This window comes from Erwinia sp. ErVv1, assembly GCF_900068895.1.
Taxonomy (GTDB): Bacteria; Pseudomonadota; Gammaproteobacteria; order Enterobacterales; family Enterobacteriaceae; genus Erwinia.
The window spans coordinates 433190-480122 of record NZ_CDPK01000002.1; the positions used below are offsets into that span (position 1 = coordinate 433190).

A 46933-nucleotide genomic window follows, 5' to 3' on the forward strand; every position below is an offset into this window, starting at 1 on the left:
CTCTGTCTGACGAATGCCCGCATTCAACCATGCGCGGCATTAACCGAACTTCAACAATAAAAAAACACTCGCCACTACGCGGGGTTTGTTGAGCGTAAGTTTACCCTTGCTGTTGTTTACACCCGCTTACCAAATCTCCGGGGAGGTTTTTTGGCGCAAACCGGGTATTTCATGGCGCATTACGCTACCCTGGAAACTGGGGTCGCCGCGTGGGTTACCCTCTTTTCAAACATAAGGATGTCATCTGATGAATCAACGTCCCTCTGTTGCGGTATTGGGATTGGGCGCGATGGGCCACGCCTTCGCCGCTAATTTACTGAAAAATGGCTTTACCACCTCGGGCTGGAATCGCACCCGATCGCGTGGGGAGGATCTGCAAAGCGCCGGACTGCGGCTGGCAGACAGTCCACAGGAAGCCGTCAGGCAGGCCGACGTGGTCATCGTGATGCTGGCCGACGCCGATGCTACGGAAAGTGCGCTGGAACAGGCACAGCCAGCGCTCAGGCAGGGTGCAATAGTGGTGCAGATGGGCACTGTCGGCGTTGCGTGCACTGACAGGCTGATCGCAACCTTCGCTGAGCAGCGGCGGGATATCGTGTTTCTTGACGCGCCGGTATCCGGGACTAAAACGCCGGCCGAAAATGCACAGATTGTGGTGCTGGCCAGCGGCGATCGTCAGCGCGCCGCCGCCATTGAACCCGTCTTCTCCGCCATCGCGAAAGGCACCAAATGGCTGGGCGAGGCCGGCGCGGCATCCCGAATGAAGCTGGTGGTGAATGCCTGGCTTATCTCCATGGTGCAGGGGCTTTCTGAAAGTACCCAGATGGCGAAAGAGTTTGGTTTTAGCCCGGATGACTTCTGGTCGGTGCTGGACGGAGGGCCGCTGGCCGTACCTTACGTTAAGAGCAAACTGGAGATGATCAGGGAAGGCCGTTACGAACCCCAAATGCATCTCACCTGGGCGCTGAAGGATGTCAGGCTTGCACTTGCGGCTGCCGAAAAAAGCGCGCTGCCGGGGCTAAATATGATCTCTGACGTCTGGCAGGAGGCGGTTGACGCAGGCTACGGTGAAAAAGATCTCTCGGTGGTTTATCAGTATCTCAGTGAGAAATCATCGCAAGGTTTATAACCGCTTGTTTTTCAGGGTGATAACGGGGAAAGCAGTAATCGCTAAGCGTGTGTCTTCTAAAATGCAACAATATTTGTTATATTAACAGCAGGTAGTTAATTATAGTCGACTGATTTTTAATGCTTTTTATGACGAGCTGTCGATTTACCCAAAGGCAGCTGAAAGCAAGGATCTGAACATGCTTGATATTCGTTTTCCTACGGCCTTACAAATGGTGCTCTGCGTGGCCCAGTCAGAGCGGGAAGGTAAACGCAGCACCAGCAAAATTCTGGCCATGGGGCTTGAGGCTAACCCGAGTTTCGTGCGCAAGATGATGGTGCCTCTAACCCGCGATGGCATTATCGTGTCGACGCTGGGTCGTTCAGGGACTATTCGCCTTGGTCGACCCGCAGAAGCGATTTCGCTCTGCGATATTTATACCTCGGTGCTGGAAGACAAACCCCTGCTGGCAGGACGACCTGAGGTATCGGCCCGCTGTCTGGTGAGTGCCAACGCCTGCTGGTTCTTTAAAGAACTGGCGCGCGAGGCTGAACAGGCCTCGCTTGACGTACTCGCCAAATGGACGGTTGCGGATGCATTAAAAGAGATCCATGCCCGCGACAGCCGTCATCCTGAAGGCAGCTGCGAGTTGCAGAAAAACCCCGAAGATGTCGCTATCTGAGGCCCGCTCCGCAACCATCTCCATCTCCATCTCCATTGCCAGGCCGCACTGCTAACGTTGTGCGGCCTTTGAGATATTAGCTGTCTGGCTGGTTAAACACAGTCAGTCTGTTCCCAACAGGTTTAGCTAACGCCCCTGAACATCAGATCCTCATGCGCTACCGATCGCATTTAATGCAACAATTAAACTTGCATTAAGGCGACCTCTCCTTTACCGTAACTAAGTGCATTCGTTAAAGTTACCTTTTACTCGCGTCCCTGAGGAAGTTCAGCTCTGACGCATGAGTGAAAACAAAAAAACCAGAAGGGGAAAGCAATGAGTCACGATGATTTTATTAACGATCTCGTTAAGTGGATCGATACCCATATCGAAGGGAAAATGGATCTTGATACCGTTGCTGAACGTGCAGGGTACTCCAAATGGCACCTGCAACGGATGTTTAAACAGCACACCGGCTACGCGCTGGGCGAATACATTCGCGCTCGCCGCCTGAAAAAATCAGCCGAGCGGCTTGCGCGGGGCGCGGAACCTATCCTCGACGTGGCGATTTCATTTGGTTTTGACTCTCAGCAGTCCTTTAACCGCAGTTTTAAACGCCAGTTTGGCCAGTCTCCCGGTGCCTGGCGTCGTCAGGTTCAGGTTTGTGCCTGACCGCTCCCTGTAGGATTAATGTCATAGTCGGGCAGCACAATGGCATCGGCTTTGGGCGTCAGAAACTTTGCCAGCAGCGGCCTGAATAAGGGGGCGTTTGCCATACGCAGTACGGCATAGCCGAAGGCAATCCCGGCGCGCGAATGGGGAGAGGCCAGGCGCGGTGCAAACCCCGGCACGCTCTGTGCCTGATTAACATAGGGGCGCATAATTTTTTCCCAGGCAGCGAAGGCCTCTTTATGATCGTCATGACGTCCCAGCTCCCCGGCCAGCACGTAAGCGCCGCACATCCCCAGGCTGGTTCCCATCCCGCTGATGGGGGAGGCGCAATATGCGGCATCACCGACCAGGGCTACTCTTCCCTTTGACCAGCTATCCATTTTAACCTGTGAAATCTGGTCAAAATAGAGATCGTCTGCGTCATCAAGCGCGGCCAGTACGCGCGGTGTCTCCCAGCCTAAATGGCCAAACTTTTCCCGCAGCACACTTTTCTGCTCGTGTGCTGAAAGTTTTTCATAGCCACCCGGTGGTTCCTGAAATGACAGCAGTGCACGGGTGGTGCCCAGGTTGTCAGGACGCAGGCAGACGCATAATCCGCCGGGCGCATTAAACCACCTCATATCTGGCGCGTCGCCCGGCGCGCGGGGCAGGGTGAACCAGGCGGTATAGAGATTAAAGGATCTGCGCTTGACCTCGTTACCGAACACCAGCTTACGCGTAGAGGATCCGACCCCTTCTGCGGCGATCACCAAATCGAAAACCGCCTCTTCCCCGTGTTCAAAGCCCACTTTCACTCCATCAGAGAGCTCTTCAAGTGAGGCGATGCTATCGCCAAATTTATAGGTCACCCCTTTACCGCAGTGTTCAATTAGCAGCTTTGCCAGCTCACCGCGCAGAATTTCAAGCTCCGCAACCGGTCCGTTGCCGTCATACGCGCCTGCGCCAAATTGCGCGCGAGTGCGATTTTGCTCATCCACGAATTTTATGCTCTCTTCATGAGTTGAATTAGCCCGAATGGCCTCTTCAATCCCCATACGCTGCGCTACTACCCGGCCCGCGCCGCGAATATCAATCGTCTGACCGCCGTCGCGGAATTCTGGCGCCCGCTCGACAACGGTAACCTCCATACCCTGGCGCGACAGCCAGTAGGCCAGCGTGGGGCCCGCAACGCTGGCACCGGTGATCAGGATCCTGCGCGTAGCGTTCATCGTTTTTCCTTTTTTGTCAGGGCTGGCAGGCTGTTTTGATAAACGGCGATAACCTGCGCGAGAAAGCGATCTATCGTTGTGCGATCGTCAGGTGAAAGTGCGCTCAATAGCGCCTCCAGCCCGGTGAGCATTGGCGCGAGATGGCGGTAAGTTTGTGCCACAGAAGCCTGCATGGGACGCACCAGCACGCGGCGCTTATCGCTTTGCTGGCGCTCGCGCGCCACGTGCCCGGCGCGCTCCAGCCGGTCAATGACCAGCGTAATGCCCGCGGTAGTAAGGGAAAGCCGGCGGGCAAGCTCATTGGGAGAGAGCGGCCCCGAAGCGATCAGCTGCTCCATTAGCGCCAGATCGGTCTGATTGATCCCCATTGCGTTGCCCAGCTCTGCGGCGGCATCACGCGTGAGAATAGCGATCCTCTGCAACTGCTGGGCAATCGTATCGCCTGCTACGGGCATCGCACGCGGATCTTCATTTGGCAAGGACTCGTGATTAACCTCGTGGTGCATGGTTTTCCTCAGTTTCGATGCGGCCTGATTAGATCGCTAAGTTAGTTAGTTAATATTCCGCAAGCTTAGGCCAGCCCTCAATCGCTGTCAAGCGGGGGAAATTTCACCTGACTGGGCTTATTCAGCTATCAGTTAATCATTGCTGTATTTCATATTTCATCCCGACGTTAAAAACCGCAATAGTGCCTGTCAGTCAGCGGCTGAATGGCGATGGTCGCCATCTCAGGCAGGTTTATCTCCTGGAGGTTAAGTGGAACACGTCACGTCATTACCTATTCTGGATCTCTCCCATCTTGACGGTTCGGCGGAGCAGCAGCAGGCGTTCCTCGATCGGCTGAGTCAGAGCGCACGGGAAGTGGGGTTTTTCTACCTGATCAACCATGGCGTCGATCCCGCACTCTCCGCCGGGGTCCAGCAGCTCTCACGGCGCTTTTTTGCGCTGCCGGATGAGGAGAAAGAGCGGGTCGCGATGATTCACTCCCCGCACTTTCGCGGCTACAACCGTGCGGGATCGGAAATCACCCGCAGCCAGCCCGACTGGCGCGAGCAGTTTGATATTGGCGCCGAGCGGGAAGCGCTGCCGCTGGCTCCAGGCGAAGCGGGCTGGAAGCGACTTCAGGGGCCCAATCTCTGGCCGGAAGCGCTGCCCGAGCTGCAAAGGGAGCTACAGGCCTGGCAGCAGCAGATGACCCGCATGTCGCTGCGGCTACTGCGCGCCTTTGCCGAAGCCCTTTCGCTGCCCGGTGACGCCTTCGACGGGCTGTATGGTGAAAAGCCCAATGAACACGTTAAGCTGATCCGTTATCCCGGCAGGACGGGTGATGAGAGCGGGCAGGGCGTTGGGGCACATAAGGACTCCGGGTTTCTCAGCTTCCTCCTGCAGGATAACCAGCGCGGGCTTCAGGTGGAGGTTGAGCCGGATCGCTGGGTGGATGCGCTGCCGCTGCCCGGCGCGTTTGTGGTTAACATCGGTGAACTGCTGGAGCTGGCGACTAACGGCTACCTGCGCGCTACCGTCCATCGCGTTATTTCCCCGGCAACGGGTAGCGACAGACTGTCGATCGCGTTTTTCCTCGGTGCCCAGCTGGACGGCGCCGTACCGGTTTATCAGCTGAACGAACAGCTCAGTCAGCTGGCGCATGGCCCGGCCAGCCATCCGCTCAATCCGCTGCTGCGGGAGGTGGGCTGGAATTATCTGAAGGGCCGCCTGCGTTCGCACCCTGACGTCGCAGCCCGCTGGTATGGCGACCTGCTGACGCAAAAAATTGATCAACCCATTGAGCAACCTTCGTCAAACCGATCGCATAAGGAGCCTTCTCTATGACTCGCCACGCCGCCGTTAGCCTCAGCGGGCTCGCCCTGTTAATTTCTCTCTCCTTTACCGCCCAGGCGGAGGAGGCGCTGCGGGTCGCAGCCGATCCGGTTCCCCATGCGGAGATCCTGAACTATGTGAAAAAAATCGACCCCTCCCTCAACCTGAAAGTGATTGAGCTGACCAGCGGGGTCAACGCCAATGAACTGCTGGCACACGGCGACGTGGATGCTAACTATTTCCAGCATGTTCCCTATCTGCGCGAGCAGGAGAAGGCGCTGGGACAGACCTTCCGCGTTGCGGCGACCGTACATATTGAGCCGCTGGGGATCTACTCCCACAAGATTAAAACCCTTAGCGCACTGCGCGATAATGCCAGCGTTGCGGTGCCAAATAACGTCACCAATCTCAGCCGTTCGCTCTACCTGCTGCAAAAAGAGGGCTTGATCAAACTGAAGCCAGGCTATGACGACCCGGCAAAAAATCAGGCTACGCCGCAGGATATCGCCAGCAACCCGAAACATCTGAAGATCCTGGAAGTGGAGTCACCGCAGATCCCCCGGGCGCTGGACGATGTTGACCTGGCGGTGATCAACGGTAATTACGCCCTGGAGGCCGGCCTGGTGCCAGCCAGAGATGCGCTCGGTCTGGAAAGTTCGCAGCATAATCCCTATGCCAACATTTTGGTCACCACGCCTGCCCTGGCAGGGGATGCGCGTATCAAGCGCCTGGCAAAGGATTTGCAGTCAGAGCAGGTGGCCGAATTTATCCGCCAAAACTATAAGGGATCGGTGATCCCGGTTACGGGACAGCCGCAATGATCAGACTCGACAGGGTGTCAAAACAGTATCCGGGCGCGTTAACTCCGGCGCTGCAAAACGTATCACTGACGCTGCGGCAGGGGGAAATTACCGGCATTGTGGGGCGCAGCGGCGCCGGAAAAAGTACGCTGATCCGCTGTCTGAACCTGCTGGAACGACCTGATTCAGGACGGATCCTGTTCGACGAACAGGATATCACTCTGCTCACGCCCGGGGACCTTCGGCGACAGCGGCAGCGCAGCAGCATGATCTTCCAGCACTTCAATCTGCTTCATTCCCGTAACGTCGCTGACAATGTGGCGGTACCGCTTGAAATTGCGGGTATGCCGCGCGGACAGCGCCTGACGCGCGTCGCGGAGCTGTTGGACCTGGTTGGGCTGAATGAAAAAGCCCGTGCGTTTCCCTCCCAGCTTTCCGGCGGTCAGCAGCAGCGGGTCGGCATTGCCCGGGCGCTGGCAGCAAGGCCCGACTATCTGTTATGCGACGAGGCGACCAGTGCGCTCGATGCGGAAACCACCCAAAGCGTGCTGGCCCTGCTGAAGCAGATCAATCAGCAGTTTGGCCTGACCATCGTGATGATCACCCACCAGCTGGAAGTGGTCAAAGCCGTCTGCGATCGCGCGGCCCTGCTTGAAACGGGGCGTCTGGTGGAAGAGGGCGCGCTGCGCGACCTGCTGATGGATCCCCGGTCAGCGCTGCGTGACTCCCTGCTACAGGGTGGCCATGATGAGCAGGCTTTTCTGCGCCGCCACGGGCTGACGTTTGGTCAGGAGCAGGTATGGACGACGAGGGAAACACGCTATGCGTATTAGCCTGGAATGGGACAGCTTTTTTGCTCTGCTCGGGCAGGCAACGCTTGAAACCCTGTATATGGTTGGCCTGGCGGGCGGCCTGACTCTGCTTATCGGCCTGCCGCTCGGCGTGTTGCTATTTGTCAGCCGTCGCAACGGTCTTTACCCGCTGCCCTGGATCCATGCCGTACTGGGCACGCTGATTAATATTGGGCGCTCTTTGCCTTTCGTCGTGCTGCTTATTGCGCTGATCCCCTTTACCCGCCTGGTGGTCGGTACCACCCTGGGCAGTACGGCGGCGGTGGTGCCCATTGCACTGGGCGCCTTTCCCTTTTTTGCCCGTATCGTTGAGAACGCGCTGGATGAGGTTGAAAAGGGAAGGACGGAGGCGGTGATCGCCATGGGAGGCACCCACTGGCATGTGATCGCTAAGGTACTGCTGCCGGAGGCACTGCCCGCCATAGTGGCCGGTATTACGCTGACGCTTGTGATGCTGATTGGCTTCTCATCAATGGCGGGCGTGATCGGGGGAGGCGGTCTGGGCGACCTGGCGATCCGCTACGGATACCAGCGCTTTAACCAGCAGGTGATGGTCGGCACGATAGTGGTGCTGATCGTGCTGGTGCAGGGCGTGCAGATGCTTGGCGACCGCGTGGTTCGTTCGCTGGCGCATCGTCGTTAAATCGGCCGCAAAATGCAGCGGACCTTGTATACTGTCTGAATTACATCGGATTTTTAATATTTCAGACAGGAAGCGTCATGGAGATGTCTCAACTGAATAAACGGGGGCTGTGTCAGGCCGCCAGCTATATCCTGGTATTTATCGCGCTGTTTATGATTTTTCCGCTGCGGCTGCTGCCCTGTTTTCTCGCCGGATTTATCGTTTATGAAACGGTGCTGGCGCTCACCCCCTGGGTGGAGAGGTTGGTGAAAGGTCCGCTGGCGCGGTGGATCATTATTTTTTCCCTCACGCTGGTGGTGGTGCTTGGTCTGGCGCTGGGGATCACCAAGCTGATTGGTTATCTGCTGCATGACTTCCAGAATCCCGCTGCTTTCCACGCAGCGGCCAGCAAGCTGCTGGAGGACGCACAGCGCACGCTGTCGCCAGTGGTTACCCGCTATCTTCCCGCCGATATTGATGAGCTCCAGCATCAGGTAGTGACCTGGCTGCGGGAACATCTGGTGGTGGTGCAAACCTTTGGTCGTACCGCCGCTCATACCTTCGCCACCATGCTGATCGGCATGCTGCTGGGGGCGATCGTTTCCCTGCGGGTCAGCAGCGATGATGCGCATCAGGCTCCGCTCAAGCAGGCGCTCCTTCAGCGTCTGACGCTGCTGGCGGCGTCGTTTCATAACGTGGTCTTTGCCCAAATCAAGGTATCGCTGGTCAATACGCTGCTGACCTGTGGCTTCCTTTTCGGCCTGCTGCCGATGTTTGGCCTGCATTTTCCCTTCGCGAAAACGGTCGTGGTGTTAACCTTTGTGGCCGGGCTGCTGCCAATAATTGGCAACCTAATCTCGAATACGGTGATTATCCTGATTGGCCTGTCGATTTCGCTGGAGGCTGCGCTAATCGCACTTATTTTCCTGATCGTGGTGCATAAGCTGGAGTATTTTATTAATGCGCGCATTTTTGGCACCCGCATCAATGCAAAAACCTGGGAGATCCTGCTGGCGATGCTGGTTTTCGAATCTGCCTTTGGGCTGGCTGGGGTAGTTGCCGCCCCGGTCTATTATGCCTACCTGAAAAGTGAACTACGCCAGGCACGGCTGATATAGAATCGGCGGTAAGTTTTATCTGCCTCAGTATCGCAAGACGCTGAGGCAGATAAGACGTTATTGCGCCAGTGCGCAGGTATGATCCTGCAATTTTTCTGCGCCAATGCGTTTTTCTAATGTACCCGATGCTTCGAGGATCATAAAGTTATCACTATCAAGATTGACAACTGCGAAGGTAGAATATTGTAGTTCACCGCCATCCGCTGCAACCTTGTCACTGACATCTTTAAAAACATTTCTATTTTTTAGCTCAGAAAATGATAGTTTTTTATAATTAAAGGTGTAAGTTTTGAGCGGTTCAGGAAACACGTGCCAGTCATTGTCGATATTTTTAACATCCATGCGGTCCAGCGCTTCGCGTACAGGCTGAGCCAGGCATGAAATATGGACATGAAGCTGATCCTGTGAACGCGTATTAAGCGAGTTAACGGTAAGTGAAATATCCTGCTCCCTGACTTTTCTGTCAGTTTTTTCCGCGACAAGATCGCGAGCCTCCCATGAAAGATAAATATAGTTAGGCTGATTGTCTGCAAGCAGCTGTTCATCCTCAATGCCGGTTATTTGCTTCGTCGGCAGCAGCAGATACTGGTATTTATCGCTGTCGCCTTTATAAATAACGTAGCCATCATGCTCATCCACCAGGCTATAGGGAGTATATTTTCCGTCTGCCTTATACTGAGGCTCACACTGATTGTGCACTTTATCCCATAAGATATTTCTGTCAACAGCATGGGCTACAGAGAGAAATGAACCTGATAGCAGCAATACGGAGAGGGCTTTTGAGGTATTATTCATAATATGTTATCCAGCTTAATTGTGTTACTGAATTATAGCTAGTCATCTTTTTTATTCCATTGATGAGGCGTTATAATAGGATGCCAAAATAACAGTAATTAACATAAGCTGCTTTAAATAATAAACGTTCCCTGGTGCATTAGTTTGCCGATATTTACAACTACCTTATGGTTAATAGTGATCAATCATTAACCATTAACCATTAACCATTAACCATTAACCATTAATGAGTGATTAGTAATTAGTGAGTAATGATTGATCATCAGTAAGTAATGATAGTTAATCCCTGATGTCTGGTTAGCGTAAAATAATGTGGTGCTTTTTTATGATAAACCAAACATAACTATGTAAAGCTTACTGGCTTTTATGACGGCATCCTTCTTTATTGTTAAATACACTGTGGTCGCTACGACTTATTCACCGAAAGGATAAAATAGGCCATCTTTTTGGGGGGAGGGGCGGGGTAAGTAGCCAGTTTCAGCCCTGCTAACGGAGTACCGGAAGAAACCCGACGCAGAATAAAAGATATAGACGACAATTATTTGCTCAGGTTAAGATTTCACAATGAATAAAAAACTGATTATTGCGGCTATTTTAGCCATAGCAGCGACCGCCGTCGGGCTTCACCGGCCTGCTACAACCCCGGTCGCCAACCAACATGGCTCACACCCCTCTCAGGAGAGGCGCCCTGCGGGCAGTAAAGCCAGTACGTCATTCCGTGATGACATCAGCGTACTGACGCAGCAGCAGCGGGTGGCGGACTACCTGCATCAGCACCAGCAGCTGCCGCCCTTGTACCTGAAAAAAAGTGATGCAAGGCGTCAGGGATGGGATCCTGCACGAGGTAACCTCTGTGAAGCACTGCCGGGGCGGGCCATCGGCGGCGATCGCTTTTCTAACCGCGAAGGGCGCCTGCCAGACGGGCAGGGACGGCGCTGGTTTGAAGCCGACGTTAACTACCAGTGTGGCCGTCGCGGTAGCGATCGTATGCTCTATTCCAGCGACGGGCTGATCTACGTCACCCGCGATCATTATCGCCATTTTGAGCAGGTAAAGTGAGATGAAAAGCGTCAGCTTTGATTTTCGTACCATTGCGGATATGAATGACTTCTACCGTCAGTTCGTCGCTAAATTTGCCCTGGAAGAGGGCTTTGGCGCTAACCTGGATGCGCTATGGGACGCGCTGACCGGCAGCATCGCACTGCCCGTACGCATCACGCTTCACCATCTGGCTGCACATCCGCATGCCGCCCGGTTTGATGCCGCCGTTGCGGTCATGCGTGAGGCGCAGGTGGCGCTGGAAGGGGAACTGGAGCTGAGAACAGGTAAGACCTGATCCCAGGTCAGGCGCACGCACCGGCTCAGTTTCAGGCTCAGTTTCAATTTCAGGCTCAGTTTCAGTTTGGGATAAAAATAAGACCATGAAGGAACGCACAATGATAAATACCTTGCATTGCACGGTGCTGAGAGCGGTGGCGCTGCTCCCCTTACTTCTCGCCAGTCCGCTCCTGTGGGCGTATACGCCACAGGAGGCAGCGGTTATTCAGCAGAAGCTCGCCGTTCTGGAGAAAAATGCCGGAGGACGTCTGGGTGTTGCGCTGATCGATACCGCAGACAATTCGCAGGTTGCCTATCGCGGCGACGAGCGCTTCCCCCTCTGTAGTACCAGTAAGGTGATGGCAGTTGCGGCCGTGCTGAAAAAGAGTGAGGCGGACGACAACCTGTTGCAGAAGCGGCTGGCGATCAAAACGTCCGAGCTGGTTAACTATAATCCCATCACCGAAAAGCACCTTAACAGCGGCATGACCCTGGGCGAATTAAGCGCAGCGGCGCTGCAATACAGCGATAATACGGCAATGAACAAGCTTGTTGGGTATCTGGGTGGACCGGCGAAGGTCACCGACTATGCGCGTTCACTGGGGGATGCTCTCTTTCGACTCGATCGCACGGAGCCGACGCTGAATACCGCAATCCCTGGCGATGCCCGCGATACGACAACGCCGGTGGCCATGGCTGACAGCCTGCGTAAACTGACGCTGGGTCACGCATTGAAGGCTGCGCAGCGTACCCAACTGATCGAATGGATGAAGGGAAATACCACTGGCTCGGAAAGTATCCGCGCCGGTCTGCCGGCCAGCTGGTCGGTGGGGGATAAAACCGGCAGTGGCGACTACGGCAGCACCAATGATATTGCCGTTATCTGGCCTGAAAACCGCGCCCCAGTAATCCTGGTGACCTACTTTACCCAGCCGCGCCAGGATGCGTCCAGCCGAAAGGACGTGCTGGCTGCGGCCGCCAGAATTGCCGTCGGGGGCGGTGAGCCGTATCGGTGAGATAAGCGGCCCGCGGCGGGCCGCTGTTGCTGACAACAGTCGTTAACAACCTGTCCATTGCAGAGACAATAGATACCCTTAGCAGCTTATCCATCGAGAGCTATCAGATACCCTTAGCAGCTTATCCATCGAAAGCTATCGGATACCCTTAACCCCCTATCTTTTGCAAAATAGCCGCCAGCTCGTCACGGTGCGCGCTGCTTATTTCGCGCGCGGCAGACCAGCCAGCATTTTGCATAATGGTTTCATTCAGCCCAACCAGCCAGTCATAGATATAGTAGGCCGCGTGATTATTAGGCTTGAGCGCCAGTCGGGTCAGACGCTGGCCGGGGCCAAGGCTGGCGGTCTGGGTTTCCGGCCTGGCGAAAATTTTCTGCCCGCGATTGATCCGGCTCGCCGGACGATCTGCTTCAGCGACGTGCTGAAAGCCCAGCCAGGCAACAAAATCACCCAGCACGCTCAGCGCACGGGATACCTGACGATCGGCTATCATCTCGGCTGGCGTGCCTGATGCGTCCTGATCGGTGAGCAGCGTAGCCAGCGAGGCTTCAATATCGAGCCTGATACTGGCGGTGATCAGCTCGCCGGTCAGCATTTCCAGCGTGGATTTACTGACCCCCAGCAGCGCCAGCAACTGGCCGCTGTCGGGTAGCTGGCGGAGCAGATTGATCCAGTGGAGGTAAACCCGGCGGGCAAACTCCGTTTCCGACTCCTCAGCGGGCGGCACGTCTGCGGGGTTAAGCAGGCCGGGCAGAGGATCATCGCTGAGCAGGTCGATGCTCATGCCAATGCCAAAGGGATCGTCAGCGCTGGGGATAAGCGCTTCGGACTGCGCGCGACGGGCCGGACGCTGCTGCTGCTGCAGGAAAAGGTGGCGCAGCGTTTCGCGGTCGGGCAGCAGACGCTCCAGCAGTTCGCCATGTACGCCAGTGCGCGACTGCAATGCCTTAAGCAGCGTTTCCGCCACGCGCAAACGCGCTTCCGGCTCCTCTTTATCAGAAGCCTGGAACCAGCGGCCGAGCAGATTGTCAGTCAGCTCACGGCGAACTTCCTCGCGCTGCGCCTGCAGTCGTGCCAGCTTGCTGTCGCGGCGGACTTCGGTTACCAGCCAGCCTGCCATACGCCCGATGCCTTTCTCATCCATTGCCAGCATCGCCCCCCAGGCGTCGCCGGGGTTGCCGACATAACGCTGGACGGCGGCGTCATAGTTCTGACCGTGGGTAATACGCTGATCGAAGGGCGTTAGCGCCCAGATCAGTCCAGGTTTCCGCCCGCTGCGCGCCTGGGCATTTTCTCCCTGAGTCTGCTTAACCCAGTTATCCAGTATGCGGCCCACCCTGGGCGTATCCGCGCGCTGCCCGACCGCGCTGCAAACCATCAGCAGGCAGATATCCTGGTGCTCAGCGGCACGGGTCAGCAGGTAAGGGCGCTTGGCGGTCAGGAAGCGCAGCGCCAGCTCATGGTGCCGGTCGTCTGGCAGAACAGCTGGCTCTTCGAATCCGGGGTAATCCAGCAGATCCACCTGCTCGAAAAGCGTTTCACGCGGTGCGCTGTAGAACGGCAGGCGCACCTCACGCCCCAGCAGGGTCAGCTCTGACAGCGCCACGTTGACCGGCTTCAGCGCGCGACCCTTTTTCTGCGGTACGACCTGAATCACCGGATCGCTGGCGGTATTAAAGTAGCGCAGCCCTTGACCGTTAAGAAGAGTGACCGAAGGATCGTCCAGCACGGCGAGCGGCGCCAGGACATCCGGCGCGCAGGAAAGGTGATGCAGCACATGCGCCAGCTGACGGTAAAGGGCGGTCAGCTCGCTGTCTTCGCCCCACAGCAGCGAAAAAAGACGCGCACGATCGTCGACGCTCAGCATCGGAGCCAGATCAATCGCCAGCGGCCAGAAATGCGTTTCCAGCGCCTTATTGACGCAGAGCGGGTTGGCCGACAGCCGATCCCACAGGGCAACAACATCATTGCGGCTCATGCCGTCAGTCTCTGCTGGCTGTCGTGACATCGACAGCGTTTGCAGACGTTCACCGATCTGTGCTTCATCCATGCGGATCGGCTGCTCACCTGCGCGCCGGGACCAGGCATCGGCCAGAATGCTAACCAGCGCCTCCTCGTTGAGTAACGCCAGCTTCACCGGCCAGCCGTTATCCACCTCCACCTGCTGCCCGGTATAGCGGGTCACCAGCGTACCGGTCTGCTGCTGAGGATTGAGAAGCGTTTCGTCAAGCGTGGCGGCCCCTAAGGCAATTTCCAGCCGACCTTTTTCGCTGGCCGCCAGGGCGTTAATCAGCCAGGACTTGCCTGCCTGTGACAGGCCAAAAAAACCTATCGCACACTCTTTCTCAGCCGCTGCGGCAAGGGCGGAGGCCCGGTTATGCTGACGTCGCAGGCTGACATTTAGCCGGTCGGCCTCCATATCCAGACGCGGAGACGTTTCGCGCGCGCGCGTCAGCCACTCAGTTGAAAGGTCAATTCCATGGGTAATGGCATCCAGTTTTTTTCCAAACTGCGCCGCCAGCTGTTTAGGCGTTAACGGTTTCATTTCTTGTATACGCTCCCGCTGTCAATCCAGTAATGGGTCAGGCCCGTACCGCTGTTTGCCAGGGTATTTAACTTCAGCCGCAGATGTTCGGGCGGCACCAGCGTACCGTCATCCAGCGTGGCTTCAGCGATTTCAAATCGTTCAGGGGCGGCGTTATCCGGCCCCTTTATTGCCGCCAGCCTGATTTTCAATACTTTATCACCGGCCACGCTGCGCGCCAGCAGCGGATCGGCGATGGTCAGGGAATAGAGCGGCGACGCAGGCCAGCGGTCATTATCCAGCTGGCGGAAGCCCAGCGTCAGGGTGCCGCGCACCTGGAAGCGCTGACGGGGATCGAGGGTAAAGGCTTCATCGTCCAGGTCAATATCGGCGTACCAGACGTTGTCGCTGCTCAGTGCGCCGCTGCCGTCCAGCATGCCCAGATAGCGGATGGTGGAGTAAGGCTGAAAATCACCGGCTTTGAACCAGAAGTTAGCCAGGCGCAGATCCAGCGACAGCAGGCAGAGCATCGCACCAACCGCCGCGGTTGATTTTGGATTCTCTATCCGCCCCTGTTTATTAAAGGGGTACCAGTCGTTGGTGTGATAACCGTCCAGTGAGAGAATGCGGCTGACCGGCAGCGGCTGGAGATGGCGAAACAGTGCCTGTACCCCAGGGAAGCGCGATGGGCGGCCGGTTAATAGCAGCACGTCACAGTCATAGACCGCCACCACTTCGGACATCGAGCGCAGGCTGTGGGTGATATTCATCCCCTGGGAGAGAAATTCCGCATGCAGCGCGCTGAGTTTCACTACCAGCGGCACCCGCAGGATATCAAATTCCTCCGCTTCGCCCGGCAGCTCACGCTGGATCTCGCGATTGATATAGTCCAGCAGTTTCGCCGTCGGCGGCTGGGCCAGCAGCTCGCCAACGCGCGCATCAACCTCTGCGTTAAGCTCCAGCGGGTCGAAGCGCTCATAGGCTTCCAGAATCGCCTGGCCCGCCGGCATAAAGATTTGCAGGGTGGCCTGCTGGCGAAGCGTTGACTGACCGTCCAGACGACCTTCATGACCAAACAGACGGGTCATTACGCCCTCCGGATTAGCCATGCCCGCCTGTTTAAACGCGGTTTGCAGCGCCGGCAGCACATACAGCTGAATCACGTCCAGCAGGATATCGTCCCCGGCCAGCTTAAAGCCCTCACGGAACAGCAGGCGCGGCATAATTTTTACGTTATTACCCACGCCATCATCCAGACGGTACTGGGTGATCGCCAGATCGGTGGTACCGCCGCCGATATCAATAGAGGCGATACGCAGCGTTTTACCTGGGGGTTCGTCGGATGCCCGCGCGCGGTCAGGGCGTGCCATGCTGATGAAGAAAGCCTCGGCGCGCCCGCCAAAATTCACCTGAGTTTCATTATACAGATAGACCATCTGCCCGCAGGTGGCTTCATCCCACTCCATCTGCACCTCCGGCACCGGCACCTTGCTTTTCGCCTTATCGGCGGCGCTGCTGAAATCATCGTCAGCCGGGTGCCAGCCCAGGGATTTCCACACCAGCGCAATGGCTTCGTGCATGCGGCGGCGGAAAATTTCACGCTCGGGCTTCGGCATCGCGGAGGGCAGGGTGAGTATAATATTGCGCAGCTGGCGTGGGGCACTGCTGTGCAGCATCTTCTGCCGCTGTGCCGGGCTGTTCATTTGCATCAGCGCCTGAGCCAGCAGCTCAGAGAGCATAAAGCTCATTACCGAACTGCGGCTGTACTGTGGTGAGAAGACCGGCAGACGATCCTCCAGCGGCTGGTTATAGAGCGGCTGGCCCTCGTCATTGACCAGACTGGTCAGCGGGATGGCGGTGGCCGGTGGCTCCTGGGCCGCGCTGCCCGGCGTACGGCTAAAGCGCCAGCCCGGCGTGTAGATCTCTTCGTCCCACAGATAACGACGTGGGCTGGAGATGCCGGTAGCGCCCTCAGTCCCCAGCCGCTGAAGCGCCAGATGGCTGGCTTCGCGCCCGACACGGGTGATCGACGGCCAGATAAAGGCGTCATCGCGCCCGCTCTCCACCGAAAAATTTTGTTTGCCAAAGCTGGCCTGAGCGAACTCCACGCGACTCTCGAACAGTTCGTTATAGACCTGATGCGGGGCGCTGAGGCAGCGAAGATGCAGTTCGTAGGTATGCTTCAGTCCCTGAGGATCGTCAGGGTGATCTTCCACCATAATCCCACAGGTGTGAGAGTTACCCACGTCCAGGATCAGATCGACCGAAATCGCCGGTTCCTGTAGCGTGGCGGCGCTGATTTTCAGTTCGGGCAGCACCAGCTGATGACCCAGCATATGGAGGATATTCAGGTAGTGCGCCTGATACTCAAACTCGCGCAGGGCGGTGCGGACATTCACCTGTGGGCGCTGTTCGATTTTCGCCACCTGCTGGCTGAACACTTCGCGCAGCCAGCCATCGACCCAGGTGTGATCGAGGAATTCGCCCAGATCTTCGCTGCGGTGAGCCAGCGCAAAACTGACGCCGGACTGGGCATCACTCTCATTTAACGCCAGTGATTCATCTTCGCCTTCGGGCCAGGTGCGCGTTTCAAATGCCAGGCAGACGCGGTGCGTTTTACCGTTCTGATCGGGCTTATCCAGCGCGACGATCTGCATACGCGCCCAGTTATCCGGGCCGCTGCTGAAGCTGCGCGGCGGATTGAAACGGAAAAAGGGCAGCGGCAGCCATATCCCTTCCAGCAGTGACAGAGACTGCTCAAGGGGGAAACTGAACTCAGGCTTCACCACTTCCGGCATGCCACCGGCTACCACCGGCAGCAGGTATCGGCCATTCTGCGCGTTAAAGTTCAAACGCAGCAGCGGGCCGTTGGCCGTTTGGCGCACAAACTTGCCCGGCATTTCAGCATCCAGCACCGGCGTCAGGGAAAAGTCGAGGAACTGAATGCCACTGTTCTGAATCAGCGTCATATTCGGTTTAAAATCAGCGATCGTCGCCAGCATCATCATTTACTCTCGCGCTTCATCGTCATCGGTAATATCGTATTGGTATCGTACTGGCCGCTACATTCGGCCGGGCCATTGGCTCCCTGCTTGCACACCAGTTCAGGCATCTGATAGCGCGAGCCGTCGCTGCATTTCGCTTTGGTTCGGCTGTTGATCACCAGGTTGCCTGACTTCATCAGACCGGCATAGACATCCACGCGGCAGCTGATGCCATCGCCCTGAATTATCCGCGCCGTTCCTTTACCATTTTTCATCTGGTAGCGCAGGCTGGGTGGCCTGCCGGTAATGGGATTTTTACCGCCGACGATAACCCGCCAGCCGCCGTTAATAAACCGCGTCGATCCCAGCTTCACCGCATCGGCAGGCATGACTAAATCATCTTTTGCGACCGGGATCGCCGCCGCCGCTTCACTGGTCACTGCGGGTTGTTCAACCGGCGCGGGTACGGCATTTGCCGCCGCGACGGGCAGGGTCGGATTCGCGGAGTTTCCGCTAACCGGTGCGCTAACGGCAGATACCACAGGGGCGGATTTCCCTGCGTCGGCGCCCGACGCACTGGCCGGTTGTTCAGGCCGGGCACTGGCCGCCGCTTCCGCCGCGTTCCCGACCGGCTGCGTCTCAATGGTTTCGCCTGACCGGCGTGTCGTCTCATTAGCCGCAGACTGCTCAGCGGCGCGGGTCGGGGTGACGTCCGGCAGGTTGGTTTTCGTGTCATGCCCATCGGCAGGCCGTGGGGCGCTGGCCTGAGAAGCGGGTGGGGTCGTGGACTCGCAGCCTTTCAGCTGTACGCCCAGCGCGACCAGCAGTGCGGCGGCGGGCAGGGTCCAGCCGTAGCGAAGCAGACTGTTTTTTAACGCAGGTTTCTTTGCGTTTAGTTCGGATAAGGGAGAGGTCGGCGATACGGAAACCGCGGGGGCCGCAGGAAGATCGGCAGCGGGGCTTGTCTGCGTCGCTTCAGGCTCAGCGGGCACCGCCGGGGTAGCGTGACTGGCCGTCAGTACCGGCGCTGGCGCGGCCACCTCAGTGAGTTTTGAAGCGGTCAGTTTTGATAAGACTCGCGGTGGCTGCTCCTCTTCCGTCGCGCGCAGGCACTCCAGGGCGTCCTGACGGGCTTTTTTCTCCGGGCTGACGAATCCCCAGAAGGTGATCACCGGCTTACCGCCCACCAGATACACGTAGTTCGGATCGGGAAACTGCATCGCCCGGGATAACAGCGCGCCAAACAGTTTCTGGCTGGGTTTGTCAGACTGCTGAGCCCGCTGACACATCACGTCAACTGCCTGCTGGCAGGCAATAAGCTGATTGAGTGCATGGGCGCGCGCGGATTCACTGGCGGCCGCCCAGGAGGTAACCTTGCCGGAGACGGGCGAGTACCAGTCGAGACGATCGCCAGCCTCATTGGGCTGGGGTACTGCCAGGCAGTCTGCAATCTGCTGCTGCTTTCTCAGGCGCAGCGTCTCGCGCAGCTGTAGGGCTGACAGGTAAACAGGCTGGCCGTTCTCTCCAAGCGGCAGAACCGCATCCAGACTTCCGCTGCGTAAAAATGATTTTGCCACGCAAAAAGGACCTTTTTAGTCAGATATCCGGTATCAGTGAGTCAGACACGCTCCGGGTTGCTGACCACTTTAGGGGATTTGACTTAAATCGAATGCGGAAATAAGAGGGTAAACAGGCGATTACTTTCCCAATGAGATTGCACAATGCCGCCGGGCGCGGCTGGCGGATCCTGAACCCTGCTAATAGATAGGGTGCTATTATATTTCACGCAATTTAATTATGGAGTTTTTCTGACCTTTGCCGATAGTGTCTTTGTGACGAATATAATAATTATGGCTAATAAGGTTACACCATGAGCGGGACATTAATACCAGGGTTCTTTTCACGCTTCGTCCGCAGCGGGCGTCGACATTCTCAGGCTACGCTGAGCGCGCTTAACGATGCCGTTGCGACGATCGAATTCACGCCCGACGGGCAAATTGTTTCGGCTAATGGGCTGTTTCTGGCCAAAATGGGCTACGGACTGGCCGAGATCGTCGGTCAGCATCATCGAATGTTCTGCCCCCCGGAGTTGATTCGGTCGCCGGAGTATGCACAGTTCTGGCAACGGCTTCGTCGTGGTGAAAGCTTCAGTGATACCTTCCAGCGGCGGGCAAAAGACGGCACCGCGCTCTGGCTGGAGGCGCACTATGTTCCGGTAGCGGATCGTCGTGGACACATCATCAAAATTGTTAAGCTGGCGACCGATGTCACCCGCCGGATTCTGGCCGCGCAGGAGCAGCGGGCAATGACCAATGCCATCAACCGTTCGATGGCGGTGATTGCTTTTACCCCTGAGGGAGAAGTGCTGCGCGCCAATACTAACTTTCTGAAGGCCACGGGATACCAGAGTGCGGAGATAGTCGGTCGGCATCACCGTATGTTCTGCTCACCCGCGCTGTATAACAGCGCTGAATATAAGAAATTCTGGGACAAGCTGGGACGGGGTGACTTCATTTCCGGGCAGTTCCTGCGGGTGGATAAGAAAGGTCAGGCTCTGTGGCTGCGCGCGACCTACAACCCGGTTTTTGATGAAAACAACCGGCTGTATGAGGTGGTTAAATTTGCCACCGACGTCACCGAACAGGTGATTAAAAATCAGCAGGAACGGGACGCCGCCGAGCATGCTTACCAGGCGGCGCTGGAAACGCGCGATAATACCCGACAGGGCGTCAGCGTGATTGAAAACAGCGTCACAAAGATGAATGAAATCGCCCATGAGCTGCGGAAGGTTTCCGAAGATGTGAATGGCCTGAGTACCCAGTCGGCGCAGATTGGGGTTATTGTGGAAACGATAAGAACCATCGCCAATCAGACCAACCTGCTGGCGCTGAATGCGGCCGTCGAGGCTGCGCGGGCCGGAACCCACGGTCGCAGCTTTGCCGTGGTTGCCAGCGAGGTGCGCAGCCTGGCGGCGAACATTAACAGCGCCACGCTGCAAATCGCCAGCGTGGTGGAAAGCAATCAGTCCCTGGCCAGCCTGGCACAGAAAAATATCTCGGCTAACCTGATCCGCGCTGACCAGGGCGTGATGATGGTGCGGGAAGCGGGGAGCGTGATTATTGATATACAAAACAACTCCACTCAGGTGGTTGACGCGATAGGCCAGGTTACACAGCAGCTAAAGAGCGAAATGTAAGGCTAATACGTTTTTTCAGCCCGAAGCATGGCTATCTGGCAGTGGGTTTTTCAGCCATCCCTGCGTATAGCGGCTCGCATTCGAAATCCCTCCGACTCGCAATCGGCGCAAATTTTGCATCACATTAACGACAAGTGAAAAACGCCATCGGTTCACACTAGGCGGTTCTACGTCGGAACCGCCGATATCTCCGTCACCCCGGCAACCCGCGCATCCAGGGTCAATAATTTCATTGCTGCTCTGGAAGGTGCAATGCCCGTTCAGCAAAGTGTATTGCCAGGCCACCTTTTGCCTGTTGCCTTATTCGGGTTGTCATCCTGACCTCGATTAATCGTGTCCGTAAGAGGATCTGACTGTCCAGCAGGAAGCCCTGGCGAAAATCGGTGTCCCTCCGGACCGGATTGATATCGACAGGAGGTTAACGGGATCAAACCGGCAGGGAGTAACTAAATGAGCGAAATGATTGTTTATTGAAAGTAATACATGCACAGGTATGCGATTAAGGTATGTTTAAAAGTAAGAGAGCTCAATCATGCCAGTATCATTGTTACAGCACAGAAAATTAGCCGGAATTCACCAGAATAAGCTTCAAGATAACTTAAGGAAGTATTCCACAACACAGGCTCAGAGCAAAGGCCCAGACCACTCTGCCATCCCGGATGGAAAAATTCACTTCGGAAGTAGTATTCACACTGTCGTCAATTCTAATGATGAACTAAACCGAGTATCGCACCAGACTACAAATCCGAGACAGGGTATAGCAGCCCCGCTGCTAATGCTGCTAAGCCAGGTTCGGTTAGCTGATGGTATTAATTTAATCAGCACTCTCAGGGATTCTATCCCGCAAACCCCATCCAGGGGGGGTTATACTTCAAAATGATCCTCTACGTTTTTCTGGGGAAAATGCATTACCTGTCAGAGATAAAGATACAAATCGATTCCCAAGATATGCCGTATTTGAAAAGAAAACAACGACTCATCCTCCCGTACCTGATGATGTTAAAATTGAAAAACGGGATTTTTCCTGCATTGAAGATCGACAGCATTTAACCTATTCTGATGTATTTAGAAAGGTTGGTAAAACTTTCAGTAATCCGGTAGGTGAACTTGCAAAGGAAGCTCAGGTCATTCATTATTATAACAATTATAAACGATGCCCAACCCCGTAGGAAATAAAAAATATTCAATCAATAACCTCAGTGGTAGACAAACTAATATCGATGGTTACAGCATTACTTCCTGGTAGCATGCCGCTTGTGGTTACACAGAGATTGGGTGGGGCACTATTCAGAATGATGGCTGATGGCATAGATAATAAAAAGCTGAATGTAGATGATTTATCTGAAGCAAACGATCAACTTCTTGCTTTGGGGAAAAGTATTGTAGATTTTTCCCCGAGAAATTCAAAAGGACAAACAATTGAAGGTCAGTTAAGAGTGCCTGAGGGCTTATCTTTTAAAAATAATAAAATACTAGTTAATATTAAAGGGGAAGCTAGGGGGTTGATATCTGAAAATGGTAGATATTTTACTCATATTCATGGTAAGCGTCGAAGAATATCTTACTCTCCGCAAACTAAAAGATGGGAGCAAAAAATAACCAATAAAAACAGAATAATTAAATCCCTAAGTGATAATGTTTACTTTGACCATCACATTACAAATAAGTTAAATGGGGCTATAGACAAAAATACTCTTAGTCGAATTAGTCCAGTTCAGCATGGTATATATAGTGTAACAAGTAAACAGTCTGGAGAATCCTTTCATACGATAAAAGTTGGTGATAAGTTCTATCGTTACATTCCATCAAATGAGAAGGATGTGAGCATAAGCGGTGTCATCAAAGGTGGTAATGAAAATATCAAGGTGTCCCGGTTTGATAAAAGATATTTTATTGTCAATGAAAAAAAGAAGTCATTAGTAAACTATTCACCTTGTCGACTGGCTAGATCTCCTGGGACGTCGTGCTTACATCTTTCTGAAGGCCTGGTGAACAAGCTTAATACGAATAAAAAAATGGAATACCAGCAAGTAAGATAAAGGGACTACAGCCATCTGAAACTCATCCAGGTTTATATGATTCGGAGAAGGGGCAACTTTACTTAAAATACGAAGATGTTTATTTTAAATTGAGTGGGAAATTTGATAAGAGTGCTGAATCGAGATTTGAGGTCATAGGTAAAAAAAGATTTGGCAGTAAAAAAATAACTTCTATTTCTTTTAGCAGAGAGAATGGAAATAACTATATAAATACTCCTGAAGAAAACATGATGGAAAGTACTGGGGTTTCAAGGGGGGTGGCTATGTCACATATTGAAATGCACACTGACTTTACTCCTGTTGATCTTAAACGAACATGGGCCGAGAGCATGCATGGCCCGTTTGATGTGGATAAAAGATTTTCAGCCAAAAGATGGGTTACAAATAAAGAACCCATCATGGTTTATCGGCAGGATAATCGTTCTCTGGATGAAGTAATAGCAGCAGGCGGCTTTTATCCCCAAAAAGAAAAATTAGGTACAATTGAAGACCATATGACTGGTTCACGTGATCAATATTCATATGTTTCCACATCAATTAAAAGGCTAAAAAGCGGATCTTATGGAAAATATGAATATGCTATTTACCTGCAACCACACCAGGGGGTCGATACAGCTGCAACCCTTGAGGTAAGTCACAGCATCCATTCTAAAAGTGTTGAATTTGCCGTTCCGGGAATTATAACTCCAGGGCAAATAAAGGGATGGCGTAAGTGTAACTAAATAGCTGCGCCGAATAGTAGATCACTTAAAGGAAATTCAGCCCGGATTGTGCGATCTGATCAATCGCCAAATATCCCAAACCACCAACCGGACTGAGCGATGCCGATCATAGCACCAATACCCCGCGACGGACGACGCCTGATGCAGAAAGCGATCTATAATTTACTACCGGAGTGGGTACAGGACATGCGCACCTGGGAACCGTACTGTCGCTTTGCCCGGGAGCCAGAATCTCGCAAGGTGGCTATCGATGCTCGCATAAAGACAGGTTACGAAGTCGAACCAGACATGGCTGGGGCTGCTGTGATGCCTTTTTGATGACGAAATGTTTGTGGAATTTGACAGCAAAAAGTGGGGGCCTATTTTCCCACTTTTTGCTCATCCCTCTATAACCCAACCTTCAGGTGGTAATCAAGACCTTAATCATGATGTGTTTTCGCTTTCCATTTGATATACCCTTAAAAAACAAAAAAGGTTATTTTTATAGCATTGATTAATAAATAAAATAAACTCATACTCCATTTGAACTTAAATGCGAAGGGTGTGAGAAACAATGCTCTTTACAATCTTACCAGTTAATATTTTTTATAAACCTGTCTGTATAAAGACTTACATCGAATTATTAGATATAAGGATGCCGGAATGTCGAATCATATCATTATAGACAAGCAAGACGATCGTTATGAAACGCTTAAAAAAGGATTTAATTTAAGATGACCTACGCAAGGGAAAGAAGGCGATTATATTTATATTTGTGATAGTGCTGAATCAGTTCACCGTTCCGCAAATGATGCGCTTGAAAAAGGTTACCGCATTACGATACGAAGTGGTGGACACTGCTACGAAGGCCTTGTATCTAATAAGCTGGAGGGTGAAGAACACCAGCCACTTGCTATCATCGATCTTAGCCTGATGACCGGTATGGAATTTAGTGAGGCGGGCGATGTTAACTCCCCTTACAATACCTGTGAGAAATATAAATTTCGCGCGGCGACGGGCAATCAGAACTGGGACGGTTACAACGCACTGTATAAAACAGCTAACCGAACAATTCCTGGCGGTTCATGTTACTCCGTGGGATCGGGTGGCCATATATGTGGCGGGGGCTACGGTCTGCTTTCAAGACTGCATGGACTTACCGTAGACTGGTTAAGTGGTGTGGATATTCTTGTGCCTGACCTGAATGGCAAGGGACTGGTTTCAAAACATGTTAGCCTGAACAGCACGGGCACTGAACGTGACCTTTTTATCGCCTGCCGCGGTGGCGGCGGCGGCAACTATGGCATTATTCTCAATTATTATTACAAAGATCTACCTCACGCTCCCCGTCAGGCCTATCTGCTCACACTTTCATGGCCATGGGCAAGTTTCACCAAAGAAAAGCTAAAACATTTTCTTAAGGAATACTGGCGCTGGTTTAAAGAGAACGATCGGCACTGGAACAGTAGCGATCCTGCGCTGGCTAATGGTGGGCTTTTTACGCTACTCAAGTTACAGCATCGCTCTACCGGTGATATTAGTTTGTTGATCCAGTATACAGGAACTAACGGGCGGGTTGATGCGCTTAATCAGACCGCGCCACTGATAGATTTTGTTCACCACATGAACAGCGCCGCGGGGACCAATGCTTATGTCGCTTCCATGGAAAACTCGTGGGGGCCAGTGACCAGGCTTCAGGGTAAAGAGGCCAGATTAAGCAACCCACTCAAAGATGCGCGTTTAATGGATTGGTTGTATTTAACTCAAACTATAAACGGTTCAGGTAGCAACCAGTTCGGAAAATATAAATCTTTTTATCAAATAGAGAATTTTACCGACGTTGAAGTTGATGCAATTTGGACTCACTTTAATCAGACCGGTCAGACACATCTTAACCAGGCTCTATTACAAATTGACTCATATGGTGGTTGCGTTAATACAAATGATGAGGTCAGTAATCCCACGGCGGTACATCAGCGACATTCACTATTGAAATCACAGCTGCAGGCTTACTGGACAGACCCGATTAATGAAGATAAGTGTATACGCTGGTGTCAGGATTTTTTTAATGACTTTTTTTCGCAGCAGAATGGTAAGCCCTTTAGCGATAATCAGCGCTATGAAGGTTGTTTTATTAATTATCCTGACGTGGATATGCGGTATATCAGTAATCAACCCGGCACTACAGATACGCGCTGGCTGGAGCTTTACTATGGAGACAAAGTAAATATGCTGATCAATACTAAACGAGCCGTTGATCCTGAAAATATTTTCCGAAGCGAAATGTCAATACCTGTCTCACATCCTTAGCATTTAAAGTAGTCATTCAGTGCACTGTAGATTTAACGTTAATCGTCAGGTCCGGCAGAGATAGCGGGCCTGACGTTGAAGAAGCAGCTTATCAGAAGACATAATTAAGCGAATAGCTGCATAAAAACCCCGCAAAATTTACATCCTGATACACACCACAGGACCAATCACACGTCTGGCTTTATAGCACACCCTCAGGCTTTGCTACACTCACTGCCGATGTTAATGGAATCTGAGGTAACGAATGAAAATCAAAAGCTACGCAGCAATGGAAGCCGGAAAGGCGCTGGAACTGTATGAATACGAACCCGGCGAGCTTAGCGCAGAAGAAGTTGAGGTAGCGGTTGAATACTGCGGCGTGTGCCATTCCGATTTATCGATGATCGATAACGAGTGGGGCATTTCACGCTACCCGACCATTGCCGGTCATGAGGTGGTGGGTCGCGTAACCGCGCTGGGCGAAGCGGCTAAAGAGAAGGGCCTTTCGCTTGGCCAGCGCGTGGGTATTGGCTGGACGGCGAAAAGCTGCCAGCACTGTGACGCCTGTATTAATGGTCACCAGGTCAACTGTGAGAACGGCACGACACCGACCATCCTTAATCATGGTGGTTTTGCTGAGAAGCTGCGCGCCGACTGGCAGTGGGTCATCCCGCTGCCGGAAAAACTGGATGTCGAAAGTGCCGGCCCGCTGCTGTGCGGGGGGATCACCGTCTTTAAACCGCTGCTGATGAGCAATATCACCGCTACCAGCCGCGTGGGTGTTATCGGTATCGGTGGCCTGGGCCACATCGCGATCAAAATTCTGCGCGCGATGGGAGCCGAAGTGGTCGCATTCAGCTCCACGCCGGGCAAAAAGCAGTCAATTCTGGATATGGGTGCCGATGAGGTGATTAATAGCCGCGATCCGGAAGCGCTGAAAAATCAGGCAGGCCGTTTCGATCTGATCCTCAGCACCGTGGCGGTCGATCTGGACTGGAAACCTTACTTTGATGCACTGGCTCCGCAGGGTAAATTCCATACCGTTGGTGCCGTCATGAAGCCGTTCCAGGTCAGCGCCTTCGATCTGATTACCGGAGATAAAGCCCTGACCGGCTCATCAACCGGCTCGCCGGGCCAGCTTCGCTCATTGCTGAAACTGGCATCGCGTGCGGATATCGCGCCGCAGGTAGAGTTCTTCCCTATGTCGAAAATTAACGACGCGCTGGAGCACGTCCGCGCCGGAAAAGCGAATTACCGCGTGGTACTTAAAGCGGATTTCTGACGATTGCCCTGACAATGCGTTAAGATAAACTGAAGCCAGCGCGATTATGCGCTGGCTTTTTTATCGCCAGCTGTCAGAAGAGTTTTTTTCGCACCCCTGGTGAATCCATTTTTCACTTATTCAGGACGTTTATGAACACGCACGCTTCCAAAGATCCTTTACACGGCGTTACGCTGGAAATGCAGATTAACGCGCTGGTAGCAAAATATGGCTGGGGAGAGCTGGGTCGCCGCATCAATATTAACTGCTTCAAAAGCGATCCCAGTGTTAAATCCAGCCTGAAGTTTCTGCGCCGTACCCCCTGGGCGCGTAAGGAAGTGGAAGATCTGTATCTTATGATGCTGAACGCGGGCAGTGAAAAAGCTGCCGTAACGCCCATCGACAGTCCCTGGGGCCAGCGCAGAGATAGCGGGTATGAACGATAACACCTGGATCGACCGGGGACCGTCCCCCTTTATCCCCGGCTTCAGGCTGGGCGATGTGACCCTTGCCAGCGGAGTGAGATTACGGGTTGCGATGGGGGGTAACGGGCCACCTCTGATCCTTCTCCACGGGCATCCACAAAATCATCTTACCTGGCATAAAGTGGCTCCCACGCTGGCGCAGGAATTCAGTGTCATTTTGCCCGATCTTCGTGGTTACGGCGACAGTGATAAACCGCCGGGCGGCGAGGGACACCGCAATTATTCTAAACGCGTCATGGCGCAGGATATAATTCAGCTGATGGACCGGTTAAATTATGACACCTTCATTTTTGTCGGTCACGATCGGGGAGGGCGCGTAGGGCATCGGCTGGCGCTGGATTATCCTGACCGGGTCAGCCGCTGCATATTTATTGATATTGCGCCGACGGCGACAATGTACGCACTGACGGATAAAACGTTCGCCACGCGTTATTTCTGGTGGTTTTTTCTTATTCAGCCTGCACCGCTGCCTGAGAAAATGATTGGTCAGGATCCGGCATTTTTTCTACGCCAACATATTGATGCGCAGAATAAAACGCCAGACGCCACCGAACCTGCTATTTTCGCCGATTATCTGCGCTGTTATCAGCACCCGGATATGCTGCATGCGGTATGTGAAGACTATCGCGCCGCAGCCACGACAGATCTGGAAGACGATGCATCAGACGGCGAAAAACGCATTCAGTGCCCGTTATTCCTGTTATGGGGGGAGCAGGGTACGGTCGGCCAGCTCTATGACGTCATCAGCACCTGGCAGGAGAAGGCCAGAGAGGTAACGGGCGTGGGGTTGCCCTGTGGTCATTCTCCGCAGGAAGAGGTCCCTGGGGAAATGCTGGGGCATCTGCTGCCGTTCCTCAGAAGGAATAACTAGCAAAGAGAAGTGTGAAGAAATATGGCCAGACTTTCTGCGTTTTCTCAGCACAGTGATTAAATATTGCAATCTGGTGGGTGCTCTGCACCGTTATAAATGATGAAAATCAGCAGGCTGACTAAATTAAACGGGCTTGCTTCCCAATATTATATTTTTAAGATTAATCTGCGAAATAGCGGCGGTATCGCTTAGGAATAATCTGCGTAATTATATGTTTGCTAAAATCGCTGAGAGGCTTTTTGTAAGCTTTTCTTAATGCAATGGCGAAATCATTCAGGAGGAACTACGTTTTATCAGGTATCAGTAACGTCATGATGCGATGGCAATATACAGGAGAGAATTATGAAAGCGGTTATTTATAATGGCCCGTACGATGTTTCCGTGAAGGATGTGCCGGATGCAAAAATTGTCAAACCCACTGATGCCCTGATTCGTGTTACCACCACCAATATTTGTGGTTCCGATCTGCATATGTATGAGGGACGAACCAGTTTTGAGCAGGGCCGTATTCTTGGCCATGAAAATATGGGCCAGGTTATTGAGGTCGGCAGCGGCGTTGAGCGCGTGAAAGTAGGCGATTATGTCTGTCTGCCGTTCAATATTGGCTGTGGCTTTTGTGAAAACTGTGAAAAAGGCCTGACCGGCTACTGCCTGACCGCCAATCCTGGCACAGCAGGCGCGGCCTATGGTTTTGCAGAGATGGGCCCCTGGGAAGGCGGGCAGGCCGAGCTGCTGCGCGTGCCTTTTGCAGACTTTAATTGCCTGACGCTGCCGAAAGATGCGGTCGAAAAAGAGGACGATTATGTCATGCTGTCCGATATCTTTCCCACCGGCTGGCATGCAACAGAGCTGGCAGGCCTGCGGGCAGGTGAAAGCGTGGCGATTTACGGTGCCGGACCGGTTGGCCTGATGGCCGCTCACTCAGCCCTGATCAAAGGCGCGGCCAGTGTTTACGTTGTGGATACCCATCCCGATCGCCTGGCGCTGGCCGAGAAAATGGGCGCGACCGCAATCAATGCGGTAGGTGACGAGGCGGTGCAAAAGATCCTGGACCTGACCGATGGCAAAGGAACGGATCGCGGCTGTGAATGCGTAGGCTATCAGTGCTGCAATAAGCACGGTAAAGAGGATAATAGCGCAACCATGAACAGCCTGGTCGCTTCGACCAAAGCCACAGGCGGTATCGGCGCCGTGGGCGTATTTGTGCCACAGGATCCGGGTGGCAGCACCGATCTGGCGAAGGAAGGGAAGATGCCGTTCGATTTCGGCAGCTTCTGGTTCAAAGGCCAGACACTGCGCACCGGTCAGGCGAACGTAAAAGCCTATAATCGTCAGCTTGCCAACCTTATCCATAAAGGAAAAGCCAATCCGGCACAGATTATTTCCCAGCGTCTGAAGCTGGCCGATGCGGCAGAGGGCTACAAGCATTTTGATTCCCGCGATAAAGACTGGACCAAGGTAATCCTTAAACCTTAAGGGGCCTCAGGGTTGAGGTTTCCTGTCCACAGAAGCTGATATCCGCGTTCAGACGTTCAAACCCTCTGAGTAGTCACTCCTCAGAGGGTTATTCCATACCCATGATGGCTGCCATTGCAACAGTCGCTCTCTTCACTGCGCATCGCATTGTAAGGCGACAAGCTACGCTCCCTCTCTTTTCAAAACGCGTCGTTAAGACCTCCTCGTTATTAGTATCAATCATCCCTGAGCTGGGAGTGCCCCGAAAACGATTAATATTAGATATTTTTCTATTTATAACAGCAGATTATAACGATTATTATTAGGTGATTACTTTGCCAGTGGAACAGGCTGAGGCCAGGGTAGCTTTTACCCTATATTTCTGACCTGCCGCCGTGTTGTGCTCACAGAGGGAAGCTGAAAGCATGGAGAAGTACACGCCGATACCGCATGACGCAGCGTTTAAGGCATTTCTGACCCACCCGGATACCGCCAGGGATTTCATTACTATCCATCTGTCGCCTGAACTGCGTACGATCTGCAACCTGTCTACCCTGAAGCTTGAATCGGGGAGCTTTGTTGAAGACAACCTGCGCGCTTATTACAGTGACGTGCTTTACAGCCTCAAAACCTGTGCCGGTGATGGCTACATTCACGTGCTTATTGAACACCAGTCAACACCCGATCGGCATATGGCTTTTCGGTTGATGCGCTATGCGATAGCGGCAATGCAGCGCCATCTGGACGCCGGGCATAAAAAGCTGCCACTGGTTATCCCTGTGTTGTTTTACACAGGCCGGCGTAGCCCATACCCCTTTTCTACCAACTGGCTGCAGGAGTTTGATGATCCCGGGTTGGCCGGTAATCTTTATGGCAAGGCATTTCAACTGGTAGACGTGACGGTTATTCCTGATGATGACATCATGAATCATCGCAGCATGGCGGCGCTCACGCTGCTGCAAAAACATATTCATCGCCGTGACCTGAGCGATTTATTGGATCGGCTATCAACAGCGTTGCTGGGCAGCAACCTGACGGGACAACAGCTGGTTTCGCTGATAAACTATCTTGTACAGGCGGGTGAAACGGATGACGCCGAAGCCTTTGTACGTAACCTGGCGCAAAAAGTGCCGCAGCATGGGAACGAATTGATGACGATTGCGAACCAGCTTGAACAGAAGGGTATTGAGAAGGGTATTGAGAAGGGTATGCAGCTCGGTGAACAAAAAGGAAAGCAGGATGTTGCACGTAACCTTCTTAAAGCGGGCATGCCGCTGCATTCGGTAAAAGATCTGACTGGCCTCTCTGATGATGAACTGGAACAAATTTGCCACTGAGTACGTTATTCCTGTGCAGCGTACAGCATGACTGATTCACGCATTAACGGACGGCTAAGGGCCTCGGAACCGTTACGGCATAGCGCCTGAGCCCAAAACACATCCTGTGTTCTACCTCGGATCTGTCTGTGATAAGTCTCACATCCTGTGATCCCAACCACTTTATGTCGGGCAACTGATGTTCCCGCTGCATAAATACTACGATGCATATCACATTTAGCCTCAATAAGTTTACATTCTGCTAACAAACTCATTCGATTTTGCCGATAACCCGATAACCTCCCAAAGAGATTATCGCTATGCTGAAAAATATCCGTCTCACCACTCTACTGCTGGTTTCAGGTTTGTGCCTGTTGGGGGTTTTTCTCGCCTCTGCACTGCTCAGCGCACATTATTTGCAGCGTAGCGCCAATTCTCTCAAAAACCTGAACCGTGAGGTATCGGCCACTCTGGGCGTGGCCGATACCACTAACTGGATGCGGGCAGCCCGAACCACGCTGCTTGCTGCGGTGCCACACGTGACGGACAGCGATCCTCAGGCGCTCAACAGCGCGCTGAAGCAGGCGCGCTTCTATTATGATGGTGGCATGAAATTTATGGTGGCCTATCAGGCGGCGCCGAAAATGCCCGGGGAGCAGCTGCTGGCAAATGAGCTGGCCGCACGCTATACGGACTATACCGGGCAGGGCGTCAGTGCGCTTTTCACTGCATTGGAGAAAAAGGATGTCCCCCTTTTCCTGCAACTGGCGGGTACCCGGGTGGTAGCGCTGGACGAAGCCTACCGCGTACCGCTTGATAAGGTTATCGCTCTGCACAAACAGGCTTCAGTCGAAATCACGCAGCAGGCGGATCGCGACAGCTGGACAGCCCGCCTTGCCGCGATAGTCTCATTCGGTCTGTTTATTCTTACCGGCCTGGTGATTGCGATGCTGCTGCGGCGCGTGCTGATAGCACCCCTGCGTCGGGCAGGAGAAGTGGCGACGGCAATAGGTGAAGGCGATCTGACCTCCCGCTTCCCGCCCGCCCGCAATGATGAAGTGGGCAGGTTGTTACAGGGGCTGGAAGGGATGCAGCGGAGCCTGAATACGCTGATGGGCGAAATAGTGCAGGGCGTCGGAGAAGTCGCGCGCGTCACCGCGCAAATCAGCGACGGTAATCACAGCCTTTCAAGCCGCACCGAGCAGCAGGCCGCTGCGCTGGAGGAGACCGCAGCCAGTATGGAACAGCTCTCTTCTACCGTTACCCTGAACGCGGCGAATGCGGATGTGGCAAGCGGCGCGGCGGCATCGGCATCGGCCACCGCCCGTCAATGCGGAGAAGCCATGCAGGATGTGGTTCGCAGCATGAGCGATATCCGTACCAGCGCCACGGCCATCAGCGAAATCACCTCGGTGATTAATGGCATTGCTTTCCAGACCAATATTCTGGCGCTGAACGCCGCCGTTGAAGCTGCGCGGGCGGGCGAGCAGGGACGGGGTTTTGCGGTTGTCGCTAATGAGGTTCGCACGCTGGCGCAGCGCAGTACGCACTCAGCGCGTGAGATTGAAAAGCTCATTGCCGATTCAAATCTGAACGTCAAACAGGGAGAAGAGAAGGTTGCGCTGGTCACACGCACGACCGAAGAGATTATCACCTCTGTGACCGGCGTGACCTCGCTGATGAGTGAAATTGCGTCTGCCTCCTCTGAGCAGAGCAAGGGCATCAGTCAGATTGGCGTGGCGGTCACCGAAATGGACAGCGTCACCCAGCAAAATGCCACCCTGGTGCAGGCCTCGGCGACGGCAACCACCATCCTGGAGGAGCAGGTGCAGTCACTGACCGGCATTATCAGTCGTTTCCACCTGCAGGTTTAGTAACTAAATAAAACGACTTCCAACATTAATAATTAATTAACTAAAAAACCACCAACCATTAAGTAACAATATTTTAATATTCCGGGGATATTTTTAACCCTTTTAGACAAAAGTGTAGAACCCTGATGACTAAAGCAACAAAACTCGCCACCACGCTTTCGCTGGCAGCGCTACTGGTCTGTACTGCCACCCGCGCAGAAACTGCGCCAGAAAAAACGGATGTACTGCTTATCGGTGGCGGTATTATGAGCGCGTCCTTAGGGACCCTGCTCGAGACGTTACAGCCGGGCTGGAAACAGCTGATGGTGGAAAAACTCGACGGTGTGGCCCTTGAGTCTTCTAACGGCTGGAACAACGCGGGCACGGGTCACTCTGCTAACATGGAGCTGAACTATACGCCGGAGCGTCCGGATGGCACGATTGATTTCAGTAAAGCCCTGGAAATCAACGAAGCCTTTATGATTTCCCGGCAGTTCTGGACCACTCAGGTGCGTAACGGCGTGCTGAGCAATCCACACTCTTTTATCAACTCGACGCCGCATATGAGTTTTGTCTGGGGTGACAAAAACGTTGAGTTCCTGACTAAGCGTTACGCAGCCCTGCAAACCACCACGCTGTTCCAGGGGATGAAGTTCTCTACCGACCATAAGCAGATTGAGCAGTGGGCGCCATTAATTATGGAAGGACGCGATCCGCAGCAGAAAGTCGCGGCGACGTGGACGCCGGTGGGCACCGATGTTAACTACGGTGAGATAACCCGGCAGCTGGTAGGCAGCCTGAAAAAGAATGATAACTTTACGCTGAAAACCTCGGCGGAAGTGACAGAATTTAAGCGTAACGACGACAACTCCTGGCACGTGACCTACAAAGATGTGAAAAGCGGCGAGCAACACGTTGTCGATGCAAAATATGTCTTTATCGGCGCGGGTGGGGGTGCACTGAAGCTGCTGCAAAAAACCGGCATTCCGGAAGGCGAAAACTATGCCGGCTTCCCGGTAGGCGGCTCATTCCTGGTGACCGAAAATCCGGCTATCACCAGCCGTCATCAGGAGAAAGTGTACGGTCAGGCTTCGGTAGGCGCACCGCCGATGTCCGTGCCACATCTTGATGCCCGTTATCTCGATGGCAAGCGCGTGGTGCTGTTTGGGCCGTTTGCGACCTTTTCAACTAAATTTCTCAAAAATGGCTCGCTGTTTGATCTGCTGAGCACCACCACCAGCCATAATGTTATCCCCATGACCCACGTGGGTATGGATAACTTCGACCTGGTGAAATACCTGGTCGGGCAGGTGATGTTGACCGACGAGGACCGCTTCGAATCGCTGAAGGAGTACTATCCCGATGCGAAGAAAGAGGACTGGAAACTGATTCAGGCCGGGCAGCGCGTGCAGATCATTAAAAAGGACGCGGATAAGGGCGGCGTGCTCAAGCTGGGTACTGAAATTGTCACCGATAAACAGAAAACCGTGGCGGCACTGCTTGGCGCATCCCCGGGCGCCTCTACCGCCGCGCCAATTGCGATTAACGTGATTGAGAAACTGTTCCCCGAGCAGTTTAAGTCGCCTGAGTGGCAGAGCAAAATACGCTCAATTGTGCCGAGCTATGGTCAGAAGCTGAATGGCAACGTTGCCCTGACGCAGAAGGTCTGGGACGATACCGCCTCCACGCTACAGCTGACTAAGCCGCCGGTGATTCAGATGGGTGATAAAGCCAGCGACGCACCAGCTGACGCCGGTCAGCAGAAAAAAGCGGCTGCGGCCGGGCATGATATGGCGCTGTAAGCCATGGGGCACCTGGTCGGGGTGCCACAGCTAAAACGCTGCCTAAAAAAAAGCCCGCAGGACATCATCCTGCGGGCTTTTTGCTATTCACGGCGGGAGAGCTACACCGTCAGCAGCTGTCCGGCGGTGCGTTCAACCAGCGTCAGCAGGACTTTGATATCCTCCAGCGTGACGGTCGGGTTTAGCAGCGTCAGTTTCAGGCAGGTGACACCGTTAAATTCGGTGACGCCAACGTTGGCGCGGCCCGACTCCAGCAGGGCATCGCCAATCCGCTGATTAAGCAGCGCGACGGCGGCATCGTTATGACTGCCTGCCTGCTCCGGCGAGCGATAGCGGAACAGCACGCTGGCCAGCTGTGGCGGCATCACTAATTCGAGCGAGCTTTGCTCGCTGACGTAACCGGCAACCTGCTGCGCCAGCGTCACGCCGTGATCGATAATGGCCGCGTACTGCTGCTGTCCCAGCGCTTCCAGACCCATCCACAGTTTTAACGCATCAAAACGGCGGGTAGTTTGCAGCGATTTGGAAACCAGATTCGGTACGCCCTGGGCTTCATCGAACTCGGAGTTCAGATAGGCAGCCTGATAGCGCATCAGCTCGTAGTGGCGCTCATCTTTCAGCAGGAAAGCGCCACAGCTAATGGTCTGGAAGAACTGCTTGTGGAAGTCCAGGGTAATGGAATCCACCAGGTCAATGCCGTCCAGATAATCACGATACTTTTCGGACAGCAACAGCGCGCCACCCCAGGCCGCATCGACGTGAACCCAGATTTGGTGTTCTGCCGCCAGCGTGGCAATGCTGCGCAGCGGATCGATAGCACCGGCATCGGTGGTACCTGCCGTGGCGACAATGGCCAGGATCTGCTCACCCCGGGCCTTCGCCTGCGTGATTTTCTCTGCCAGATCGTTCACGTCCATCCGCGCCAGCGCGTCGGTTTTCACCAGCGTGACCGACTGGTAGCCCAGGCCCAACAGCGCCATGTTCTTCTGCACCGAGAAGTGTGCGTTTTCAGAACATAACACCCTGATTTTGCGCAGGTCGCCGACCAGGCCATCCTGCTGAATAGCATGGCCCTGACGCGCAAAGAAGGCATCGCGTGCCAGCATCAGCCCCATCAGGTTGCTCTGCGTACCGCCGCTGGTAAAGACGCCCGCCTCACCGTGCGGGAACCCGACCAGTCCGCGCAGCCATTCAATCAGCTTCATCTCAATGATGGTGGCGGAAGGGCTCTGATCCCAGGAGTCCATGCTCTGGTTGCTGGCGTTGATCAACACTTCCGCCGCCTGGCTGACCACCAGGCTAGGGCAGTGCAGATGCGCCACGCACTGCGGATGATGCACCGACAGGCTGTCTTTCAGAAAGTATTCAATCGCGCGCTCAATGGCGACCTGGTTGCCCAGGCCCTGAGGATTAAAATCCAGCGCGATGCGCTCACGCAGTTCAGCGACGGTTTTGCCCTGATACATCTCAGGCTGCTTAAGCCACTCGACCACCGCCTGACTGCTCTGCGCAATCGCCTGCTGGTAGGCTTCGATACTCTGCGCAGAGCCTGCCAGAATTGGGTTTGACCCGGACATTACATTACTCCACTCAGACTGGTTGAACGCCAGCCGCTAACAGGGCCTGTTCAAATTTTTCCAGGAAAATACCCAGCTCATCATTGCTGATCAGCAGGGAAGGCAGCAGACGCAATACGCTACCGTGACGGCCACCGCGCTCCAGAATTAAGCCGGCTTCAAAGCATTTCTTCTGTAACAGAGCAGACAGCTCGCCGTCGGCAGGGTAGCTACCCATATGGTCCGGCGCTTCGCCCGGCTTCACGATCTCGATACCGATCATCAGGCCCAGCCCGCGAATATTGCCCATTACCGGATAACGCGCCTGCAGTTCCGCCAGGCGTGCTTTCAACCACTCGCCCTGCGCCGCGACTTTGTCAGCAATCTGATTATCTTTCAGCAGCTGAAGCGTCTTAAGGCCGGTGGCCATCGCCAGCTGGTTGCCGCGGAAGGTACCGGTATGGTGACCGGGTTCCCAGGCATCGAACTGCTTTTTGATGCCGAGCACGGCCAGAGGCAATCCGCCACCGACGGCCTTGGACATGACGATGATGTCCGGCTCGATACCGGCGTGCTCGAAGGCAAAAAACTTCCCGGTACGCGCAAATCCGGCCTGAACCTCGTCCAGAATCAGCAGAATGCCGTGCTCCTGGGTCACCTTACGAATGCGCTGGAGCCACTCGATCGGTGCCGGGTTAACGCCGCCTTCACCCTGAACCGCTTCGAGGATCACCGCTGCAGGTTTGCGCACGCCGCTTTCAACATCGTTAATCAGATTCTCGAAGTAGTAGGTTAACGCGTTAACCCCGGCTTCACCGCCGATGCCCAGCGGGCAGCGATAAAGATGCGGGTAAGGCATAAACTGCACTTCCGGCATCATGCCGTTGATCGCTTCTTTCGGCCCCAGGTTACCGGTTACCGCCAGCGCGCCATGCGTCATACCGTGGTAGCCGCCGGAAAAGCTGATTACGCCGGTGCGGCCGGTGTGCTTTTTCGCCAGCTTCAGCGCCGCTTCCACTGCATCGGCACCTGAAGGACCACAGAACTGCAGGCAGTACTCTTTACCCTGGCCGGGCAAGAGAGAGAGCAGATAAGCCGAGAACTGATCTTTTAACGGCGTAGTCAGATCGAGAGTATGTAACGGCAAGCCGCTGGTAATGACATTTTGGATGCTTTGCAGAATATCAGGATGATTATGGCCCAGCGCCAGCGTACCTGCGCCAGCCAGGCAATCAAGATATTGATTATTCTCAACATCGGTGATCCACACGCCCTGTGCTTTCGCAATGGCTAACGGCAGCTTACGGGGGTAGCTCCTGACATTCGATTCAAATTCAGCTTGTCTGGCTAAAAAGGTTTCATTGTTTCCGTTTAATGAATTCGCACCTAAAGTATCAATACGGACTTTATCCGTCATCATATCACTCCTACAACCGGGGGGTCTGAGAACGCCCGGGTTGAATAATTGAATTAAGTTAATTGTTGCCATAAATAAAGCGCGGCCAATATAGGGCTTTTCAGGTTATGACTCAATGATTTATTTTGATTAAATTTTGCCCCTCTTTCCCCTTTCTAATCAGAGGGTTGTTCCGTAATTAAAACGCCCGTCTAAGGTAAGCGCACGACCTGAAACAGACGGTTACCTTAAAGTACGGGTTGTAAGGAATAGTCTATGATTGTTCTTCGGGCGGCCGTCCGATGACAGCTGCCCAACAGCCACAAATTTTAACGGTTTATACTGGCATCACCTGAACAACAAACGGGCGATGGCGCCCATTGCTCACTTACGGGTTAAACGAGGCAATCGAATGGCGTCAGGGAAATTTACGAAAAGTTGGGGCGCGGAATACGTCGGCGCGGGTGAAGTCCGTTTTCGTCTCTGGGCGACCGGACAGAAGAGGGTGACGTTAAGACTCTCAGGTAAAGACACAGAGATGGACCCGGCCGGCGACGGCTGGTTTGAAGCGACATTACAGGGCGTTGCGCCGGGTGCGGAGTATAATTTTGTGCTTGCCGACGGCACGCAGGTGCCGGATCCCGCTGCCCGGGCACAAAAAGCAGATGTTAATGGCCCCTCGATAGTGATCGATCCACTGAGTTACCGCTGGCAAAACACCGCCTGGGCGGGGCGCCCATGGGAAGAGACGGTGGTCTACGAGCTGCATATTGGCACCTTCACGTCGGAAGGCACCTTTAACGCCGCCATTGAAAAGCTGCCTTACCTCGCCGCAACCGGCATCACGATGATCGAACTCCTGCCGGTGTCCCAGTTCGGCGGCGATCGCGGCTGGGGCTATGATGGTGTCCTGCTCTACGCACCACATTCCGCCTATGGCACACCGGATGATTTCAAAGCCTTCGTCGATGCTGCGCATGGCCATGGCCTTTCCGTGGTGCTGGATATTGTCCTGAATCATTTCGGGCCTGAGGGTAACTATCTGCCGCTGCTGGCACCGGACTTCTTCCATAAAGAGCGGATGACGCCGTGGGGCGCGGGCATTGCCTACGATGTCGATGCCGTCCGACGTTATATCGCGGAGGCACCGCTTTACTGGCTACAGGAGTATAACCTTGACGGCCTGCGCTTCGATGCCATCGATCAGATCGACGATCCCTCCGGGAAGCACATTCTCATTGAGATTGCTGAGCGCGTCCGCGCTGAAATTACCGACCGTCCCGTGCATCTGACCACCGAGGACAACCGCAACGTTATTTTCCTGCATCCGCGCGGGGAGGATGGCACCGTGCCGCTGTATAGCGGCGAATGGAACGACGACTTCCATAATGCCATTCACGTCTTTGCGACCGGCGAAACCCACGGCTACTATCGCGATTTTGCCCATCAGCCGGAAAAGCTGATTGCCCGCATCCTGACGGAAGGTTTCGCCTGGCAGGGTGAGGTTTCAGCGCAAACCGGCAAAAAGCACGGGGTTAAAAGCAGCGGTCAGCCGCCGCTGGCCTTTGTCGACTTTATTCAGAATCACGATCAGACAGGTAATCGCGCCAGGGGTGAAAGGCTGATTGAGCTCGCCGGAGCCGATCGCACCCGGATCCTGCTGGCCATGCTGCTTCTCTCACCGCATATCCCGCTGCTGTTTATGGGTGAGGAGTATGGGGAAACGAATCCCTTCCTGTTCTTTACTGACTTTCATGGCGAACTTGCCAGGGCCGTGCGCGAGGGTCGCGCGAAGGAGTTTGAAGGGCATGCGGGTCATGACGATGGCAGCGTTCCCGATCCTAACGCAGAGCAGACGTTTGCCCTGTCCAAACTTGACTGGCGCAAACCAGAGAGCGACGAGGGAAAAAACTGGCTGGCGCTGACCCGCGAACTGCTGGCGCTAAGGCAAAAGTCTGTTGTGCCGCTGCTTGCCACCGCTGGCGGCAACGCGGGCAGGGTGGTGAGAACCGCGGAGGGCTTTGTTGCCGTAAGCTGGGCCTTCCCACAGGGGACCCTCTCCCTGGCGCTGAATATTGGCGCGGCAGCCCAGCCGCTTCCTGACCAGCCAGGCGAGACAATCTTCGCCTGGCCTGAAGCCGGTGAAACGCTGCCGCAAAACAGCATTCTTGTACGATTAGCCCCGGGAGAGAGTAAATGACTATCCCAACGGCAACCTGGCGTATTCAGTTTCGCAACGGCATGACCTTTGACCGGGCCGCTGGCCTTGTACCCTATCTTAAGCGTCTCGGCATCAGCCACCTCTATGCCTCGCCGGTTTTTACGGCGACCTCTGGATCTGGCCACGGCTACGATGTGACCGATGCTAACGCCATTGACCCGGCGATTGGCGGGCGTGCAGGCTTTGACCGGCTGGTTAGGGTACTGAAGGAAGCAGGGCTTGGCCTGATTCTGGATATTGTACCGAACCATATGGCCGCCTCGCTGGAGAATGCATGGTGGTATGACGTGATTGAGCACGGCGAAAAAAGCCGCTACGCCCGACATTTTGATATCGACTGGTCGCGCCCTCTGACCTTGCCCTTTCTTGGCGACTCGTTTGAGCAGGTACTGGAGAACGGGGATATCGCAGTCAAAGCCGATCCGCATACCGGCAAACCCGCGCTGGCCTGCTACGAGAGTTTTTATCCGCTGGCACCCGAAACCTGGCAGGGGCAGGAAGCTGAGGTACTCGCGCTGACCGATAAAGCCGGGATCGCTGCGCTCCATCAGCGTCAGCCCTGGCGACTGACGTCATGGCGGGATGCGGCGAGCGATCTCTCCTACCGCCGCTTTTTTGAGATAACCGGGCTGGCTGGCGTACGGGTGGAGGATCGCGCCGTGTTTGACGATACGCACCGGCTGATCCTGGAACTGGTGCACTCCGGTGCGGTTGACGGGCTGCGCGTGGACCACGTCGATGGTCTGGCCGATCCGAAAGGGTATCTTGAGCGTCTTCGCCAGGAAGCCGGACCCGCCTGTTATATTACGGTCGAAAAAATTCTCGGCGAGGGCGAGCAGCTTCCCGCCGACTGGCCGGTTTCCGGCACCACGGGCTATGAATTTATCTCTTCGCTTTCCGACGTACTGGTGGATAACAGTGGGATTGGCAACCTGCGCAGGGACTACGAACAGCAGGTCGGCAGGCCCGTGGCGATGGAGAGCGAACTGCGCGCGGCAAAGGTGCTGATGGCCGACAGGAATTTTGCCGGGGAGTTTAACCGACTACTGCATCTCGCCCAGGCCATTACCACGCAGGAGGGGGTGACGCAAAGCGAAAGTCCCCTCCGCGCGGCACTGCGCGAACTGCTGGTTGCCTTTCCGGTGTATCGCACCTATGGCACCGCACAGGGACTACCGGAGGCCGACAGTGCGCTGCTGGACCGGGTGGTTGAAGCGGTCAGGGGCGGCGTTAATGCGCCGGACTCTCAGGCGCTCAATTTCATTGTCGGGATCCTGAAAGGTCACCTCTCCGAGCCTGCATTAAGTGACGCCGTCACATTTCGCCTTCGCTTCCAGCAGCTTACTGGCCCGCTGATGGCAAAATCGGTAGAGGATACGCTGTTCTTCCGCCACGGCGTGAACCTCGGGCTCAACGAAGTGGGCGCGGATCCGCTGCCGCGCGACTTTTCGCCCGCCCGGTTTCATGCAGATATGCAGAGACGACTGGAACGGCAGCCGGACGCGATTTCATCCACCTCGACCCATGACACCAAACGCGGGGAAGATGCCCGCGCCCGCCTCTATGCGCTGACCGAAGCGCCGGGGTTTTGGGCCGGGTGCGTGGCACGCTGGAGCCAGATTAACCAGCATCATATCATCACGCTCGACGACGGTCCGGCACCTGAACCCGCAGTCAGATGGATGCTGTATCAGGCGCTGGCAGGCGCGTGGCCGGTTCGCCTGCATCCGGAAGATAACGCGGGACTGGAGGCGCTTGAGGGGCGGTTTATCGCTTTTGTCGAAAAGGCGCTGCGCGAAGCCAAGCTGCGCACCGACTGGGGCAACAGCAATGCGCCCTACGAAGAGGCGGTGCTCAACTATGCCCGCCAGCTGCTTGCACCAGCCAGTCACGCCTTCCTGCACGATTTTACTGCCTCTCTGCAGCCCGTTATCCGTACCGGGCTGGTCAACGGCCTGACCCAGACCACGCTCAAACTTACCGCGCCCGGCGTGCCGGATATTTATCAGGGCAGCGAAACGCTGGACTTCAGCCTTGTCGATCCCGATAACCGCCGCGAGCCGGATTTCACCGCGCTTGAGCGGCTGGGGGAGGAAAACCTGTCGCTGACGCCGGACAGGGACTTCGATGGCCAGCTCAAGCAACAGGTTATCGCCCGGCTGCTGCATCTGCGTCAGCAAATGCCGACCCTGTTTAGTCGCGGGGAGTATCTGCCGCTTAGCGCATCGGGTAACCGTGCAGAGAAAGTTATCGCTTTTGCCCGGGTGGGGCATGAGGGCACGCTACTGGTTATCGCGCCGCGTCTGGTGTTTGATGCCGTTAACGGATCCGACCTGGGGCACCCTGCGGGCTGGACGCAGACGGAAATCATCCTGCCCGAGCGTCTCGCAAACCGACGCTACCGAAATGTTCTCAGCGGTGAAACCATTTCGCTGGTGGACCGATTGACTTTAACGGCGCTGGGTAACCTGTCGCCGCTGGTGCTGTTAAGTGATGAATTATCAGGAGTAGGGATAAATGTCTGACGGTAAACCTTTTGAAATTACGGCAGGATCCAGCCATCTTCTTGGTGCAACCGTCGATGAGGACGGCGTCAATTTCGCCATCTTCTCGGCACACGCGGAGCGCGTTGAGCTGTGCCTGTTTGACGAAAGTGGCAAAACGGAAATCGCCCGGCTTACGCTACCGGAATATACCCACGAAGTATGGCACGGCTATGTGCCGGGTCTGAAGGCGGGCGCGCTCTATGGCTATCGCGTTCACGGCCCGTACGATCCGGAGAACGGTCACCGTTTCAACGCCAATAAGTTGCTCATTGACCCCTATGCGCGCGAACTGGTCGGTGACGTTGAGTGGAATGATGCGCACTACGCCTATGATCTGCTGCATGAGGAGAAGGACCTCACCTTTGACGAGCGCGACAGCGCGCCCTTTATGCCTAAGTGCCGGGTTATCGATCCGAATGCCATTGACTGGCAGGACAATAACCGGCCCTCGGTGCCCTGGCCGAAATCCGTTATCTACGAAACCCATGTCAAAGGCTTCACCCAGCTTAACTCTGCGCTGCCCGTGGAGCTGCGCGGCACCTTTGAAGGGATGGGGCATCAGGCCTCGGTTGACTATATCAAGAGCCTGGGCATCACCTCGGTCGAACTTCTGCCGGTTCACTGGTTCCCCGATGACCAGCACCTGCTCGACAACGGACTGAAGAATTTCTGGGGCTACAATACCCTGGGCTTCTTTGCGCCCGCCTCACGCTATTTTGGTCCGAAGGGCATTCAGGGCTTCCGCGATATGGTACGTGCCTTCCACGACGCCGGTATAGAGGTGATTCTGGACGTGGTCTACAACCACACTGCAGAGGGGAACGAGCTGGGGCCAACGCTCTCTTTCAAGGGCATCGACAACTTCTCCTACTATCGCACGCTGCCAGACCAGCACCGCTATTACATCAATGACACCGGCACGGGTAATACCGTTAACACCTCGCACCCGCGCGTACTGCAACTGATCACCGACTCGCTGCGCTACTGGGCGGAAACCATGCATATCGACGGCTTTCGCTTTGACCTCGGGACCATTCTTGGCCGCGAGCCGGAGGGCTTCGATCAGCGCAGCGGCTTTTTCGATGCCGTGATGCAGGATCCGGTGCTCTCCAGGCTCAAGCTGATTGGAGAACCCTGGGATATTGGCCCGGGAGGCTATCAGGTTGGCGGTTTTCCACCGGGCTGGGCCGAATGGAACGACAAATATCGCGATACGGTACGAGAATACTGGAAGGGCAATAACGTCTCGACGGACTTTGCCGCCCGCCTGCTGGGTTCCGGCGACCTTTACGATCAGCGTGGACGCCGGCCCTGGGCGAGCGTCAACTTCATTACCGCCCACGACGGGTTTACGCTAAACGATCTGGTTTCCTACAGCGAAAAGCACAATGAGGCGAACGGCGAAGATAACAACGATGGCCATAATGATAATCGATCCGACAATTACGGGGCCGAAGGGCCAACCGACGACGAAGGCATTAATGCGGTACGTGAGCGGCAGAAGCGCAACTTCCTGACCACCATCTTTTTCTCACACGGTACGCCGATGCTGCTGGCGGGCGATGAGTTTGGCCGCAGCCAGATGGGCAACAATAACGGTTACTGTCAGGACAGCGAGGTTTCCTGGATCCACTGGGACAATCTGCCCGGGAGCAGTGATGCGCTGCGCGAATTTACCCGCCAGCTGATTACCCTGCGGGCCGCGCAGCCGCTGCTTCGCCGCGAGAACTGGCGCGACGGCATGGATATCAAATGGTTTAACGCCGGGGGCGGTTTTCAGCAGCCGGAGCAGTGGGATGAAGGATCAACGCTGGGCGTCTATCTCGGCCGCGAGGATTTACAGCAGGAGGAGGGTATCTGGCACGACGTGCTGATGCTGTTTAATCCCTTCGAAGGCAACGTCCCGTTCCTGATCCCGCAGTTTGGCGAAGGGGGCTGGGTGCTTGAGCTGACCACTTTTGACAGCGCAAAGCGTGGTCTGGTCATCACGCGTGAGAAAGAGTTCGAGCTGGAGGGGCGCAGCATCGCCATCTTCCGAAGGCCGTAGCAGGGCGCGGATAGCCTCCGTCCTCTGTAAGGCCGTCACAGGGTAAGCCTCACCGTCATTATCCCAATTATCCCATCAGCCCGGCATCGTCCGGGCTTTATCAACGCAGCATAGCGGGACACCTCGCCGATGACGATTGAACATAGCTGCTTATCGCGAGCCTGAGCAGGATACTGTGGTACCGCGTGAGGGTGAACCCGTAAGCAGGGAGATTCGGCGAGGATTCGCACTGGATGATACTGGCGGGGAAATAGAGTATGACGGAACTGGAAAAACAGTTCCGGATCGGGCGGTGCCGATAAAAAACAGATGTTATGTTCAATCGAGTGGCCAGCGGATATTAACTGGCTGTGATTTGGCTAATAAACAAACCACTCACATTTTTGTTTTCAACATAATATTTGATGCAGTTCATCTGGGTGAAATCACCATAGTTGATTTCACTGCAATACTGGATTACATTGCCAGCAGGCTTGCTTGAGAATATCGATGAAAGTTTCTCTAATGGGGCTTTCAGCAAAGGAACTCCTTTAATCGAAACGCTTAAATCACCACTGTAAGAAGAACAACCTTTTTGCTGCCCAGACTTAGTCAGTGCAATGGATGTTAAATCGCCTTGCCCCATCTCATTATCAGAGATAAACCAGTAGTCCACATCTTTAGATTTAAGGCAAAGCCACGAGGCTTGATCGCCTTGGTTAACTGTTACGCCAGTAGCTTTTGCAATGTCTGCAATATTGCTAAACTCCATAACAAAGATGTTGTCGCCAACAATCACATGAGGAGATAAATTCATGTTGGTATCGTAGTTTGGAATGGATGAATCATCCTGGTAGTAGTTAGCACCAAAACCTGTCATCTGCATAGACATAGCAACAGGAGAAGCCATAGCTGCAAGGGCAAGGATTATATATTTCATTTCACTTTTAACTCCCTGTCACCACTAGCCCAAATGCTCTTTCTGACACTAATCGGGGCGATAATACAACCTTCCGATGAGTCCAGAGGGTGCTTCTTGCTTGCGCCGTGAATACGGAAAGCAGAGCGTCCACACATGGCATTGCTTTGGTTCGGTGTGAGGTTAAGGGTGTATTTGCCTGTATGAGCTGAGTTGTGAGGAGAGCCGATTGTATAAGTGCCTCTGGGGAGCGGACCTTTACCGCTTACGCACTCTTGTGAACTGTCATTTTTAAACCCTGTTGCACCTGCATAATCTGCAGTGTACGTTTCACCATTACGGGTGAATTTGTGTGTAGCTACATCGTATTCCCATGTCATTATGCTGCCCGCCCTTTCCATGAGTCAGTATGAATAATGTTACCGTCCAGATAGTGCCATGTGATTTTTTCGTAAGCTAAATCAACGTATTCCAGATGGTCGTGCCTTTCCCATTGCGGTTTTTTTATATTCATCATGAAAGGCTCTATCTCGGTTACTTTTACATTCTCAATGGTCGTTCGAAAGTATTCCTCTTCCTGTCCGCTATAGTTGATTCGGTAGAACTTAAATACCGCCTTTTTCAAGGTCTGACCGGATGAAAGAGCTTTGTAAAGGTAAGAGGATGAGCTATCAATGCTTTTCATAAACGCATAGGAGCTATGCAAGCGTTTCGCCGTAGCCTTTCCTGTCAAATGATCTGTAGGTTGCTCAACAGAATGCATTAGTTCTAATACTTCGATGCTTCCATCTCTGCCGTTCACATCAACGCAACCATTTATCGGTGTACCACAATCATCTTCAAGCCATAAGTAAACAGGTATAGCCATCGCTCAACTCCGTAATTCCATGTCAAGAGCATGGATTTTTATCCTTGCATAGAGATAAATCAAGGATTAAGTGTAGCGGCTCGCAATCGAAAACGGCCGGACTCGCAATCAGCGCTAATTTTGGCTCACAATACTGCAACTGAAATCGGGCGCGGACTCACAACGCGGCCGGGCTGGCGCTGGCGTTTACCGTCGCAGGCGAAGATCCGCAGTCTCTGCGACTGTATGATGATTCGCTAAACGGCTGGCTGAGCGATCCCGGCCTGCCGCTTGAAAAGGGGCAGGGAAGAGGCATCTTTATCCGCTGACTGACGATTTTTTTCTACCAGGGTGATGAGGTTTATTATGCAACAGCTTTCATGGCGCGACAGCGCAGTACGAGAGGCGCTCAGCCATATCAAACAGCACAAGCCTTTTTGCTACGGGCTGATCAACTATATTGCCGCTAACCTTTCTGCCAACGTGCTGTTGGCGGTGGGCGCGGGACCCGCAATTGGCGCGGCGCTCGACTGGCAAAAGGTGTTCGGCAGTCATGCCAGTGCGGTTTGGATCAACGCCGCCAGCCTGATGAGCAATACGGCCGGGGAGGTTCGCCAGGCCGCGCAGGCTGCACATCATGCGGGTGTCCCCTGGGTGCTG

At 54.3% G+C, this 46933-nt stretch carries 37 protein-coding genes and 1 pseudogene (1 of these 38 only partly in view); 27 read left to right on the forward strand and 11 right to left on the reverse strand.

Annotated features, from left to right (window positions below; all coding sequences use genetic code 11):
- The first annotated feature begins 247 nt into the window (after nt 1-247).
- From A1830_RS03470 to A1830_RS03480, 3 genes are all read left to right on the forward strand, one after another.
- Complete coding sequence (locus A1830_RS03470; protein ID WP_067701795.1) at nt 248-1129, forward strand: NAD(P)-dependent oxidoreductase; 882 nt, start codon at nt 248-250, stop codon at nt 1127-1129.
- A 178-nt stretch (nt 1130-1307) separates the two neighbouring features.
- On the forward strand, nt 1308-1790 hold the full coding sequence (locus A1830_RS03475) for an RrF2 family transcriptional regulator (protein ID WP_067701798.1): 483 nt from the start codon (nt 1308-1310) through the stop codon (nt 1788-1790).
- Nucleotides 1791-2105: 315 nt separating this feature from the next.
- Nucleotides 2106-2441, forward strand: a complete 336-nt coding sequence (locus A1830_RS03480; RefSeq protein ID WP_067701801.1) for a helix-turn-helix domain-containing protein — start codon at nt 2106-2108, stop codon at nt 2439-2441.
- Here A1830_RS03480 and A1830_RS03485 read toward each other — a convergent pair.
- Nucleotides 2426-3649 (reverse strand): FAD-dependent monooxygenase, encoded by a 1224-nt coding sequence (locus A1830_RS03485; protein WP_067701803.1) that lies wholly within the window; start codon nt 3647-3649, stop codon nt 2426-2428. The two genes, A1830_RS03480 and A1830_RS03485, sit on opposite strands and share 16 nt — an antisense overlap.
- Entirely contained in the window at nt 3646-4155 is a 510-nt protein-coding gene (locus A1830_RS03490; protein WP_082804070.1) for a MarR family winged helix-turn-helix transcriptional regulator, read from the reverse strand. The genes A1830_RS03485 and A1830_RS03490 overlap by 4 nt, the downstream gene beginning before the upstream one ends.
- A 250-nt stretch (nt 4156-4405) precedes the next feature.
- Here A1830_RS03490 and A1830_RS03495 point away from each other — a divergent pair, with 250 nt between their 5' ends.
- The 5 genes from A1830_RS03495 to A1830_RS03515 all read left to right on the forward strand — a co-directional run bounded on the left by A1830_RS03495 (nt 4406) and on the right by A1830_RS03515 (nt 8858).
- The gene (locus A1830_RS03495) at nt 4406-5479 is read left to right on the forward strand and encodes an isopenicillin N synthase family dioxygenase (RefSeq protein ID WP_067701806.1); all 1074 of its coding nucleotides are present in this window, start codon (nt 4406-4408) and stop codon (nt 5477-5479) included.
- Nucleotides 5476-6288: a MetQ/NlpA family ABC transporter substrate-binding protein gene (locus A1830_RS03500; protein WP_067701809.1), complete on the forward strand. Its 813-nt coding sequence runs from the start codon at nt 5476-5478 to the stop codon at nt 6286-6288. The genes A1830_RS03495 and A1830_RS03500 overlap by 4 nt, the downstream gene beginning before the upstream one ends.
- Nucleotides 6285-7100 (forward strand): methionine ABC transporter ATP-binding protein, encoded by an 816-nt coding sequence (locus A1830_RS03505; RefSeq protein WP_067701812.1) that lies wholly within the window; start codon nt 6285-6287, stop codon nt 7098-7100. The genes A1830_RS03500 and A1830_RS03505 overlap by 4 nt, the downstream gene beginning before the upstream one ends.
- Nucleotides 7090-7761 carry a methionine ABC transporter permease gene (locus A1830_RS03510; protein ID WP_067701815.1) on the forward strand — a complete coding sequence of 224 codons (672 nt, stop codon included), beginning with the start codon at nt 7090-7092 and terminating at the stop codon, nt 7759-7761. Before A1830_RS03505 ends, A1830_RS03510 begins: the two co-directional genes overlap by 11 nt.
- A gap of 83 nt (nt 7762-7844) precedes the next feature.
- Nucleotides 7845-8858, forward strand: coding sequence for an AI-2E family transporter (locus tag A1830_RS03515; RefSeq protein WP_067702229.1), 1014 nt, complete (start codon nt 7845-7847; stop codon nt 8856-8858).
- A gap of 57 nt (nt 8859-8915) precedes the next feature.
- Here the strand turns inward: A1830_RS03515 and A1830_RS03520 are convergent, their stop codons facing one another.
- Nucleotides 8916-9653, reverse strand: coding sequence for a CDP-diacylglycerol diphosphatase (locus tag A1830_RS03520; RefSeq protein WP_067701818.1), 738 nt, complete (start codon nt 9651-9653; stop codon nt 8916-8918).
- Nucleotides 9654-10217: 564 nt separating this feature from the next.
- Here A1830_RS03520 and A1830_RS03525 point away from each other — a divergent pair.
- From A1830_RS03525 to bla, 3 genes are all read left to right on the forward strand, one after another.
- Nucleotides 10218-10712 (forward strand): ribonuclease domain-containing protein, encoded by a 495-nt coding sequence (locus A1830_RS03525; protein WP_067701821.1) that lies wholly within the window; start codon nt 10218-10220, stop codon nt 10710-10712.
- A 1-nt stretch (nt 10713) separates the two neighbouring features.
- A complete protein-coding gene (locus A1830_RS03530) occupies nt 10714-10989 on the forward strand; it encodes a barstar family protein (protein ID WP_067701823.1) in 276 nt (91 codons plus the stop codon).
- A gap of 100 nt (nt 10990-11089) precedes the next feature.
- The gene (bla, locus tag A1830_RS03535) at nt 11090-11986 is read left to right on the forward strand and encodes a class A beta-lactamase (protein ID WP_067701826.1); all 897 of its coding nucleotides are present in this window, start codon (nt 11090-11092) and stop codon (nt 11984-11986) included.
- A gap of 148 nt (nt 11987-12134) precedes the next feature.
- On the opposite strand, the gene A1830_RS03540 is transcribed toward bla, so the two are convergent.
- The 3 genes from A1830_RS03540 to A1830_RS03550 are packed head-to-tail and all read right to left on the reverse strand — an operon-like array spanning nt 12135 to nt 19071.
- The gene (locus A1830_RS03540; RefSeq protein ID WP_067701829.1) at nt 12135-14531 is read right to left on the reverse strand and encodes a virulence factor SrfC family protein; all 2397 of its coding nucleotides are present in this window, start codon (nt 14529-14531) and stop codon (nt 12135-12137) included.
- The gene (locus A1830_RS03545; protein WP_067702232.1) at nt 14528-17512 is read right to left on the reverse strand and encodes a virulence factor SrfB; all 2985 of its coding nucleotides are present in this window, start codon (nt 17510-17512) and stop codon (nt 14528-14530) included. Before A1830_RS03545 ends, A1830_RS03540 begins: the two co-directional genes overlap by 4 nt.
- A gap of 2 nt (nt 17513-17514) precedes the next feature.
- A complete protein-coding gene (locus A1830_RS03550; RefSeq protein WP_067701832.1) occupies nt 17515-19071 on the reverse strand; it encodes an SrfA family protein in 1557 nt (518 codons plus the stop codon).
- Between the two features lie 293 nt (nt 19072-19364).
- On the opposite strand from A1830_RS03550, the gene A1830_RS03555 reads away from it, so the two are divergent.
- The 12 genes and pseudogenes from A1830_RS03555 to mqo all read left to right on the forward strand — a co-directional run bounded on the left by A1830_RS03555 (nt 19365) and on the right by mqo (nt 34762).
- The gene (locus A1830_RS03555) at nt 19365-20690 is read left to right on the forward strand and encodes a methyl-accepting chemotaxis protein (protein WP_067701834.1); all 1326 of its coding nucleotides are present in this window, start codon (nt 19365-19367) and stop codon (nt 20688-20690) included.
- Between the two features lie 1292 nt (nt 20691-21982).
- Nucleotides 21983-22729: a hypothetical protein gene (locus tag A1830_RS03560; protein ID WP_156484930.1), complete on the forward strand. Its 747-nt coding sequence runs from the start codon at nt 21983-21985 to the stop codon at nt 22727-22729.
- A gap of 89 nt (nt 22730-22818) precedes the next feature.
- Complete coding sequence (locus A1830_RS03565; protein WP_156484931.1) at nt 22819-23451, forward strand: scabin-related ADP-ribosyltransferase; 633 nt, start codon at nt 22819-22821, stop codon at nt 23449-23451.
- 159 nt (nt 23452-23610) lie between these two features.
- Nucleotides 23611-23824, forward strand: a pseudogene (locus A1830_RS23850) (IS481 family transposase); the annotation flags it as partial.
- Nucleotides 23825-24201: 377 nt separating this feature from the next.
- Nucleotides 24202-25740, forward strand: a complete 1539-nt coding sequence (locus tag A1830_RS03575; RefSeq protein WP_231877565.1) for a BBE domain-containing protein — start codon at nt 24202-24204, stop codon at nt 25738-25740.
- Between the two features lie 244 nt (nt 25741-25984).
- Nucleotides 25985-27001, forward strand: coding sequence for an NADPH-dependent aldehyde reductase Ahr (locus tag A1830_RS03580; protein WP_067701846.1), 1017 nt, complete (start codon nt 25985-25987; stop codon nt 26999-27001).
- Nucleotides 27002-27132: 131 nt separating this feature from the next.
- Nucleotides 27133-27426, forward strand: a complete 294-nt coding sequence (locus tag A1830_RS03585; RefSeq protein WP_067701849.1) for a VF530 family protein — start codon at nt 27133-27135, stop codon at nt 27424-27426.
- A complete protein-coding gene (locus A1830_RS03590) occupies nt 27416-28336 on the forward strand; it encodes an alpha/beta fold hydrolase (RefSeq protein ID WP_067701852.1) in 921 nt (306 codons plus the stop codon). Before A1830_RS03585 ends, A1830_RS03590 begins: the two co-directional genes overlap by 11 nt.
- 342 nt (nt 28337-28678) lie before the next feature.
- Nucleotides 28679-29812: a glutathione-independent formaldehyde dehydrogenase gene (locus A1830_RS03595; RefSeq protein WP_067701855.1), complete on the forward strand. Its 1134-nt coding sequence runs from the start codon at nt 28679-28681 to the stop codon at nt 29810-29812.
- Between the two features lie 404 nt (nt 29813-30216).
- Entirely contained in the window at nt 30217-31128 is a 912-nt protein-coding gene (locus tag A1830_RS03600) for an Rpn family recombination-promoting nuclease/putative transposase (protein WP_067701857.1), read from the forward strand.
- Between the two features lie 299 nt (nt 31129-31427).
- Nucleotides 31428-32981 (forward strand): methyl-accepting chemotaxis protein, encoded by a 1554-nt coding sequence (locus A1830_RS03605; RefSeq protein WP_082804072.1) that lies wholly within the window; start codon nt 31428-31430, stop codon nt 32979-32981.
- 125 nt (nt 32982-33106) lie between these two features.
- Nucleotides 33107-34762 (forward strand): malate dehydrogenase (quinone), encoded by a 1656-nt coding sequence (gene mqo / locus A1830_RS03610; protein ID WP_067701860.1) that lies wholly within the window; start codon nt 33107-33109, stop codon nt 34760-34762.
- 101 nt (nt 34763-34863) lie between these two features.
- Here mqo and A1830_RS03615 read toward each other — a convergent pair whose 3' ends face one another.
- Together A1830_RS03615 and A1830_RS03620 are read right to left on the reverse strand one after the other, a co-directional pair.
- Nucleotides 34864-36339, reverse strand: coding sequence for a pyridoxal phosphate-dependent decarboxylase family protein (locus A1830_RS03615; protein WP_067701863.1), 1476 nt, complete (start codon nt 36337-36339; stop codon nt 34864-34866).
- A 13-nt stretch (nt 36340-36352) separates the two neighbouring features.
- The gene (locus tag A1830_RS03620; RefSeq protein ID WP_067701866.1) at nt 36353-37735 is read right to left on the reverse strand and encodes a diaminobutyrate--2-oxoglutarate transaminase; all 1383 of its coding nucleotides are present in this window, start codon (nt 37733-37735) and stop codon (nt 36353-36355) included.
- Nucleotides 37736-38126: 391 nt separating this feature from the next.
- Here A1830_RS03620 and treZ point away from each other — a divergent pair, with 391 nt between their 5' ends.
- Genes treZ through glgX form a run of 3 tightly spaced genes read left to right on the forward strand, consistent with a single transcriptional unit; the run spans nt 38127 to nt 44528 of the window.
- Nucleotides 38127-39914, forward strand: coding sequence for a malto-oligosyltrehalose trehalohydrolase (treZ, locus tag A1830_RS03625; RefSeq protein WP_067701869.1), 1788 nt, complete (start codon nt 38127-38129; stop codon nt 39912-39914).
- Nucleotides 39911-42460 (forward strand): malto-oligosyltrehalose synthase, encoded by a 2550-nt coding sequence (gene treY, locus A1830_RS03630; protein ID WP_067701873.1) that lies wholly within the window; start codon nt 39911-39913, stop codon nt 42458-42460. Before treZ ends, treY begins: the two co-directional genes overlap by 4 nt.
- Nucleotides 42453-44528, forward strand: coding sequence for a glycogen debranching protein GlgX (gene glgX, locus A1830_RS03635; RefSeq protein ID WP_067701876.1), 2076 nt, complete (start codon nt 42453-42455; stop codon nt 44526-44528). Before treY ends, glgX begins: the two co-directional genes overlap by 8 nt.
- A 340-nt stretch (nt 44529-44868) precedes the next feature.
- Here glgX and A1830_RS03640 read toward each other — a convergent pair whose 3' ends face one another.
- From A1830_RS03640 to tssD, 3 genes are read right to left on the reverse strand one after another with little or no spacing between them, the layout of a single operon-like run.
- The gene (locus tag A1830_RS03640; protein ID WP_067701879.1) at nt 44869-45447 is read right to left on the reverse strand and encodes a hypothetical protein; all 579 of its coding nucleotides are present in this window, start codon (nt 45445-45447) and stop codon (nt 44869-44871) included.
- On the reverse strand, nt 45444-45827 hold the full coding sequence (locus tag A1830_RS21125) for a tlde1 domain-containing protein (RefSeq protein ID WP_369815687.1): 384 nt from the start codon (nt 45825-45827) through the stop codon (nt 45444-45446). The genes A1830_RS03640 and A1830_RS21125 overlap by 4 nt, the downstream gene beginning before the upstream one ends.
- On the reverse strand, nt 45806-46294 hold the full coding sequence (gene tssD / locus A1830_RS03645; protein ID WP_067701882.1) for a type VI secretion system tube protein TssD: 489 nt from the start codon (nt 46292-46294) through the stop codon (nt 45806-45808). Before tssD ends, A1830_RS21125 begins: the two co-directional genes overlap by 22 nt.
- Before the next feature lie 345 nt (nt 46295-46639).
- On the opposite strand from tssD, the gene A1830_RS03650 reads away from it, so the two are divergent.
- Nucleotides 46640-46933, forward strand: partial view of a hydroxyethylthiazole kinase gene (locus A1830_RS03650; protein ID WP_067702235.1) — the 5' portion only. Its footprint extends 219 nt past the window's final position; 294 of the gene's 513 nt are visible here — the first part of the coding sequence; the start codon lies at nt 46640-46642; the stop codon falls past the right edge of the window.

Excerpts from the sequence above, each read along its gene's own strand:
- A1830_RS03470 (WP_067701795.1), top strand. The coding sequence starts at position 248 with ATGAATCAACGTCCCTCTGTTGCGGTATTGGGATTGGGCGCGATGGGC.
- A1830_RS03475 (WP_067701798.1), top strand. The coding sequence starts at position 1,308 with ATGCTTGATATTCGTTTTCCTACGGCCTTACAAATGGTGCTCTGCGTG.
- A1830_RS03480 (WP_067701801.1), top strand. The coding sequence starts at position 2,106 with ATGAGTCACGATGATTTTATTAACGATCTCGTTAAGTGGATCGATACC.
- A1830_RS03485 (WP_067701803.1), bottom strand. The coding sequence starts at position 3,649 with ATGAACGCTACGCGCAGGATCCTGATCACCGGTGCCAGCGTTGCGGGC.
- A1830_RS03490 (WP_082804070.1), bottom strand. The coding sequence starts at position 4,155 with ATGCACCACGAGGTTAATCACGAGTCCTTGCCAAATGAAGATCCGCGT.
- A1830_RS03500 (WP_067701809.1), top strand. The coding sequence starts at position 5,476 with ATGACTCGCCACGCCGCCGTTAGCCTCAGCGGGCTCGCCCTGTTAATT.
- A1830_RS03505 (WP_067701812.1), top strand. The coding sequence starts at position 6,285 with ATGATCAGACTCGACAGGGTGTCAAAACAGTATCCGGGCGCGTTAACT.
- A1830_RS03510 (WP_067701815.1), top strand. The coding sequence starts at position 7,090 with ATGCGTATTAGCCTGGAATGGGACAGCTTTTTTGCTCTGCTCGGGCAG.
- A1830_RS03515 (WP_067702229.1), top strand. The coding sequence starts at position 7,845 with ATGTCTCAACTGAATAAACGGGGGCTGTGTCAGGCCGCCAGCTATATC.
- A1830_RS03520 (WP_067701818.1), bottom strand. The coding sequence starts at position 9,653 with ATGAATAATACCTCAAAAGCCCTCTCCGTATTGCTGCTATCAGGTTCA.
- A1830_RS03525 (WP_067701821.1), top strand. The coding sequence starts at position 10,218 with ATGAATAAAAAACTGATTATTGCGGCTATTTTAGCCATAGCAGCGACC.
- A1830_RS03530 (WP_067701823.1), top strand. The coding sequence starts at position 10,714 with ATGAAAAGCGTCAGCTTTGATTTTCGTACCATTGCGGATATGAATGAC.
- bla (WP_067701826.1), top strand. The coding sequence starts at position 11,090 with ATGATAAATACCTTGCATTGCACGGTGCTGAGAGCGGTGGCGCTGCTC.
- A1830_RS03540 (WP_067701829.1), bottom strand. The coding sequence starts at position 14,531 with ATGAAACCGTTAACGCCTAAACAGCTGGCGGCGCAGTTTGGAAAAAAA.
- A1830_RS03545 (WP_067702232.1), bottom strand. The coding sequence starts at position 17,512 with ATGCTGGCGACGATCGCTGATTTTAAACCGAATATGACGCTGATTCAG.
- A1830_RS03555 (WP_067701834.1), top strand. The coding sequence starts at position 19,365 with ATGAGCGGGACATTAATACCAGGGTTCTTTTCACGCTTCGTCCGCAGC.
- A1830_RS03560 (WP_156484930.1), top strand. The coding sequence starts at position 21,983 with ATGATGGCTGATGGCATAGATAATAAAAAGCTGAATGTAGATGATTTA.
- A1830_RS03580 (WP_067701846.1), top strand. The coding sequence starts at position 25,985 with ATGAAAATCAAAAGCTACGCAGCAATGGAAGCCGGAAAGGCGCTGGAA.
- A1830_RS03585 (WP_067701849.1), top strand. The coding sequence starts at position 27,133 with ATGAACACGCACGCTTCCAAAGATCCTTTACACGGCGTTACGCTGGAA.
- A1830_RS03590 (WP_067701852.1), top strand. The coding sequence starts at position 27,416 with ATGAACGATAACACCTGGATCGACCGGGGACCGTCCCCCTTTATCCCC.
- A1830_RS03595 (WP_067701855.1), top strand. The coding sequence starts at position 28,679 with ATGAAAGCGGTTATTTATAATGGCCCGTACGATGTTTCCGTGAAGGAT.
- A1830_RS03600 (WP_067701857.1), top strand. The coding sequence starts at position 30,217 with ATGGAGAAGTACACGCCGATACCGCATGACGCAGCGTTTAAGGCATTT.
- A1830_RS03605 (WP_082804072.1), top strand. The coding sequence starts at position 31,428 with ATGCTGAAAAATATCCGTCTCACCACTCTACTGCTGGTTTCAGGTTTG.
- mqo (WP_067701860.1), top strand. The coding sequence starts at position 33,107 with ATGACTAAAGCAACAAAACTCGCCACCACGCTTTCGCTGGCAGCGCTA.
- A1830_RS03615 (WP_067701863.1), bottom strand. The coding sequence starts at position 36,339 with ATGTCCGGGTCAAACCCAATTCTGGCAGGCTCTGCGCAGAGTATCGAA.
- A1830_RS03620 (WP_067701866.1), bottom strand. The coding sequence starts at position 37,735 with ATGACGGATAAAGTCCGTATTGATACTTTAGGTGCGAATTCATTAAAC.
- treZ (WP_067701869.1), top strand. The coding sequence starts at position 38,127 with ATGGCGTCAGGGAAATTTACGAAAAGTTGGGGCGCGGAATACGTCGGC.
- treY (WP_067701873.1), top strand. The coding sequence starts at position 39,911 with ATGACTATCCCAACGGCAACCTGGCGTATTCAGTTTCGCAACGGCATG.
- glgX (WP_067701876.1), top strand. The coding sequence starts at position 42,453 with ATGTCTGACGGTAAACCTTTTGAAATTACGGCAGGATCCAGCCATCTT.
- A1830_RS03640 (WP_067701879.1), bottom strand. The coding sequence starts at position 45,447 with ATGAAATATATAATCCTTGCCCTTGCAGCTATGGCTTCTCCTGTTGCT.
- A1830_RS21125 (WP_369815687.1), bottom strand. The coding sequence starts at position 45,827 with ATGGAAAGGGCGGGCAGCATAATGACATGGGAATACGATGTAGCTACA.
- tssD (WP_067701882.1), bottom strand. The coding sequence starts at position 46,294 with ATGGCTATACCTGTTTACTTATGGCTTGAAGATGATTGTGGTACACCG.